The following is a 57,671-nucleotide window of genomic DNA, read 5'->3' as shown; positions in this document are numbered from 1 at the left end:
GCTGCTTGTCGTCTTGCAATACGTTGCTGCAAATCCATCAATGCAGTGGTCTCGCCATGATGCAGTACAGCCTCAAAATCACCTGATTCAATATCTTTGATAACTTTAATAGCTTTCACCACACTCGCGGGCATGCTTTGCAGATACTTGAGTATAAAAGTATTGTCTGCCAGTACAGCCGGGCGGCTACCGACCGATAAAATTGCCAAGATTTGCTGAATCTGATCTACATCATTGTCTGCTAGAGAGAGCACACTCTCACGCGGCAGGATCATGTACTGGTTTTCCTCACCCGTTGGGCCTTGCAGGCTAAAGCTATGTCTCGTTGCAATCTGAGCTGGAGCCTTCAACGAAACTCTTGGGAAAGTCTTGTTTACCCAAGCCTTAAAGTCCTGCATTACCGGATTTTCAAGGGAAACTTGGGCAGGCTGCATTGCATAAGGCTGAGCCAGCTTCTTCTCAGACACCTGATGCATTAAACGGTAGATATAAAGTGGACCACCGGCTTTCGGACCAGTCCCAGACAGGCCTTCTCCGCCAAAGGGCTGTACACCCACCACAGCACCGACAATATTGCGGTTGATATACAGGTTGCCGACGTGCGCTTTTGAAATCACGGTCTGCATGGTTTCATCGATTCGGGTATGTAGTCCCATGGTCAGGCCATAACCTTTGCTGTTGATCTGATCCAGAAGTTGTGGCAGCTCACCGGCTTTATAGCTAATCAGATGCAGCACTGGACCAAAGATTTCACGCTCAAGATCATTTAAATTCGGCAGTTCAATTAAGGTCGGTGGAATAAAAGTACCTTGAGCCAGATCGGAAGCATCTTGATTAAACATCAGTTGATGAACTTGATGACCTTTACTACGCATTTGATCAATATGTTTTTGGATGTTCTGCCGTGCTTCGGCATCAATCACTGGACCAATATCAGTTTTGAGTAGAACCGGATTGCCGACTCGCAATTGCTGCATTGCACCTTTTAGCATCTTACGTACAGTATCCAGATTGTCTTCCTGCACACAGAGTACACGCAGGGCAGAACAGCGCTGACCAGCACTATCAAAAGCTGAGTTAACTACATCCAGCACAACCTGTTCGGTGAGCGCTGATGAATCTACGATCATGGCATTCTGACCACCAGTTTCGGCAATTAAAGTGACGCTTTCGCCAAACTGATTCAGTCGTTCTGCTACGGTCTTCTGTAGAATTTTTGCTACTTCAGTAGAACCGGTAAACATGATGCCTTGGATGCGTGAATCTTGGCTGAGTTGAGCTCCAATGGTTTCACCACGACCCGGCAATAGCTGAAGGACATCCTGCGGAATACCTGCTTCCCAGAGAATCTGCACGGCTTGCGCGGCAATCAATGGAGTCTGTTCAGCCGGTTTGGCGATGACAGTATTGCCAGCAACCAGTGCTGCAGAAATTTGGCCAGTAAAAATCGCTAACGGGAAGTTCCATGGACTAATGCAGAGTACAGTTCCTAAAGGCTGAATATGTACATCATTAGACAGGTCCAGCATCTGGCCAGCATAGTAGTGCAGGAAGTCAATTGCTTCACGGACTTCAGCAATCGCATTGGCATAGGTTTTACCGGCTTCACGAGACAGTAGGACCATCAGTGGCAGCAAACGTTGTTGCATCAGGTCAGCGGCTTTATTGAGACAGGCTGCACGTTCATCTTTTGGCAAATTGCTCCAGAAACTTTGTGCATTCACTGCCTGAGTCAGGGCAATTTCTGCCTGTTCAGTGGTAGCTTCATGGACGGTACCGACCACATCCTGATGCTGTGCTGGATTGATAATCTGTACTGGATGACTACTATCGTTTTCTGAGAAAACAGTACCCATTGCAGCAGCCTGAAATTGGCTACTCGCCAAGTCTGTCGCAACTGCATTTAAGGCTTGCAGGTCTGCGTCATTAGCCAGATCTAATCCGGACGAATTTGATCGTAAGGTACCGTATAAATCTTTTGGATAAGGGATTTGCGGATGTTTAGCACCTAAGGCATTTTCCTGTTGAGCTGCTTTTAAAATGGTTTGACGCGGATTCTCAATCAGGTCTTCGACTTTTAAATTCTTGTCAGCAATTCGATTGACGAAAGAAGTATTCGCACCATTTTCCAACAGGCGACGGACCAAATAGGCCAGTAGGGTTTCATGGTTACCGACCGGTGCATAGATCCGGCAAGGAATACCAAGCTTTCCAGCAGCTTTATCACCCACCACATTTTCATACAGCGGTTCACCCATGCCATGCAGACACTGGAATTCGTATTGACCGGCATAATAGCGGTCTGGATTAGCGAGCTGATAAATCGTGGCAACGGTCTGCGCATTATGTGTCGCAAATTGCGGGTAGATATAGTCCGGTTCTGCCAGCAGTTTTCGTGCACAGGCGATATAGGATAGGTCAGTATGCACCTTGCGGGTAAATACTGGATAATCCGACATACCTTCGATTTGAGCTTTTTTGATCTCGCTATCCCAATACGCACCTTTGACCAGACGAATCATCAGGCGTTTTTGGCTGCGTTTAGCCAGATCAATGATGTAATCCACGACATAGAAGCAGCGTTTCTGGTAGGCCTGAATCACGAAACCAATGCCTTTCCAGTTATTGAGTTTCGGTTCAAAACAAAGACGTTCTAAAAGCTCTAGGGAAATTTCCAGACGGTCAGTTTCTTCGGCATCAATATTCAGGCCGATATTATAGCTTTTCGCCAGAACTGCCAGATTGAGTACTTTGGAGTAAAGCTCATCATTGACACGGTCCATTTGCGAGCGCTGATAACGTGGATGCAGTGCAGACAGTTTGATGGAAATACCGGGACCGTTATAAACATCCTTATCTGTTGATGCCTTGCCGATGGCATGAATCGCATCCTGATAATCCTGATAATAGCGTTCTGCATCCGGATCAGTCAGAGCCGCTTCGCCGAGCATGTCATAAGAATATTGGAACCCTTTTTCTTCCAGACGTTCTGCATTTTTCAGGGCTTCATCAATGGTTTCGCCAGTGACAAACTGCTCACCCATCATGCGCATCGCGACATCAACTGCTTTACGGATAATGCCACGGCCACTACGTGCCAAAAGACCGGTTAATAGACTCGACAGGCTTTTCTGCTGAGGCGTTTCCATCAGCTTTCCAGTGAGCATTAACCCCCAAGCCGCAGCATTCACAAACATCAGCTGGCTTTGACCAAGATGTTCTTTCCAGTTGCCCTGATTGATTTTGTCGCGGATCAGTAAGTCACGGGTTGCTGTATCTGGAATACGTAGTAAGGCTTCTGCCAGACACATCAAGGCAATCCCTTCCTGAGAAGAGAGCGAAAATTCCTGAAGCAGTCCTTGTACGATACCGGCTTTACCGCCTGAGCCTTTACGCTCGCGCAGGGAATGTGCCAGATCAAACGCCAGGCGCTGAATTTTATCTGTCAGTTCTGAAGAAATTTCACTATGTTCCAGCAACGTTTCCACGCATTCGGATTCGGCGCGTCGCCATGCGGTATTGATGCGCTGTTCGTATTGGTTTTTATCCTTAAATTCAGCAATGTAATTCGATTGCTTCACTGCATTCGAGTGCGAATTCGGGCGTAATGTGGTGGACATAGTGACTTCCTGTACTGCGTCAATCGGTTCTTTGAGTTGAATGAGTTTTAATCTATAATCCCAAAATAATTGACGAATATCTCACTATAGTTTGTATCATTTTTAGAGAATAATTCTAATGAATAGCCCTTATTTAAGCCTTGACCGAATAGATATTCGCATCCTTGATTTGCTGCAGTCTGAATCGAAAATTTCCAATATTAAACTGGCAGAAATGGTGAATTTATCACCGACTGCGGTGCTGGCTCGTGTGCAGAAACTGACCAAGGAAGGATTTATTCTCGGTTATGAAGCACGACTTAATCCAATTATGCTGAATAACGGTTTTGTGGTCTTTGTCGAAATTCTGCTGGATAAAACCACACCGAATGTGTTGGAAGAATTTTCCGAGGCGGTACAGCATATTCCCGATATCGTGGAATGTCATATGATTAGTGGCGGTTTTGATTTTGTGGTGAAAATCCGCTGTGCCAATATGGATGAATTCCGAAAAATCTCCGGTGATATTTTGTGGCAATTACCGGGGGTAAAAGAAACCCGTAGTTATCCGGTCATGGAAGTGATCAAGGAAACCCAACAGATCAAGCTGAAAATGCCGGCTAAAGCTAAGGTATAAATTCAGACAAAACAAAAGGGACATAAAGCCCCTTTTTAATTTGAAATAGAAAAAATTATTTATTCATTTCAGCCATTTCTTTTTGATATTCAGCTTTCGCCAGTTCAAAACGATTAACGACATCGTGACTTGGCGCTTTATCCAATAGGCTCACAATCACAATACTTAACGCTGCCAGAATAAACCCCGGGATAATCTCGTACAGACCGGTATCACCCATATAATTTTTCCATGCAATTACAGTCACGGCACCCACCACCATGCCGACAATCGCGCCGTTGAGGGTCATGCGTTTCCAGAACAATGAGAAAATGATCAGTGGACCAAAGGCAGCACCAAAGCCAGCCCAGGCATAAGCCACCAGACCCAGAACTTTACTGTTTGGATTGATGGCCAAGGAGATTGCAATCAAGGCAATCACAATCACCATGCCACGACCCACCCAGATCAGTTCTTTTTGTGAAGCATTTTTACGCAGGAAGCCTTTGTATAAATCTTCAGTCAGGGTGGTCGAGCAAACCAGTAACTGACAGCTCAATGTACTCATAATCGCAGCCAGAATTGCCGCTAATATGATGCCTGCAATCCAAGGGTTAAACAGGATTTTGGTCAATTCCATAAAAACGGTTTCAGGATTCTGGTTGACGATTGCAGCAGCAGGAAGGTCAGGATTTGCTGCAAAATAAGCAATCCCGATATAGCCCGCCGACATTGCACCCACCAGACACAGAATCATCCAGGTCATGCCGATCCGGCGTGCAGTAGGAATAGTTTTGACCGAATCTGCCGCCATAAAGCGCACCAGAATATGTGGCTGACCAAAATAGCCTAAGCCCCAAGCCAAGCTAGAAATAATCGCGACAAAACTTAGGCCTTCCAGCATATTGGAGGCATGTGGACGGGCAGTTTCCAGTAGGGTGCCCACCTGTTGAGCATTATCACCCAATGCCAGATAGGTAATGATGGGTGTAATAAGCAACGCAAAGATCATTAAGCCAGCCTGAAAGGTATCGGTCCAACTGATTGCCAGGAAGCCGCCAATACACACATACAGAATCGTGGCCACTGCACCGAGCCAAAGTGCTGTCGTGTAATCCCAGCCAAACAGGCTTTCGAACAGACGCGCACCTGCGACCATACCGGAAGCACAGTAAATTGCAAAGAACACCAGAATCACAATGGCTGATAGTAAGCGTAAGATTCGTTTCTTATCCGCAAAACGGCTGGTGAAATAATCAGGCAGGGTCAGAGCATTGTTCTGAAATTCAGTATGGGCACGCAGACGGCCAGCTACCAGTAACCAGTTCAGCCAGGCGCCAATAATCAGGCCAATCGCAATCCAGACTTCTGACAGACCGGAAAAATAGATGGCTCCGGGTAAGCCCATCAGCAGCCAGCCACTCATGTCGGATGCACCTGCGGAAAGCGCAGTCACGACACTGCCCAGACTTCGCCCACCCAGAATATATTCATCAAAATTGGATGTCGCACGATAGGCATATAAACCGATCCCAATCATGGCGACGATATAAAACATAAAAGTAATCAGTGTCGGGTTAAGCGAGCTCATAGGCAGAGTATCCTTAAATTTTAAACATCATCATCCGGGATGATTTTTGAACTGCATTCACAGGGCAGTGATTCAAACATGGTTTAAAAATTACACTCTGTAACAGTTGATCAGATTTTATGTATATTTTGTGTAAATTAAGAATTTTCTTATAAAAATGAAGAATTAGGAAAGGGTTGTAAAATGCAAACTTACACATGGTTTTGAAGAAAAATAAATAATTTTAATAAACAGTTAAATTCATTGAATTTTTGTATTTTAATTACACAATTTTACAAAAATAACAACAATCTCGAATTAGACATATTTTGTTTCAAATCCTGCTTAAATCACTTCTATTTGTTTTTAGGGCCTCTCTTCATAGTGAATGAATGCCATTCTGAATGGTGCATCATTGCTAAGAGTAATATGACATGGACAATATGTTGCAAATAGAATCAAGTCGAATTGAACAGGATTTATTGGGGAAAAAACAAATTCCCCAGCACAGCTATTATGGTATTCATACCTTGCGTGCGATTGAGAATTTTCAGATCTCAGGTCTGGCAGTAGGTCAGCAAGCACACTTTATTCGCGCATTGGCGCAAGTTAAAAAAGCAGCAGCACAAACGAATTTACATTTTCAGAAAATATCAGAACAACAAAGTAGTGCTATTCAACAAGCCTGTGATGAATTGATTCATCAACCTCAGGACTGGCAGGAGGCATTTCCGCTTGATCCTTATCAGGGTGGAGCTGGTACTTCTATCAATATGAATGCGAATGAGGTTATTGCAAATCGGGCGCTAGAATTGCTCGGGCATCGTAAAGGCGATTACCATATCCTGCATCCAAATGATCATGTGAATACTTCGCAATCGACCAATGATGTCTATCCCACGGCACTACGTCTAGCGACATATACACGTCTGGATGAACTGCTTCATGTGCAAAAATCGTTGATTGATACTTTATATAGCAAGGCATCAGAGTTTCAGTATGTGATCAAGATGGGGCGTACCCAGTTACAGGATGCGGTTCCAATGACCCTGGAACAGGAATTCCGTGCTTTCGCAACCTTATTAAAAGAAGACCTGAAGCTGATTGAGCAAATGCGTCAGTTATTGCTGGAAGTAAATTTGGGTGCAACCGCCATTGGAACCGGCGTGAATACTCCAGATGGTTATGCCAAACATGCAGTACAAACTTTAACGAAAATTACTGGCCTACCTTTAAAAGGCGCGGAAGATTATGTCGAAGCGACCAGCGATTGTGGCGTGTTTATTATTCTGTCCAGTAGTCTGAAACGTCTGGCTGTTAAATTATCCAAGATCTGTAATGACTTGCGTCTGTTAAGTTCTGGTCCACGTACCGGTCTGGCGGAAATCCGTTTGCCAGAATTGCAGGCAGGTTCTTCTATCATGCCAGCCAAGGTCAATCCGGTCATTCCAGAAGTAGTCAATCAGATTGCGTTTCGTGTGATTGGTAATGACCTGACTGTGACAATGGCAGCAGAAGCAGGGCAATTACAGCTTAATGTTATGGAGCCGGTCATTGCAGTATCCTTAAATGAATCCATCCAATTATTAACTCAAGGTATGCAGACCCTACAACAAAAATGTATTGCCGGGATTCAGGCCAATGAACAGAACTGTTTAAATGCAGTGATGCGCAGTATCGGGATTATCACCTTACTGGAACCACTTTTAGGTCATGCCACTTGTGATGAAATTGGCAAGCAATGTATTCGTGAAAATAAAACTGTACCCGAAGTGGTGCTGGAACTGGGTTTGTTAAGTGAAATTCAGCTGGATGAAATTTTTGCCTTTGAAAATCTGGTTTCAGAAGTCCCAATGATGAATCAATGGGAACAGGTATCCTGAAAGTTTAAGGATGAGCCGAATATAGATTCGTGCTGATTTTAACCATTTGCCTCAAATCCCGTCTGTGGGTTTGGGGCATTTTCATCTAGACTATATCGATGACACAATGAATTGAGTGCATAGCATGTTTGATAAAATCAGCAACTTATTTAAATCAAATAAACCTGATCCGGCTCAGATTTTTCTGGAAGAGAATCATATCCAATATGTAGAAGGGATCGGCTATATTGTGGATGGGGTTAATTTAAATGAGGAGCTGGGCGAGCGGCTGGAATATTTGTCTAACCGACGCATGAAAACTTTTGATGATTTAAAAGCGCTATATTCAACTGCAATGATCATTAATGAAAAAATTGATCTGGAAATTGCCAATCAGCGTTTTAATGCAAGATTAGGAAATACTGAAGAAAACCTGCTGCAATTCAAAGCAATTGTGAAAAAGTTGAATGACTATTATCGTAACTTTTTACGTGATAAAAAATAACTGAATCATAGGCTGATTTTATCCTATGCAGTCAATCTGTAACGACTGCATAAAAATAACGAAATAGCACCAGATCATCGTGATAGTATAAGCTTCATGTTGTTTAGACTTTAAAGCTATATACATGTTCCAACAAGAAATTTCCCAACTTAATTTAACAAAGCTCAAGGCAGGCGAGAAACGCTGGTTAGGCAATCTGCAAGGCTCGTCTACTGCATTATTGCTGAAAGAAATTATCAAGCAGCAACGATCGCGTCTATTTGTTATTGTTGCGCGTAATAACCAGCATTTGGGTCAACTGGAAAGTGAACTGGAATTTTATGGGATTAAACCGACCATATTTCCAGACTGGGAAATTTTGCCTTATGACCGTCTGTCACCGCATCAGGATATCGTCTCTGAACGTCTGGCAATTTTATCTAACATGCCCCAAAGCGGCGTATTGTTGCTGGCAGCTTCTACATTGGTACAGCGTGTTGCACCTACTTCATGGGTGCTGGGTGAACACTTCGATATTCGAGTCGGGCAAAAGCTGGATCTGGAACAGCAAAAGAAAAAACTGATTCAGGCTGGTTATCATCTGGTTGATACCGTTTATGACCATGGCGAATTTGCAGTTCGCGGTAGCATTATCGATATATATGCTTCAGGCCAAGATGCACCGATCCGGATTGACCTGTTCGATGACGAAATTGAAACCCTGAAATTTTTTGATCCGGAAACCCAGCGAACTACGCAAACTTTAGAACAATTTACGGTATTACCTGCACAAGAATTTCCCCTTAAGGAAGGCCGTGCTACTTTCCGTGACCGTTATGCAGAATTTTTCCCGACAGCTAATCCAAAGAAAAATCCAATTTATCAGGATGTGATGGATGGCATTGCTTCACCGGGAATCGAGTTCTACCTGCCTTTATTCTTTAGTCATGAAGCGATGCAAGGGCAAAGTACCTTAATTTCGTATTTACCAAAGAATGGCATTGTCATTACAGATAGGGCGTTGGAGCAGAGTTTAGAGCAGTTCTGGCAGGATGTAACACGCCGTTATGAAGATCGCCGTCATAATATTGATCAGCCGATTCTGCCGCCTGAAACACTGTTCTGTCCGACCAATCAGCTTTTAGAACAGCTGAATCAGTTTAGTCGCATCATTGCGGCACAAGAAGCTTTTGATGAGAAAGCCGGCGTGATTAATCTGGATACTCAGTTACCACCACGGTTGCCTGTTGATCCAAAACGTGAAAAACCTTTTACCGAAGTCAAAAAATATATTGATGCGGCCAATCATCCGGTTTTACTGGTTGCTGAAAGTGCCGGTCGTCGTGAAACCTTAAAAGATGCGCTGCGCCCAAGTCTGGGCGATATTCCGACCGTAGAAAACTTTGATGCTTTTGTCGATTCTCTGCATGCGATTGCGATTACCAGTGCACCATTGGAACGTGGTCTGGTTCTGACAAATCGGATCAGTGTGATCTCGGAAAATCAGCTTTACGAACATCGTGTGGTCCAACGTCGTCGCAAGCGTCAGCAGGAAGTATCAGAAGAATTCCTGATCCGCAGTCTGACCGAGCTAAGCATTGGTGCACCAGTGGTACACATTGATTATGGTGTAGGACGTTATGCAGGCTTAATTACTTTAAGTATCGATGATCAGGACCATGAATTTCTGCAACTGGACTATGCTGAAGGCGCTAAAGTCTATGTGCCGGTGACTAACCTGCATCTGATCAGCCGCTATAGTGGTGGCGATCCAGATCTAGCACCTTTACATAAACTGGGTACAGATGCTTGGAATAAAGCCAAGCGTAAAGCTTTGGAACAGATTCATGATGTCGCAGCCGAGTTATTACATATTCAGGCACGTCGTTCATCTAAGCCGGGGATCAGTTTTGAGGTTGATCAAAGTCTGTATATGCAGTTTGCTAGCGGCTTTGCTTATGAAGAAACACCGGATCAGGCCAATGCGATTGAAGCTACACTATATGATATGCAACTGGCAAAACCAATGGACCGTCTGGTCTGTGGTGATGTCGGTTTTGGTAAAACTGAGGTCGCCATGCGGGCAGCCTTTGTCGCAGTTCAAAATAACCGTCAGGTTGCGGTATTAGTGCCTACCACTTTGCTGGCACAACAGCATTATGAATCTTTTAAAGACCGTTTTGCGGACTGGCCAGTTCGGATTGAGGTGCTTTCCCGTTTCGGTTCATCTAAAGCGCATACCAAAACGATTGAGGATTTAGCGGATGGCAAAGTCGATATTGTCATCGGCACCCATAAGCTTTTACAGGAAAATGTCCAGTTCCATAATCTGGGACTGATGATTGTCGATGAAGAACATCGTTTCGGGGTGCGTGATAAAGAACGTATTAAGGCCTTGCGTGCCGATGTGGATATGCTGACCCTAACAGCAACGCCAATTCCACGTACCCTAAATATGGCCTTTAGTGGTATGCGTGATCTGTCCATTATTGCAACACCACCAGCACGCCGTCTGGCTGTAAAAACTTTTGTGCAGGAACATACCAGCGACACCATTCGAGAGGCGATTCTGCGTGAATTACTGCGTGGTGGTCAGGTCTATTTCCTGCATAATGAAGTCGATACCATTGACCGTGCTGCAGAAAATATCCGGAATCTGGTGCCTGAAGCGCGTGTCATTGTGGCACATGGTCAGATGCGTGAACGTGAACTGGAGCAGGTGATGCAGCAGTTCTATCACAAGGAATACAATGTTTTGGTGTGCTCGACTATTATCGAGACCGGGATTGATGTGCCGAATGCCAATACCATTATTATTGAGCGTGCAGACAAGCTCGGTCTTGCACAGTTACACCAGTTGCGTGGCCGGGTTGGGCGTTCGCATCACCAGGCCTATGCCTATCTGTTAGTGCCATCCTTAAAAGCCTTGAAAGGCGATGCAGAAAAACGGCTGGAAGCGATTCAGCGTGCCTCTACGCTGGGCGCAGGCTTTATGCTCGCCACTGAAGATCTGGAAATTCGCGGTGCAGGTGAACTTTTAGGCGAGCAGCAAAGTGGTTCGATGCAGGCGATCGGTTATAGCCTGTATATGGAAATGCTAGAAAAAGCGACTAAAGCCATTCAAAAAGGTAAAACGCCGAATTATGATGCGCCACTGTCTTTAACTGCAGAAATCAACCTGCATATGCCAGCCTTGATTCCGGACGATTATCTGGGTGATGTACATCAGCGCTTGCTGTTCTATAAACGCATCAGTAATACCGATACTCAGGAAAAACTCGATAATATCCGTATGGAACTGATTGACCGTTTTGGCATTCCGCCGCAACCGGTGAAACAGTTATTTGCTGTGCATCAGCTACGTCTTAAAGCTGAGCAGCTGGGCATTACCAAAATTGACATTGGTGGGCAGGGTGGCCATATCGAGTTTGCGCCAGATACACCAGTTCAGGCTATGAGTATTATCCAGATGATGCAGAAACATCCGACATATTTCAGGATGGAAGGCGGCCAGCGATTAAAAGTGATGGTGATGCTGGAAGATTATCAAAAACGAATCCAGTTCATCAGCGATTTACTGGATAGCCTATTAAAAGAGCTAAATTAATATTTTTAGATTTCATGGAATATGAATATTCACGCTATATTTCATTTTTATAAATATAGTGTGAATATCAGCTTGTTTTCATATGAAATTATTTAAGCTAATAGTTTGCCGTTTTGTCCTTCACAATTCATACAAAATTGCCCTAAAGCGCCCGCTTACAATACTCAGCCGCAATTGTATATGGTAGTATTAGCCATCATTCTAATTTTGCATCATTTATAAAGATATGTTTAGTTTGCATCCACAACTTGCTCAAGATACGTTTTTTGTAGGCGACTTTCCTTTATCAACATGTCGTTTGATGAATGATATGCAATTTCCGTGGTTGATTCTGGTTCCGCGTGTACCAGGCATTACCGAATTATATGAATTGAGCCAAGCTGACCAAGAGCAGTTTTTACGTGAATCAAGCTGGTTATCTAGCCAGTTAGCGCGTGTATTCCGTGCCGACAAAATGAATGTCGCAGCTTTGGGCAATATGGTGCCGCAACTGCATTTTCATCATGTGGTTCGTTATCAAAACGATGTGGCATGGCCTAAGCCGGTATGGGGTACTCCAGCAGTTCCTTATAGCAGTGAAGTATTGGCACATATGCGTCAAACCTTGATGCTGGCTTTACGCGGTCAAGGGGATATGCCATTTGACTGGCGTATGGACTAAGCGTTGACATACATTTTATGGTCCATTCAGGATTCTGGACTTTAAGAGAGTAATTGAGTGCAATTAGACGACTGGATTCATCAGGAACCAAAACAGTTTGAATATTTCCATCGGATGATGGGATATATCATGCTGTCTCTGGTTCTGATCGTCTATCACTACACGGAACCGGACACCAATTACCAGATTTTTGTTCCGTTATTTCTGGCACTGGTTTTGGTGATCACACCGAAATTATCCCGGTGGATGATTTATAAATACGACTATAATTTAAAACGTAATTTCTTCTTTGTTCTAGATGTGATTATCGTATCGGTTGTACTTGCAGCTGTGCATCTGGATCTGGTGTTGTCTCTACTGGCAGTAGTTACATTGCTGTATACCGCCATTAATAACAAGATTTCATTCATGATGGTGTCACTGGCTGGCCTGATTGGCACCATGATCTTTTATCTGTCTACCATTGGCATTTTTGGATTTACCAGCTATTTCAGTCCAACCAGTACCGAACTCACCGTACTAGGTTTCATCTGTCTGATTACTTATTTTGGTGTCGGAAATTTCTATCAAAGCGGTCGTATGCAATATATGACCCAGAAGAAAAATCATTATTTTGACCAGATGAACCGTTATATGGAATTTGCCAATCAGCTCAGCCGTTATGCGCCAGTGCAGTTATGGCAATCTATTATGAAAGGTGAGTCTGAAGCTAAGATCGAATACAAACGTAAAAAACTCACGATTTTCTTTTCAGATATTCAAGGATTTACAGAGCTTTCTGAAACTCTGATTCCGGATGACTTAGCTTTCCTGCTGAATGACTATTTGAGTCATATGACTGAAATCGCAAAAAAATATGAAGCAACAGTCGATAAGTTCATGGGTGACGCCATCCTGATCTTCTTTGGCGATCCGCACTCAGATGGTGTAGAGCAGGATGCTAAAAACTGTCTGGAAATGGCGATTTCAATGCGTCAGCAAATGAAATTACTACGCGAACGCTGGATTAAAATGGGTTATCCGCCATTACATATCCGTATGGGGATTTCAACCGGTTATTGCCACGTGGGGAACTATGGCGCCAATCACCGTATGGCCTATACCATTGTTGGTCGTGATGCCAATCTGGCTGCACGCTTACAAAGTGCTGCGGAAGTTGATGAAATCCTGATTTCTGAAGATACCCATAACCTGATCAAAAATGATTATCTATGTGCACCTAAAAAGCCAATTTTCCTGAAAGGGATTAAGGCGCCGGTACGCACCTGGCAAGTGATGGAAAAATATGCCTTCCAGAAAGTTGAATATCAGCGCTGGTTTGATTATGAGTATAAAGGCTTTCATTTACTGCTAAATCTGGATGAAGTACAAAACTATGATTATCCAGAGTTGTTGCATGTGCTAGAAAAAATGATTAAACGCATTCAAACCCAACAGCAACTGACCAACTCTCAAGGAATTGTGAAATTAAAACTTGAAGATGAAGTCATTGAACCTTTATCTGCTGAAGAAGCATTTCGAGCAGCTGAACGATCAAAAGTCATCTAATTTTTATGATTTAAATAAATGATAAAGACCATAAAAAAAACCACGCTTAAGCGTGGTTTTTTGATTGCAGAATCTTAGTGATTTTCTGAAGCATGGTTGATGGTATATTTTGGAATTTCAACTTCCAGATCTTCATCCACAATCTTCACTTGGCAAGACAGACGAGAGTCGGGTTCTAAACCCCAAGCACGATCGAGCAAGTCAGCTTCGACATCATTCATGTCTTCAAGGCTGTCGAAACCGCGACGGACAATTACGTGGCAAGTAGTACATGCACATGACATATCACATGCATGTTCAATCTTGATTCCGTTTTTCAGCATGCTTTCACATAGATTGGCATCTTGTTCAACTTCAAACTCAGCGCCTTCAGGGCAAATTTGCGCATGTGGAAGAACTTTAATACGTGGCATAGTCTTTACCTTAAATTAGTTTGAGTTTGACCAATCGTCGAGTTTAGTGCCTTTAAGGGCAGCATCAATATGTTGATTCATACGCAGAGCAGCAAATGCATCACTATGTATTTTAAGCTGTTCTACTGCAGATTCAATGGCTTTGATATCTGTACCTTGTAGCTCGGACTCAAGTCGTGCTTGCGCAGCAGTCAGTTCTGCCAATTGCTGTTCATTCATCAATTGAGCATCTACTTTCAGTGCCTGAATCAGTGCTTCAAGTTCACGTTGTGCTTCCACCTTGGTTTCCTGCAAATGACGAAGATTCTTATCTTCTTCAGCAAACTGATAACCTTCTAACAGCAGACGTTCAGTATCTTCACTCGACAAGCCATAAGATGGTTTGATATCGATTTGTGCAGTCACACCTGAAGTCATTTCTTTGGCAGAAACGGTCAACAAGCCATCCGCATCCACTTGGAAAGTCACTTCAATACGTGCCTGACCTGCGGTCATTGGTGGAATACCATGCAGGACAAAACGGCCTAAGCTACGGCAATGTTCTACCAGATCACGTTCACCTTGTACCACATGAATCAGCATAGCGGTTTGGCCATCCTGATACGTTGTAAATTCCTGGCGACGTGCAACTGGAATTGCGGTATTGCGTGAAATCAGACGTTCAACCAGACCGCCCATGGTTTCCAGACCAAGAGAAAGTGGAGTCACATCTAATAATAATGATCCATCTTTGCTGTTACCAATGAGCTGATTCGCTGTAATTGAAGCACCAATCGCAACCACTTCATCCGGATTAATGGTGCAAAGTGGTTCCTGGTTAAACACATCACGTACTGCTTTTTGCACGGCATACGAGCGGGTAGAACCACCTACAAGCACCACATTCTGAATATCATCAAGTTCCAGCTTGGCATCACGCATGACACGCTTACATACGCTGATGGTTTTATCCAAAGCAACTTTGATGATTTCTTCAAAAGTCGAACGATCTAAAGTCAGGCTTTGATCAAGCAGCTTTAATTCAACTGAGTCAGCATCAGATAATGCTTCTTTAGCTTTACGCGCAGCAGTAATGAAATGCGCATATTCAGCATCATCTAGGGTTTCGATATTAAGCTGTTTTTTAGCCCATTTTAAAATCAGACGATCCAGATCGTCACCACCCAGAGCAGTATGGCCGCCAGTCGCTAATACTTCGAACACACCTTGAGAGAAACGCAGAATTGAAACGTCAAAGGTACCGCCGCCCAAGTCATAGATCACATAGTTGCGATCTGTGCTCAAGTTAGTTTCCTGATCCAGTCCATAAGCTACCGCAGCAGCCGTTGGTTCATTCAATAAACGCAGAACGTTTAAACCAGCCAGTTGCGCAGCATCACGTGTTGCCTGGCGTTGTGCTTCATCGAAATACGCAGGAACCGTAATCACGGCACCATTAATCTCATTTTTTAAGCTGGCTTCAGCACGTTCTTTAAGCTGCTTTAAAATTTCCGCAGAAATCTCAACTGGCGTTTTACGTCCTTGCGCAGTTTCAAATGCCGGCATTTCATTCGCTTCGCCCACCAAGGCATAAGGATGCTGGAATTTAATATCTGCTTGGGAGCGACCCATAAAACGTTTTACGGATACAATCGTATTTTTAGGATCGGTGGTAATAAAAGGTTTGGCATCATCGCCATATTCAGTGCTTTGTGCTGCATAATGAACGATAGAAGGAAGTAACACACGACCTTGTTCATCTTTGAGTACTTTGGCTTGACCTGAAAGAACCGTGGCAACCAAAGAGTGGGTGGTGCCTAAATCGATACCAATCGCAATGCGGTGTTCATGTGGTGCACTTGATTGACCTGGTTCTGCAATCTGCAAGAGAGCCATAGTGTTACATCCTTTGCACGTTAAAATTAAATAGAAAAATTAAAATTCATCATCAAGATCAAAGCTGTCATCATCTAGGAAACGGTCTTCCGCTTTGTCGATGTCCGCCATGACTTTAACAAAGAAACGCAGTTTACGCACGGTATCGCGAGCTTCGCCCCAGTCTTCATCTTCATAGTCGATTTTGAACTCACGAACTAGACCATCAATCCATTGCTGAACTTCAACTTTCAGAGAAGAAAGATCTTCAGCCGATGAGGCTTCATCTAATTGCTCGCGAATTTCCAGCGCATCCTGAAGAAATTCAAAATCGCTAATAGACTGATCCAGATGATAGTCCTGTTTTTTTAAAGACAGTAAATAAGCTGCACGGCTATCAACCGCTGACAAAGCCTTGAATGCCTGGTTGATCTCGCTTGATTTAATCAAAGCCTGATCTTTATCTTCAGCTTTATCGGGGTGATATTGTTGCTGCAACTTTAAAAACTCTGCTTTTAAAGTGGCTAAATCAATATCGAGTGCTACAGGAAGATTGAACAACTCAAAATGATTCATGGGAGATAGAGTCCGCGATTAATATGCAAAAATGATTAAACTTGATGACAATTAAAATAACTGCCTAAATGCAATTAAAACAGTGTATTTCACACTGTTTTAATGCTGAAAAAAGAGAATTATTGCTGCAATCAGACAGTGAATGACTCACCACAACCACATTCACCTTTTTTATTTGGGTTATTAAATTCGAAGCCTTCGTTCAAGCCGTTTTTCACGTAGTCCATTTCTAGACCTTCGAGATAAACCAGACTTTTTGGGTCTACGAAAACTTTAACACCAAACTGTTCAAAGACCTGGTCATGAGTATCGACTTCGTCGACAAACTCAAGAACATAAGCAAGACCAGAACAGCCTGAAGTTTTCACACCAACACGAATGCCTTCACCCTTACCGCGACTTTTGAGGTAATTGCTGATATGAGTTGCTGCATTTTCAGTTAAGTGGATCATGAAAACTCCGTGAATCTTTCTTCAAAAAACGAATGATTAAGCTTTAGACTTCTTGTTGCGGTAGTCTTCAACAGCCGCTTTAATTGCATCTTCAGCCAGTACAGAGCAGTGTACTTTTACTGGTGGAAGAGCCAATTCATTTGCGATATCAATGTTTTTGATCGCTTGTGCTTGGTCTAAGGTTTTACCTTTTAACCATTCAGTCACTAATGAACTTGATGCAATTGCAGAACCGCAACCATAAGTTTTAAAACGTGCTTCTTCAATCACGCCTTCATCATTTACTTGGATCTGTAAACGCATTACGTCACCACAAGCAGGTGCACCGACCATACCAGTACCAACGTTTTCTGCATTTTTGTCTAAAACACCAACGTTACGTGGGTTTTCGTAATGATCAATTACTTTTTCGCTATAAGCCATGTTGCTTCTCCAAAACTCGGGGTCAGCCTTAATATAAATATGGGGATTAAAAATTTTTTATCAATGAGATAGCAGTGTAAATACAGCTATCTCAGAGTCAAAAATTAGTGCTCAGCCCATTCAACTGTAGAAAGGTCGATACCTTCTTTGTACATATCCCAAAGCGGAGAAAGTTCACGTAATTTCTCAACAGCAGCTTTAGTGATATTTAAAACGTGATCGATATCTTCTTCAGTGGTGTACTTACCAAAGCTGAAGCGGATCGAACTGTGTGCAAGTTCATCAGAAAGACCTAATGCACGAAGTACATAAGATGGTTCAAGTGTTGCAGATGTACATGCTGAACCTGAAGATACGGCTGCATCTTTCAGTGCCATCATCAATGATTCACCTTCAACAAAGTTGAAACTTACGTTTAGGTAGTTTGCAACGTTTTGAGTTGGGTGACCGTTCAGGAATACCTGTTCAAGATCTTGTAAGCCATTCCAAAGCTTGTCACGAAGTACACGTAAACGAGCTTGTTCGGACTGTAAATTTTTGCCTGCAAGTTCAAATGCTTCACCCATACCAACGATCTGGTGAGTCGCAAGAGTACCAGAACGCATACCACGTTCATGACCGCCACCATGCATTTGTGCTTTTAGACGTACACGTGGTGAACGACGTACGAACAGGGCACCAATACCTTTAGGGCCATAGATTTTATGTGCAGAGAAGCTCATCAAATCGACTTTCAATTGAGAAAGATCGATTTCAACTTTACCCGCAGCCTGTGCAGCATCAACGTGGAAGAAAATCTTTTTCGCACGGGTGATTTCACCAATCGCAGCAACATCAGTTGTCGTACCGATTTCGTTGTTTACCATCATCAGGGAAACAAGAATGGTGTCTGGACGGATTGCTGCTTCAACCATTTCTGGAGTAATTAAGCCAGTTTTTGGTTGCGGCTCAAGATAAGTAATCTCAAAACCTTCAGACTCAAGCTCACGACATGTATCCAAAATTGCTTTATGTTCAATTTTAGAAGTAATGATGTGTTTGCCTTTAGATGCATAGAACTGAGCCACACCTTTCAATGCAAGGTTGTCAGATTCAGTCGCACCTGAAGTCCATACGATTTCACGCGGATCAGCTTTTACTAAATTCGCCACTTGTTCACGGGCGTATTCAACTTTTTCTTCCGCTTGCCAGCCATAAGCATGTGAACGAGATGCTGCATTACCGAAGGTGCCTTCGAAAGTTAAGCATTCCATCATACGTTCTGCAACTTGAGGATCTACCGGAGTTGTTGCTGCATAGTCAAGATAAATCGGACGTTTCATGTCAAATACCTGTAACCGATAAAAGGGCTGAATCAATGTTTGCTGAATTTTGGCGTAATGACACGGTTTGTACGTTGTCACGGGCTACAAGGTCGGCAAGGGTGATTTTTGCGAGATAATCGGCAATGTGGTGGGAGAGTTCTTGCCATAAATCATGAGTCAAGCACATCGCGCCATTTTGGCAGTTGCCTTTATGGTCACAGCGAGTCGCATCAACTGTTTCGTTTACAGCTTCAATAATTGCTAACACAGTAATTTCATCTGCGCTGCGTGCTAAATGATATCCACCATTGGCACCGCGAACACTCGAAACTAGACCATAACGTTTTAGTTTCGCAAATAACTGCTCGAGATAGGCAACAGAAATAGTTTGACGTGCTGCAATTTCAGCAAGCGTGATCGTTTGTTCAGATGGCTGCAAAGCTAAATCAAGTAGAGCAGTCACTGCGTAGCGACCGCGAGTGGTTAGGCGCATGATTCGATACACATGGTTAGACTAGATGTGTAGATTTTATGAATCCCGACTAAATTAGTCAAGTTATTTTTGTGAATGGCGAGCGTATTTAATTTTCTGAAAATGAAAGAATTACGCGCTGATCCAATTATACACTAATAACGCAATCAAAAGTACTGTGATTATACTAAAGACCATATTGATCCGCTTTTGACGGCGTTCCATACGTTTAATGCGGTTGCGATACTGTTTAACTTCAACTTGCAGGCTATTAATTTTAGAACGCTGATCTTCAATTTTCTTTAATAAAGGCGCAATACGTTTTCTTGATGAAACAATATCGGTCTCATCTGCCGGTGGTTCAGATAACCAGTGTTTCCAGTCGGACAATACTTTAGGTAAGGCAAATAAAGTCAGTAAATCACGGAACTCGTCTTTTAAAACCTGATTGCCATCAATACGCATCGCACGAATGCTTCTGCGATTGCCAAAGATAAAGATCTTAATCAGATCCATTAAAGTAGTGCGAACATCCAGATCAATAACTCTGCCTGGTGCTTTATAGTCAAATAACAGCCCGTCTTTGGTAAACTGAACATAGAAATCAAAATATGGAATATAACTATTGATTTTTATTGTAATATTCTCATCTACAAACTTCTTCGCCTGAAGAGCAACAACACGGTCATGTTTGAGAATGAACGTGAATATTGTTTCTAAAACGATTAAAGTCATCGTAAGCAACAAATGTGGTTGATTTTGACTTTGTTGCGATTCACTCATATATACAACCAATCCTTACCTGAAAATTAAAATGAAAAAGCATCCTGCTGAGTAAAAGATTTCAGGGTTAAATCAAATTAGACTTGAAATAAAGTGCTTTGTAGAACAGTTTAGCAAATCTATCAAGCCCTAAATTTGCTATTATGCGGTGATTTTGTAGATAATTTTATGATATTTGCATAGAAAATAAGCAGGAGTCGTGTACATGGATAAAACAAAAACGACACAAGATACAGATCAGGAATTGATTGAAAAACCAGTGAAGAGTAAGTCAAAGTCTGCTTCAGAGCGACGTTCAATGCTGGACTTTCGTAAATATACCAAGCAGATCTGGTTGGCTGGCCTTGGGGCATTTTCCCGGGCAGAGGAAGAAGGCAACAAACTGTTTGACTCGCTGGTCAAGGTCGGAGAAGAGCTAGAATCCAAAACAGTCGATATTGCAGATCAAACTGTGGAAAAAGTCTCCGAAAAAGCACGCGAATCTGTGACAGATACCAAAGATAAGGTTGAAAAACTGATCGACAACTCTGTTCATCATTCCTTGAATCGTATAGGATTAGTCACACTGAAGGATGTACAACATCTGGAGCGTTTAATTCTTCAGTTGCATGCCAAGGTTGATGAATTGACCTTGCAGCAAGAAAAAATACAGAAAGAATTATTGGAAAAAATACACACAAAATGATTTTCTTCATAATTCAATGTTTTTTTCGCATATATTTTGAAAAAAAAGAGGTTTATAAGTATTGCGTTTATACCTAAAGCATTGCTATAAAGGCGTTATGGTAGTTTAAACAAATTCTTGGACCTTAAATAAACGATATTAAGAGGACGTAGTTTTCATGAATAAATCAGAATTAATTGATGCAATTGCAGAGAAAGGGGGATTATCTAAGGCTGACGCAGGTAAAGCTTTAGATGCTACAATTGCTTCTGTTACTGAAGCTTTAAAAGCGGGTGATACAGTAACTCTAGTTGGTTTCGGTACTTTCGGCGTTAAAGAGCGTGCTGCACGTACTGGCCGTAATCCACAAACTGGTGCTACTCTTGAAATTAAAGCAAGCAAAGTACCTAGCTTCAAAGCAGGTAAAGGCTTAAAAGACGCTGTTGCTTAAGCTGCTTCAATCCTAAAACGCGCCTTCTTTGGCGCGTTTTTTATTGATAGATTTAATTGTTTTGATTAACACATTCATTCAATGGGTTTTTTCGGTTAAAATCCTCTGCAAATAAAATATTGGAATACTTATGGAATCTTTTCGTAAAGTTATTAAGGGTTGGTTGGGCAAGGTCTTGCTCGTTCTGTTTTTAACCCCTTTAGCGCTTGTAGGTATTGAAGGATATTTTAGCGGCGGGAATTCTGATGCAGCAAAATCAGTCAATGGAACTGATATCTCTAAACAAGAATTAGAGTCACTGACAAAATCATTCAAACAACAATACTTAAGTTATGCCAATGGTGATGAAACCTTATTAAATCAAAGCTTCATCGATCAAAAAGCGATGGATACCCTGGTTGCGCGTACATTGCTCTTGCAACAGGCTGAAAAACTCGGGATTAGCCTGAGTGACCAACAAATTGCACAAATGATTTCTCAGCAACCTTCTTTCCAGGAGAATGGCAAATTTTCTAATGCTTTATATGAAAATTACCTGAAATCAATCGGCATGACTAACAATGCTTTAGTAGAAAGTTTACGTAAAGATCATGCACTGAAAATGCTGTCTTCTACTTTTATGGATTATCCACTGGTCAGTCCGGTTGAGATGCAGCAAATTGCAGATCTGCAAACTGAACAGCGTCATATTCATATCGCTAGCGTGAATCTGGACAGCTATAAAAAAGCAGTAAAAGTATCAGAAGCTGATATTGCAGCATATTATGAAAAGCACAAATCCCAGTTCAAGCAACCGACTAGCGTTGATGTGGATTATGTGGTGATCAAGCCGAGCAATATTGATACTGCCAATGTAGCCGTCACTGATGCAGAATTGCAGGAAGCTTATAATAAATTTGTGGCTGACCAGAAGCAGAATGTGAAACCAGAGGTTAAACATATTCTAGTGACTGCAGATAGCCGTAGCGATGCTGAAGCCAAAAAACTGGCAAACGAAATTGCAGCTAAAATCAAAGCTGGTACCACTTTTGCACAAGCAGCAGCTCAATACTCTGAAGATCCTGAATCTAAATCTAAAGGTGGTGCTATCGCTGTCTATGAAAAAGGCGTGTTCGGTACTACATTTGATCAGACTGTTGCATCTTTAAAATCTGGTCAAGTTTCAGCGCCTGTTAAAACGGATTATGGCTACCATATTATTTCAGTCCAACTGCCTGATGTAGCAGTTCCATCGTTTGAATCTCAAAAAGCACGTTTATCTGAAGAAGTATTGGCAGCGAAAAAATCTAATGCATTCTCTGATACGGTAAACAGTCTGAATGACATGGTCGTAAGTGCGGACTCGCTGGATGTTGTTGCTCAGGAAGTGAAGGGCGTTCAGGTTCAGAAAGCAAATGGTGTGACCCTTGCGACACGTGATCCATTGCTAAGTAATGCGGCTGTCAAAGTTAAACTGTTTAACGATGACGTGAAAAATGGCGACCGTAATGCATCTTCAAGCATTCAGTTAGCCAATGGTGATGTGGCTTGGGTAAAAGTTCGCAATTATCATGCAGCAGGGGAGCAGACACTGGCAGAAGCTAAACCAGCAGTAAAAGCGAAACTGATTCAAGATAAAGCATTTGCTGCGGCCAAAGCTGAAGTTCAAACTGCATTGAATGAGTTTAAAACCAAGCCTGCAGCATCCGTTGCGAAAGGTAAACTGGTATTTGAAGATGCAGGCATCTATACACGCGCAGAAGGTCTGCTTAAGCGTGATGTACAACGTGCAGCATTTAGCGTGCCAGCGCCTAAAGCAGGTCACTGGTCAGTAACGACAGCAAATATGCCAAATGAATTGGTGGTTGTGGCAGTTTCTGAAGTGAAGAAAAATCCGATCGATGTTTTAAGTGCAGAGCAACGTAGTGAGCTGGTGAAATTGTATCAACAGCTTCGTGGTCAACAAGAATTTGATGATTATACGCGTTACTTAAAATCTCACGCAAAAATCAAATAAGATTCGCTTTTAAAAAACCAGCCTACGGGCTGGTTTTTTATTTTCTTAAGTAAGAAATAATATCCAAAATAAGAAGAGAGCATATAACTCTCTTCTGAAATCCGGTCATTTTATTCCGCTCTAAAAATTAGCTCATAACCTGTATATTTACGGATATTAATCACACCAGTATCCAGAATCAGATATTGGCCTTTAATCCCTTGTAGTTTGCCTCGGATCACTGGAGTTTTATCTAAATTGTGAGATTTGATTTTTTCTGGATATTGCTCTATCGGATAGATGAACTCACGTGGTAATTCCTTATCTAAAACTTCAATATTCTCATTAAACTGCAAATTCTGATTAAACTCTTCACGGATAGTTTGGATTTTCGGTGCAAATTCTTCAATCAACTGATCGCGAACTTCAATCAGATTTAAAGGTTTCGCTTCACCTTTGAGTAATTTACGCCAGTCGGTTTTATCTGCGACTTGGGTACCAAACATCACTTCCAGTTTACCGGAAAGACGGCGAGAACCCACTTTCATGATAGGAAGGGCTTGAGTTGCACCCTGATCCAGCCAACGAGTCGGCATTTGATTGATCCGGGTAATTCCGACTTTTAAAGCACTAGAATTGGCCAGATAAACAATATGTGGTTGGAAGCAGACATTCTGTGCAAACTCATCTTCCCGGCAAGTGCCTAAATGATAATGGCAGGTTTCTGGTTTCATGATGCACATATCACATGACGCTTTAGTTTTAAAACATTTAAAACAGTGGCCTTGTGAGAATGATTTAGAAGTTTTTTTGCCGCAAGAAACACAATAGATATTTCCAGTCCATTCAATCTCGATTTCCTGACCTAACTGGAATGGAAGGTTAATTTCTGATCCATCTAATATTAATTTATATTCAACATTTGCCCGCTGGGTATTTTGATCAGTTACACTAAGGTCTGTAAGACCGACGTGCATTTTATGGCAAATGCCCTGAAGTTCCATAAAAAATTACTCACTTAAATCATAAGGATGCAGTCATGGCTGAACAGAATGTCATCACTTCAATGCTAGACGACTTCGCCAAAGAACAGCCAATTCATACTGCTATTTGTATCGGGCAGGATTTAACCCAATCTCAGTTTCAGCAATCTATTCAATGGCACTATTTTAACGTATCTGAGGTTTTAAATCTGCCTTTTCAACAGCGTTATGACCTGGCAGTAGTGATGCTGGACACTCCTGAAACCTTAGCATTGTCAGAACAGCAGAAGAGTCAAATTCTGGTTAAAATGCGTGATTTATTTGCAAAACGTCTGGTTGTGGTGAGTCGCTTGCAGGATGAAAAACTGCTCAGGTCTTTAGGTCTGACCCAGTTGATTGACAAGACGGTTCATGGGGCGGATTTTGCACTCTGGCAATTCAATATTTTAACTTATAAACATGTGCCAGACTGGTTTAACTCTAAATTCTGGGCTAACCCTGAAAACTGGGATAAATATCGCTGGTAAAATTGGAAAGCTAGGAAGGACTTATATCAGTATTGCAAATATTAACAAAATCCTGCATGGAAAATATGAGCCCAGACTCTATTCTGTAGAGAAGGTGTATACAGGAATGAGTTATGACCAATCTTAGTAGTATTGTGGAAATGCTGGCCAAGCAAGCTTTAGGAAATAACCAAGCCCAATCCCAGCAGCGTTCATCCCAGCAAGGGGGATTGGCAGATATTCTTGGATCAGTATTGGGTCATATCAATAATGCCAATCAGCAAAACCAGAACCCAAATCAGCAGCATCAAAACTCACAACAGCAAAACAAGCAAAATGGCCTAGGTGCAATTTTAGGTTCTGTACTCAGCCAGCTCGGCGGTGGGAGCCAATCTTCCGCTCGACCAAGTTCTGGACTGGGTGGCAGTTCAACAACAAAGACTTTATTGATTGCTGTCTTGCCTCTGGTCTTGGCCTGGATTCAGAAACAGGGCGGTTTGCAAGGAGCATTGGATAAACTCAAAGGACAAGGTTTAAATAGCCAGGTTGATGACTGGGTCTCTACTGGCCCGGGTGAAAATGCCAATGTCGATCCGCAGCAGGTACAAAACCTGTTTGATGACCAGGAAGTAGAACAGGTCGCACAAGAGACACATGTGCCTAAGCAGGATGTCTATAGCGCCATTTCTCAGGTCTTGCCGCAGATTATTGATTCACTGACACCACAAGGTGAGCAGACCAGTAAACAGGAAGCCAATAACGATATTCAGAATGTATTGAATATGGTCTCAGGCTTGTTTAAAAAATAAATCTATCTATCCAATAAAAAATCCCGACGTTTGGCCGGGATTTTTTCTATTGAACTGCATGAACTTTAAGCTTCTTCCAGATTCAGGCTAAAGAGTCGGTTGGATTTACAGATCTTCTTGGCCACATAATGCGATTTTCTAAGACGGATTAAAATAATCTGAGACTGAAATTCCAGTTCGCCAAATTCAGGTTCAACCTGAACATAGTGCAATTGACCATACTCATCCCGAACTCGCGCTTGGGCAGAAAAGCCAGGACGGGCATTGCCACTTGAAATCGTGGCTAAACGGCCTAGCAGGTTTACATCATTCTTTTTATATTTAGGTGGAATGACCTGATCCAGACAATGGATCATAAATACGGTAAAGAAAATCGCAATGATCAATGCCGGTAGAATGATGTAATAGGCAGGTAAGAAATGATATTCCTGTGAATAAATCAGAAACTGAAGAAAATAGCCGGAAAAGCTAAAATTCATCAGGAAGAAAAAAACAATCAGGGTTTTGGAAAATTTGACATTTAGCCATTCAACATTCTGAAAGTCATATGGAGAAATGCGTTCCAGGAGTTGACTGGGTTTAAGCTTAAAATAGAAGGCAACTGTTTTTGCCACGCCAAGCAGAATGATGAACAATAAACTGAGATGAAATGGCATCAGGTTATAGTCAAGTAAAAACTCAGGCATGGCAAAATCCGTTTTAGCTATTATTCTGAAAGATAAATTCCGCCATCAGAATGCACGGTAATATCAACTTTTTCAAGTGATTGGCCTTGACAAGGTCCAGAAATACATTCACCGCTTTCGACTACGAACAGCGCGCCATGAGTAGAGCATTCAATAAATTCCTGATCACGGTCCAGAAACTGGTTTTCCAGAAATTCCAGTTCTACCTGTAAATGTGGACAAATATTCTGGTAAGCATAAAACGAACCATCACGCTGGGTAATAAAAATTGTATCCCCATTCGGAAGTTCAAAAGAGCGTGCTTCACGCTCTGGAATATCGTCAGTCATGCAAATTTTAAACATTAAGCACATTCCTTAAGAACATCTTTTAATAATGCTGTGTATTCTGAAACCGCCAGTCGTGGCCCAAATTGCGCTACCACTTGACTAGACACCAAAATTGCCAGTTCTGCTGCTGTTTTTAAGCCAAGACCCGCATTAAGTGCATATAAAAAAGCACCCGCGAAAGCATCGCCAGCCCCATTGGCATCCACTGCAGTTACGGCACGGCCCGGCACAGTAAAGGTTTCACCATTATTGGAAATAAGCGCACCATCAGCTGACATTGTAATGACAACGTATTGACTTAATTCCTTGAGTTTAGCCAGAGCTGCTTCGATGGTATCTGTTTCGGTATACATCAATGCTTCTTGCTGGTTGCAGAACAAGAGATCAACGCCATCTGCAATCATTTCATCCAGACCGGCACGGGCATATTGCACCATCGCAGGATCAGAAAGGGTAAATGCGATTTTAACCCTATTGGCTTTGGCAATTTCACGCGCCTGTTTTACGGCCTGACGTGCTGTTTCGGAAGTGGATAGATAACCTTCGATATAGAGCCATTTAGCAGTTGTTAAAGGCTGGAAGTCAATCTGTTCATTTGTCAGTTCAGCAGTAATACCTAAATAGGTATGCATGGTACGTTCAGAATCTGGACTGACCAGAACCATACAGGTACCTGTTACGCCTTCACTAATCGATTGGGTTGTAGTTTTAATGCCAGCTTCATTTAAGCCATGCAGATAGATATGACCCAAATCATCATTACCGACACGGCAGGCATAGAATGCAGAGCCGCCCAAAGCTGCAAATGCAACTGTAGTATTGGCTGCTGAACCGCCTGAAGCCTGACCTTTATAAGTTTGAGTTGCTTTTAAGTTTTGATACAGAGTAGCCTGAGCTTCACCATCCGCAAGTTGCATGGTGCCTTTTTGCAAGTGATGTGCAGTTAAAAACTCATCAGAAACTTTAAATTCCTGGTCAATCAGCGCATTGCCAATCGCAAAAAGGTCAACAGTAGACATATCCAAATATCACATTAAAAATGAAAGTGCTAAGTTTACACGATTGCTCGGGTTTGCTGTAGTTCACTGAAACATTTTCAGAATACTTTAAAAAATACTGTAACTTATTCAGCTTGAATCTTTGGTCTAAGAATTGGTTTATTTTTAAACGGTAGCGAGTGCAGCCATTGATTTAAAGGTTGGATTTTATTTATAAGATTAGAGTACCAAGCAGTTATACTGGTGCGACATTTGAACAATCATCTAAAACAGTGTGGGTATATGGATATTAAGATTGTAACAGCCGAGCAGCTCCCTGATCAGATTGACACTTTAGCGACACTGGCGCGTAAAGAAGGTTATGACCTGATTGATAAGTTAATTGAAGAATACCGCACTGGAAAAAACTGTTTCAGTCAAAATAATGAATTTCTGGCCTGTGCCTATGATGGCAATAAACTGATTGCCTGTGGCGGCTTAAACCAGCAATGGGGCGATAACGGTATTGAAGAAAGAATTGGCCGGGTACGTCGCTTCTATGTGCATCCAAAATATCGTCAACATGGTGTTGGTAAGCAGCTTCTGGCTTATCTGGAGCAGTTGGCACGACCATTTTATTCAGCACTTTGTTTACAGACCGATACCAAACTGGCCGCGAATTTCTATCAAAAACAGAACTACGTCTTTGTTGAAAACCACCCGAGTTATAACTATTTCAAGTATATGATCTAGAGATCATTGCCAAACCTGATCATTTAAAAATCAGATGATCAGGTTTACTTAATTCGATCAAAATCCTCGGTTTTCTGCGTGAATAATTCAAACAACTACAGCTATAATGCGAATAATAATTTTTTAATTTAAGCATTAGGAGATCGCATGACTGTAGATGTCACTGAAACCATTTCTCAAACTGTACATCCTGCGTTTCAGTTGGTACGTCAACAACATGTTGAAGCTTTAGACATTTTAGTGTCTGAATATAAGCATAAAGTGACTGGCGCCACCCATTATCATCTGGCGACCAATCATGATGAAAATGTTTTTCTGGTTGCGTTTCGCACCCAGCCAATGGATTCAAAAGGTGAAGCGCACATTCTGGAACATACTGCACTGTGCGGTTCAGAAAAATTCCCGGTACGTGATCCGTTTTTCCTGATGATTCGCCGTTCGCTTAATACTTTTATGAATGCCTTTACAGCGGCAGACTGGACGGCTTATCCATTCGCAACTCAAAATGATAAAGACTTCCAGAACTTATTAGAAGTTTATATGGATGCGGCCTTTGCTGCGAACCTGAATCCGCTGGATTTTGCTCAGGAAGGTATCCGTATTGAGCTGGAAAATGGCGAGCCAGTGTATAAAGGCGTGGTATTTAATGAAATGAAAGGGGCAATGAGTTCACCTTCAGATCAACTTTATCATACTTTGGCGCATCACTTATTCCCGGACACTACCTATCACTACAACTCAGGCGGCGATCCTAAAGATATTCCAAACCTGACTTATGAAGAGTTGGTGAATTTCTATAAAACGCATTATCACCCAAGTAATGCTGTATTTATGACCTTTGGTAATAAATCTGCTGCTGAGTTACAGGAACAGTTTGAAAATCTGGCACTGTCTAAATTTGGAAAAGGTGAAACACTTTATTCAACGCCAGAAACCCGTTTAACTGCGCCACTCAATGTAACAGAAACCTATGCAGTTGATGGGGAAGATCTGAAGGACAAGACTTATCACGTATTGTCATGGTTATTGCCAGAAGCGAGTGATATCAAGTTACGTTTAGGCTTGCGTCTGGTAGAAGGGATTTTGCTGGAAGATTCAGCATCTCCCTTACGTCATTACTTGGAAACCTGTGGTTATGCACAGTCAACTGGCCCATTCATGGGCGTAGATGATTCCAACTTTGAAATGACCTTCTACTGCGCGGTTCAAGGTTCAAACCCGGAACATGCTGAAGAATTCAAAAACGGAGTTTTCAAAGTTCTGGAAGATGTTGCCTCTAAACCTGTTGATCAACAGGCAGTAGATGCGATCCTGCATCAGATCGAATTGCATCAGCGTGAAATCAATGGTGATGGTACACCTTATGGCCTAAGCCTGATCTTGAGCGGTTTAAGCAGTGCAATTCACCATCGTGATCCGGTTGAAGTCTGGGATGTGGACTCTGCAATTGCTTCAGTAAAAGAAGAGTTGCAAGATCCAATGTGGCTGTCGAATCTGATTAAAGAGCATCTACTGGATAATCCGCACCGTGTTCAACTGACTTTAGTTCCAGATGCAACTAAATCTGCCAAAGAAGCGGAAGAAGAAAAAGCACGTCTGGCTGAAATTGGTAAAGCTTTAACTGAAGAGCAAAAAGCAGAGATCAATGCTCAAACTGAAGCGTTAAATATCCGCCAAGATACTCCAGATGATTTGAATCTGTTACCTAAGGTGGGTCTGGAAGATGTGCCTGCGGAATTGCAGATTGTTCAAGGCCAGTTGCGTGAGATTATCTGTAACCGCGTAGATACGCCGTTGAATCTTTATCATGCAGGTACCAATGGGATTTATTACCAACAGGTGTTGGTGAAAATTCCAGATGAAGTGGTGCAATCACCGTATTTCAACCTGTTGTCTATTTTAATGGGTGAAGTTGGTGCGGGTGAATATGATTACCTGCAATTCCAGCAACTGCAAACAGCAGTCAGTGGTGGTCTGGGCATGGGCGCTTCATTGCGTTCTAAAGTGGATGACAAAAACAAGATCAGTGCGTGGTTAACTTTAACGACTAAATCTTTGGCTAGCCATCTGGATGCGATCCGTCTGTTAAAGATCGGTTTTGAGCAGCTACGCTTTGATGAAAAAGGCCGTATTATTGAGTTATTACAACAGCGTAAAACTCGCTGGCAATCACGTATTTCCGGTTCGGGTCATAGCTATGCGATGCAAGTGGCATCACGTCAGCATAGCGCTCTAGCCTTGCGTGATTATCATAATACCGGTCTGGGTGCTTTGAACTGGCTGATTAACTTGGTCAATCAGGCTGAAAAAGATCCAGCAGCTTATGATGCTATGATTGATGAATTAAAACGCATTCATACAGTCTTGCTACAGGCACCAAAACAATTCCTGTTGGTGTGTGAAGAACAGCAGTCTGAGCGTCTGATTGAAGAAATTCAAAACGTGTGGGACAAACTAGAAGTGAATACTGCACCTGCAGAATTGACTCAGGTTGAAAAAGTTAATCATAGCAATGATGAAGCCTGGTTGATTCAGACTAATGTGCAGTTCTGTGCAGCAGCTTATCCTGCGGTAGAAGTTTCACATCCTGATGCTGCTGCCTTGATGGTATTGGCAGGCTACTTGCGTAATGGTTATCTGCATAGCGCAATCCGTGAAAAAGGCGGTGCTTATGGTGGTGGCGCAAGCTATGACGGAAATGCATGTTCTTTCCGCTTCTATAGTTATCGCGATCCACGCTTAGCAGAGACTTTTCAGGACTTTGATGCAAGTATCCAATGGTTGCTTAACGCACCTCAACAACCGCATCAGCTGGAAGAAGCCATCTTGGGTTTAATTGCCAGTATGGACAAACCGGGGTCACCAGCAGGTGAAGCGATTACTGCCTGTTATGCCTACCTGCATCAACGTACGCCAGCATTCCGTAAACAGCTTCGGGAACGTTTGTTGCATGTCACTTTAGATGATTTGAAACGTGTCGCACAGACTTATCTGGTTGAACAGCAAGCTTCAAAAGCGGTGGTTGCGCCATTTGCCAAACGAGAAACTTTAGAACAACTCGGCTTTACAATTCAGCAAGTTCAATAAATAAAAACAATGAGGATAGAGGATGGCGCTTAATTCTATTAAGCGCTCAACTTTGCAGCTAGGCGTTTTGCTTGGCTGTGCAGTTGGGACGCAAGTTAATGCGGAAGATAAAACTGTAGCGAGTAGTCCGATGCCGGCAACGGCTGAGGCTTGCTCTGCGGTTGAAACCAATTCAGAACGCTTGGCCTGTTATGATGCGGTATTTAAAATACCGGCCGATAGTAAGCCTGATATTGTTTCTGAACGGCGTGCAGCCATAGAAATTGCGCCCGAACCCGACAACCTCAAAGCGAAAATTGAACAGACCGTTTCCAATATCTATGCTTCTGAAGGATCAAAGCTGACTCCGGCTTTATCCTTGCTGGATAGCCGTTGGGAATTGTCGCCAGAAAGTAAACTGGGTACCTGGAATATCCGTTCCTATCAGCCGATTTATCTGATGCCAGGATTCTGGACTTCCAAGAAAAACGAGTTTCCGCAAAGCGAAAACCCAAATAACACGGTTAAAGAAGACCAGAATTTGACCTCGATTGAAGGGAAATTCCAGTTATCTTTAAAAACCAAGGCGGTTGAAAATATTCTGGGTGATAACGGGGATCTCTGGCTGGGTTATACCCAGTCTTCACGCTGGCAGGTATATAACTCGGAAGAGTCCCGACCATTTCGTGAGACCAATTATGAGCCTGAAGCAAGCCTGATCTTCCGTACTAATTATGATCTGTTTGGTTTAAACTGGCGTATGCTGGGATTGACGCTTAATCACCAGTCTAATGGCCGTTCGGATCCATTATCTCGTAGCTGGAACCGGGTAATGCTGAATCTCGGTTTTGAAAAAGACAACTTCGCCATGATGCTGCGCCCTTGGTATCGTATTGAAGAAGACCGTGCTGATGACAATAATCCCGAGATTAAAAACTATATCGGGCGTGGGGATTTAACTGCATTTTATCGTCATAATGCCCACGATTTTTCCCTGATGTTGCGTCATACGCTAAAAGGTGGAGATGATAACCGTGGTGCGGTACAGTTTGACTGGTCATTTCCGATCAGTGGGCGTCTACGCGGCCAATTCCAGCTCTTTGATGGTTATGGTGAAAGTCTGATTGATTATAATCACCGTGCGACCTATGTGGGTCTGGGTGTGTCATTAATGAACTGGTACTAATCTGTTTCATGTAAAAAACCACGCTCAGGCGTGGTTTTTTTGCTTATGCGTATTCATTTAAATCTTAACCAATCTGAATTTCTGAAGGCGGATGTTTAAGACGGCTCTTTTTCGGTGTTGCAATTAAATAAGCAAGGGTCAAAGGTCCTAGACGACCCGCATACATCATTAGCATCAGAATGATTAAACTTGCTGGCTGCAATTCTCCAGTGACACCACGTGTTAATCCAACTGTACAGGCGGCAGAAACCGCCTCAAACAGCAAATCTAAAAAATCATGATCGGGTTCTAGAATGAGTAAACTCATAAAACCGGTCATGACCAGACCTGCAGTAATACACACAACCGCTAAGGCTTTAAAAGTAGTTTTCTCAGAAATAGAATGATTGAACAAGCGGATTTCATCTTCACGGCGTAGAAAACTGATTACGCTGATCACCACAATAATAAACGTACCAACTTTAATTCCACCCGCCGTACTTAAGGAGCCGCCACCAATAAACATTAAAAAAATGGTGACTAGACTTGAGGCATCGCTCATCTGGTCCATGGGCAGACTATAAAAACCTGAAGAGCGGGGAACTGTGGCATGGAACCAGGCGTTGAGTGCCTGATCACCTACGCTCATCAGCGCTAATGTTTGTGGATTAGAGGCTTCTAATAGCCAGAGTACAATAAAAGCACTCAGGTTCAGGCCCATAATCGTCGTTAGAATCAGCTTGCTATTCGGACTGAGCTTGCGCCAGCTTTTATTCTGTTTTACATCCATCAGAACCAGAAATCCGATCCCACCAATGATATACAGCATACTGATCGTAAAGGTCACGAAATACTGGCCGGAAAAGCTCATTAAACTATTGGGGAAAAGAGAAAACCCGCCATTATTAAACGCAGAAACACTATAGAAAGCCGCATAAAACAGTGCTTCACCAAAAGGATAATCTTCCAGCCACGCCATGGTTAAAATTAGGGTGCCAATGGCTTCGAAAAACAGGGAATATAGAAATACCGCTTTAATGGTAAAACTGACTTTCTTCAAACTGGTCTGGCCAATAGATTCCTGTGCCATCACTTGCTGTCTTAAACCAAGTTTAGGTGACAGGCTCATAAAAGCGAGTATGGCAAAGGTCATAAAGCCGAGGCCACCACATTGCAGCAGGAACATAATCACGACCTGCCCAAAGGGTGTATAAGCTTCACCAACATTAACCACAGATAGCCCGGTAATCGTTACTGCAGAAGTCGCTGTAAAAATCGCCTCTAACCAGCTGATTTCAGTTTGATGGGCAAAGGGCAGCATCAGTAATAAAGAGCCAATAAAAATCAGTCCGAGAAAACCTAAGGCCAGCAGACTCGGTGGACTGAGATTGACAATCCTGTTCTGGTTTAAATGTGAACTTTTCATATGGCCTTAAAATGCTTGGATAAACGGCGTAAAGGTTCCAGCAATCCTTCAACTACCAGAATGTCACCTTCCTTAAGTAATAGTCCAAGATCTACGATATGTTGTATTTCAGTGCCACGTTTATGCAAAAGAACTTTAATTTCGGGAACCTGACTCATTAACTGGTGTAAGGGAGTGTCATGATGATCGGCATGAATCTCGATCTTGACAATATAATGATCATCTTCAAGTGACATATAACGGCTAACCATCGGGTAGCTGAGTGATTGTGCCACACGAACGCCCATATCTTCTTCTGGGTGAATAATTTTTTCGACATTCAGATGAGTCAAAATCATATGGTGGGCTTTGGATTTGGCTTTGGCCCAAATTTTCTTTACACCCATATTTTTTAGATGCAGTACACACAGAATGCTGGCTTCAATATCTTCACCAATCGCGACTACGACTGCTTCACAGCGCTGGATATCCAGTTCATCCAGGACATGCTCATCGGTTGCATCGGCAATCACCGCATGGGTAAGCTGATCGGAAATATTTTCCACATATTTTTTGTCGAGATCGATTCCAATCACATCATGTTTCAGGCTGATCAGTTGAGTCGCCACTGTTGCACCGAAGCTGCCCAGCCCAATGACTGCAAATAATGCCATGCATATTTCCCTAAATCTTTTTTATTTCAAATCAGTTCATGTCTAAGTACGTATCTTAAAGATTTTTATAGTTTTCAGCTATCTGGCCTTACATAAATACTTCATACATTTTTTTAGCTGGACATAAAAAAACCGCCTCGAAAGGCGGTTTATATCAAACTGATTATTTCAAGAAACGCTGATAACCTAGGTTGTTGGTGATTTCTTCATATGGATAAGTAATGCTTTCCAATGTCTCAATCAAACCATCTGGATTTTGCTGTGCATCTTCTGCTTCTAGGCCGACCAGTACGCGACCTTCTGCAGCGCCGTGGTTACGGTAATGGAACAGGGTGATGTTATGCGTTGGGCCAAGACGTTCTAGGAACATTAGCAGGGCACCTGGACGTTCCGGGAATTCCACGCGGAACAGGCGTTCATTTTCAATATCGGCATGACCGCCAATCAGGTAACGGATATGTAGTTTTGCGACTTCGTCATCAGACAGATCATCAACATCGTAGTCGAATTTCAGGTTTTCATAGATTTCCTGACGTTCTTTTTCACCATTTTTCAGGCTGATACCGACAAAGACCTGAGCTGCAGAAGCATCACTTGAACGGTAGTTAAACTCTGTGATATTACGGCCTTGTAGTGCACGGCAGAATTTCAGGAATGAACCTTTTTCTTCTGGAATAGTTACGGCAAAGATAGCTTCTTTGCGTTCGCCGAGTTCTGTACGTTCGGCAATATAGCGCAGACGGTCGAAGTTCATGTTCGCACCGCAAACAATCGATACGATGTTTTTGCCTTTAATGCCGTGTTCTGCTACATATTTTTTGATACCGGCCAATGCCATTGCACCTGACGGTTCTACGATGCTACGGCATTCATCATAAGTATCTTTAATTGCTGCACAGACTTCATCGGTATTGACCAGCACGACTTCTGGTTCAACGATTGGGCCAGAGTTATCTGATTTTTGCAGGCGGATGACCTCAAAAGGTTTTTCACCAATTTGTGCCACTGCAGTACCATCGGCAAATAAACCGACAGATGGAAGAATCACACGTTCATTGGCTTCTAAGGCCGCTTTTAAGCACGCGGATTCATCATATTCCACAGGAATAACTTTGACATGCGGAGCCACATCTCCCAAGTACGCTGCAACACCGGCAATCAGGCCACCACCACCAACAGCAACGAAGACATATTCCACATCACGCCATTGACGCAGGATTTCATTGGCAATCGTACCTTGACCGGCCATCACTAGTTCATCGTCATAAGGTGGAATAAAGGTCATGCCATCTTCTTCGGCACGCTGAATGGCATATTTGTTGGCAACGTCAAATGAATCACCATGTAATACTACTTCACCCCCTAAACGTTTTACTGCTTGGACTTTAATGTCGGGCGTGGTCTTTGGCATCACAATAATCGCGCGAATACCCAGCTTTTTCCCTGACAGTGCCACGCCTTGTGCATGGTTGCCTGCTGAAGCTGTGATAACGCCACGTTCGAGTTGTGATTTCGGTAATTGACTAATACGGTTATAGGCACCGCGTAGTTTAAATGAAAAGACCGGTTGTAAATCTTCACGTTTAAAGCGAATGTTATTATTTAAGCGTTCGCTAATTCGTGGCGCTGCTTCGAGTGGGGTTTCGATTGCAACATCGTAGACCGTTGCTTGTAAAATTTGTCGAACCAAACGAGACAGCATGTTAATTTTCCATCTAACAGTTTAAAATAAGACTCTATTGTAACAAACCACACGGCTTTGCGGTTTAAAATTACTGCAAAAGTCCAAATTAGTTGAGTGATGTCATGAGTCTATATGCAACCCAAGATGAGAAAAAACAAGCTGCAGCCAAAGCGGCTTTAAAACACTTACCAAAAGGGGGCATTTTAGGCGTAGGTACAGGTAGTACCGTTAACTTTTTAATTGACCTTTTACCAGAACTGCAATTGGAAGCTGCTGTTGCAAGTTCTGAAGCGACTGCACAGCGTCTGAAAAAATTAGGCATTGAAGTGGTTGATATGAATAGCGTGGGCGGTTTAGATGCCTATGTCGATGGTGCTGATGAAATTGACCGTCATATGCACATGATCAAAGGTGGTGGTGCTGCGCTTACACGTGAAAAAATCGTGGCGTCGATTGCGAAAAAATTCGTATGTATCGTCGATGATTCGAAATGGGTAGAGCAGTTGGGTCGTGATTTCCCATTACCTGTTGAAGTGATTCCAATGGCACGTTCAGCAGTCGCACGTAAGTTGGTGGCATTAGGTGGTGATCCTGCTTACCGTGAAGGTGTCGTGACTGATAATGGAAATGTTATTTTGGATGTGCATAACCTGAATATTCTGAATGCGCTTGAGCTGGAAAAAACGATTAATGACATTCCAGGCGTCGTATGTAACGGTATTTTCGCGATCAATAAAGCGGATATTGCGATTGTTGCGACCAATAATGGTATTGAAGAGCGTACAGCGATTTAAGAAATCCTCCCTGACCCTCCTTTTTCAAAGGAGGGAAAAGTCTTTAATTTGATAAAGCTCCTCGAAACTTCTATAAGTTTGAACTTCCCCCTTTATTAAAGGGGGATCGAGGGGGATTAGTAAAATAACGATTAAATATAAAAAATGACCCTAAACGACCTGCCCGAAATCCAAATCACCCGAAATGTTCGCTCAACACGTCTCAGACTGCGTGTAGAGGGTGATCAAATCCGTTTAACTGCACCGATATTTTGTAGCAAAAAACAGATTCAAAATTTTATTGACCAAGCGGAAAGCTGGCTACTCAAAACCTGGAAATTGCAGCAGGAAAAAAATCAAAGTATTGATAGATCTTTACCAGCAGAATTGCAGCTTTTTAATCAGACTTCACCCATTCAGATTGTTTATCAAAGTCAGAAGCAGAACTTCCTTTTTGATGCTGAAATATTACAGTTGTCGATTAGTGATCGAAATCCTGAAGGATATTTAAAAGCTTTTATTATTTCTTATGCCAAAGAGCAGCTGCCTGTTTATCTGAACAAAGTAAGTCAAGAAACAAGATTATCATTTAACATTTGTAATGTTCGCCAGCCGAAAACACGATGGGGCAGTTGTTCGGCCAAACATGACATTATGCTAAATAGCGGCATCATTTTATTTTCTGAAAAAATCGTGCGTTATTTATGTGTGCATGAACTGGCCCATACCCGGCATTTTGACCATAGTCCTCGTTTTTGGGCGGAAGTGGCCAAGCATGACCCAAATTATTTAATTCACCGTAAAATTCTGAAAAATACTGTCATGCCATATTGGTGGGCAGCTTAAGAATATCTTTAAAGGAACGAGGATAGTATTTATTTACTTCCAAATAGCCTAAGCAATAGGTATCATCCTCTCAAATTTTTTAAAAACACTCAAAATAAAAGGGTAAATAAAAAACCATCAATCCCTAGTGAAACAGTTTAGAAAACCTCAAGTTCCTGTCATACTACAGCCCATAAAGGAAACATCTAGTTTGAGGTAATCATCGTGATTTCAGTGGGTATTGTGGGTGGTACAGGTTATACAGGCGTTGAACTTTTACGTCTATTACTGCGACATCCGAATGTAGAGGTTAAAGCACTGACATCACGTACTGAAGCAGGCCGCCGTGTCGATGACATGTTCCCGAGTCTGCGTGGACATACGGATCTTCAGTTTTCTGACCTCAGCCTTGATCTTTTAAAAGCATGTGATGTGGTATTTTTCGCGACACCACATGGGGTTGCCATGAAACATGCTGAAGAACTTGTCGCAGCCAATACCAAGGTAATTGACCTTGCAGCTGATTTCCGTTTGCAAAATCTGGCACAGTTCGAAAAATGGTATGGCATGGAACATGCTTGCCCAGAAGTGTTAAAAGATTCTGTTTATGGTCTGTCTGAACTTAACCGTGACCAGATCAAACAGGCGAGTGTGATTGGTAATCCGGGCTGTTATCCAACGACGGTTCAGCTTGGTCTGGCACCAGTATTAAAATCAAGTGAGGCCTTGGTAAAACCAGAAAGTATTATTATCGATGCAAAATCAGGTGTATCAGGTGCAGGTCGTAAAGCCAGCCTGGGCATGATCTATTCTGAAAATGCTGATAACTTTAAGGCTTATGGCGTTGCGGGCCACCGTCACCATCCTGAAATCGTAGAAGCACTAGAAAATATTTCAGGTCAAAAAGGCGTGTTTGACCATATCCTGTTTGTGCCACATCTGGTGCCGATGATTCGTGGGATGTTATCAACGATTTATATCGATTTAACTGAAGCAGGTCAGGCAGCTGACTTGCAGTCACTGTACGAGCAGTTCTATGCCAATGAACAGTTTGTTGATGTGATGCCAGCAGGCAGTTCGCCAGAAACCCGTTCGGTACGCGGTGCCAACCAGTTGCGTATCGCACTGTATAAGCCACAACCAGCCAAACTGGTGATTCTGGTGACTCAGGACAATCTGGTCAAAGGTGCAGCTGGTCAGGCAGTACAGAACATGAACCTGATGTTCGGCTTTGCAGAAAATGCAGGCTTGAATAATATTGGTTTATTACCATAAAAAACGTATTAGAACTTCACACACATTTAGATTTGGATTTAAATGTGTGTCTTGAACAAAGTATACAGAGATCAAAATGCCGAATAATGAGTCAAACATGACGATCCAGGAACCCTCTACAAAGAAACCATTGATGAAAGGCAATACACCTTTGGTAATCGGTGCTGCTGTGTTGATTCTGGGTAGTGGCTTGCTGGGCTATACGGTCGGGCATCGGCAAGGTTTGACTGCGGTGGGCTTTGAGGCGGATGCAGAACAATTGGTTGAAGTAGTACAAAAACAGAAAACCAGTCTGGAAACACTGAATAAATCTCTGAATACAGCGGTACAGGAACGTGATCTGGCCGTTAGCAATGCTAATGATCTTTATCTGGCTGCAAATAAGGCGCGTGATGCTCAAGAGCAGGCTGAAAGCGTTGGTACGATCTATCGTGAGATTTTGCGTCAACGCGGTGGTCTGGCGCTGACAGTTCAACATCTGGGGATTAAAGCCTTGCCTGATAATGCCTTCGAATACCAGATTGATCTGATTCAGGTCAGCCCGGGCAAAAATCGCGCCTCTGGTACAGTGGAGCTACGTTTGATTAAGGGTACTGAAATTCTGGTCGTGCCGCTTGAAGATAAAAACTTTAATTTCGACAATTATGAACGTTTGACTGGTCGCTGGACCATGCCTAAAGGCTTCAAACCAGAATTTATTGAAGTGCGTCTCTCAGGGGCTAAGCCTGTGATTCGCCGTTTTAGCTGGGATCAGGGGAAAGCTGTTGAAAGCCAGTCAACAGTCCTGTCAGAGATTCCAAAAACTGAAGCAAATGCAAATTAAGTGTGAAATAGAAATCGTATGCCAAGCAATAAACGTCCAAAATGTTTAAGTGAGATCAAAAATTCTTTTTACGAGTCCGGCATGGTTGATTGGCATATTAGCCCGCGTTTAACAGACGAGCCTTTTCACGATGATGAGGCTGATCTTGCAGTCCAGACTGCACCTCCTGAACTGAAGCGCCCACCGATGTATGCAGTGGTGTTATTGAATGACGACTATACTCCAATGGAGTTTGTAATTGAAATTTTACAACAATACTTTGCAATGAATCTTGACCAAGCTACACAAGTGATGCTAACTGTACATTATGAAGGAAAAGGTGTAGCTGGGGTCTATCCTCGAGACATTGCGGAAACCAAAGCGAACCAAGTCAATAATTACGCTCGATCTCAAGGTCATCCTTTACTTTGCCAGATTGAGCCGAAAGATTAAGGGGGTTGCATGCTCAGTCGTCAATTAGAAGTATCACTACGTTTGGCTGTCAGCATGGCTCGTCAAAAGAGACATGAGTTCCTGACCGTAGAACATTTATTATTAGCTTTACTCGACAATGATTCTGCCGTGAATGCCTTAAAAGCATGTGGTGCAGATATTATCGTTTTGCGTAAAGAATTAGAAGAGTACGTAGAACAACATACCCCTAAACTCGGTGAAAATAGTGATCAGGCACCTCATCCTACAGAAAGTTTTGACCGGATTTTGCAACGTGCAATTTTCCATGTTCAATCCAGTGGCGGTGATCGTACTGTAGAAGGCGCCGATATTCTGGTTGCGATGTATTCTGAGCGTGATTCTTTTGCGGTTTATCTGCTTAAACGTCATCAGATTAACCGTCTGACTTTAACCCAGTATCTTTCTCATGGTACACGTAAAGACGAAGTGCAGTCTGAAGAAGAAATTGAAGAGTTAGATGGTGAATCGGCTTCTTCCAATAATTCTGGCCCACTAGAGCTGTATACGACCAATTTGAATCTGGAAGCTCAACGCGGCAAGACAGATCCATTGATTGGCCGTGAGAAAGAAATTGAGCGGGCAGCACAAATTCTTTGCCGCCGTCGCAAAAACAACCCATTGCTAGTCGGTGATCCAGGTGTAGGTAAAACGTCGATTGCTGAAGGTCTGGCTTGGTTAATTGTGAATGGCAAGGCACCTAAGCCACTGGAAAATGCTGAAATCTATAGCCTAGACATCGGAGCACTGGTGGCGGGAACTAAATACCGTGGTGATTTCGAAAAGCGTTTAAAACAACTATTAAATGCCTTGAAGAAAAAACCGGATGCAGTACTGTTCATTGATGAAATTCATATGATCATCGGTGCAGGTTCAAGCATGGGCAGCACCATGGATGCATCGAATCTGATTAAGCCTGCATTGGCAAATGGTACCTTGCGTTGCATCGGTTCAACCACATTCCAGGAATACCGTCAGGTTTTCGAAAAAGATCATGCCTTATCACGCCGTTTCCAGAAAATTGATGTGAATGAGCCTTCGATTACAGAAACAATTGATATCTTGCGTGGCCTGAAATCTAAATTTGAAGATTTCCACCATGTGCAGTATGACGATCAGGCACTGGTTTCTGCGGTTGAACTGTCAGCGAAATTTATTAATGACCGTTTCTTGCCAGATAAAGCGATTGACGTGATTGATGAGGCCGGTGCACAACGCCGTTTGAAAGCTGAGCAAGATGACAGCATGATTACAGTTGAAAACATCGAAGACATTGTGTCCAAGATTGCCCGTATTCCACCGAAAACGGTTTCTAAAGATGACAAGTCTGTACTGGAGAACCTTGAGCGTGATCTGAAACGTGTAGTCTTCGGCCAGGATGAAGCAATTGAAGCTTTGGCTTCTGCGATCAAACTGTCACGTGCGGGTCTGAAATCGCCTGATAAGCCAGTGGGTAGCTTTGTATTCGCAGGTCCAACGGGTGTAGGTAAAACTGAAGTCACCAAGCAATTGGCGAAAATTCTGGGTGTAGAGCTGGTACGTTTTGACATGTCCGAATACATGGAACGTCACGCAGTCTCTCGTCTGATCGGTGCGCCTCCAGGTTATGTCGGTTTTGACCAAGGCGGTTTACTGACCGATGCGATTCACAAAAATCCGCATTGTGTATTACTTCTAGATGAGATCGAAAAAGCGCATCCGGATGTATTTAATCTGTTATTACAAATCATGGATCATGGTTCATTAACGGATAATAATGGTCGCAAATCCGATTTCCGTAATGTGGTGCTGGTTCTAACGACTAATATTGGTGCGGAAAGTATTTCCCGTGTCAGCATTGGTTTCATGGAACAGGATAACAGTAATGACAACCAGGAAGCGATGAAGAAAGCGTTCTCGCCAGAATTCCGTAACCGTCTGGACGGCGTGATTCAATTCAAGGCATTGCCGAATACCATTATTGAAAATGTCGTGGATAAATTCCTGACTGAACTTCAGGCACAACTGGATGAGAAGAAAGTGGTGCTGGAGGTGGATCAAAGCGCACGCGAATGGATGGCTGAAAATGGCTATGACCGTTTGATGGGTGCTCGACCAATGCAGCGTCTGATTCAGGAACATCTGAAAAAACCACTGGCTGAAATGATCCTGTTTGGTGAACTGGCTGAAAATGGTGGTAACGTTTCAGTTTCTGTGAAGAAAGAAAATGGTAAATCTGTCGGTCTGAAACTTGAAGTCTTCGAAGATCAGACTGCTGAACCAGCTTAATCATTGAATAGATCATCATCAGACCCGTGTTCGCACGGGTTTTGTTGTTTTATTTGCCCTTAATTTATGTGCTCTTGGTTTAAAGAGTTTCTGATTTAGCGAAATATATGGATATCCAGATTAGCAAGCTTTTAACCACGTTTTTTCTGTTTTTATTAACGGCATTGATGGAAATTTTGGGCTGTTATTTTCCCTACCTGATTCTAAATCAGGCGAAGAGCAAGTGGTTATGGGTTCCGACGGCATTAGCCTTAGCTGCGTTCGTCTGGCTTTTGACTTTGCATCCGGCGGCTTCTGGACGTATTTATGCTGCCTATGGGGGCATCTATATTTTCTCAGCATTGATGTGGCTGAGATTCGTTGATCAGGTCAGCCTTTCACGTTGGGACCTGCTTGGGGGAATCGTGGTCATTCTAGGTGCATTAATTATTATTTTACAGCCGCAAGGTTTGATCCGTTGACCGTCTGTTTATATTTACCAAAATAGAATTTCAAAATATAAAAGGCAGCTAAAGCTGCCTTTATTGATTCTAGACAAGATTATTTTACATTACAGTCTTTCTGGGAGAGGTCAACATTATAAGTGTGTGTTTGGGAGCTGAGACTAAGTTCGATTTTATAAGGATTGACGATCTGATAGCGATGTTCAAAAAAGATCTGGCAGTTATTTAGAAGATTATTACGAATCACTTTAAGAACTTCTTTACGGCCTAAGTCTTTCTCAAACTGGCTAAAGTCGGGTGTGGTGATCATGCCTTTAAGCGTGGTTTTATTGGCTGTAAGTTGTAACTGCTCTATGATTGTATTCTGATCGATCTGTAGCGGTAAAGTCTTGGAATCTTCCGCACTTAGCACGGTAAGCAGCTCGTTCAGCTCAGCTTTTTTCTCAATTTTAAACTTGCTGTCCAGAATGCCTTTTCCTTGGAGATACTGGTCGAATTCAGAAGCATACACCGGTAAAGCAGCACTACTAAAACCTGCCAGGAGTGCCAAAGTCCAATATTTTTTTTGCATTGTATCGCATCACTTTTTATGTCATTTCAATTCTGATTATAAGAGCTGAAACAAAAAAAGCACCAGAGATTGGTGCTTAATTTGTGAAGATTTTTTGAAGGAATCAGTCTTTTTTCAGGTTTTCATTCAACAGGAATTCAACCAGTGCTTTTTGTGCATGAAGGCGGTTTTCTGCTTCATCCCAAACCACAGCATTTTTGTGGTCCAGCATGTTTTCAGAAATTTCTTCACCACGATGCGCAGGTAAGCAATGCATGAACAGGCAGTCTGGGTGTGCAAGATCCATTAGGCGTTCATTCACCTGATAATCTGCAAAAGCTTTTTCACGGATTTTCTGTTCTTCTTCCTGGCCCATACTTGCCCAAACGTCAGTGACGATCAGGTCGGCATTGACTGCTGCATCTTCAGCAGTATCGACCAGTTCTACACAGTGTGCGAATTCAGACAGGAACTGTTCTTGAGGCTCATAGCCTTTCGGTGCTGCAACTTTTAGCTTGAAGCCCCACATGTGCGCTGCTTCGATATAAGAGTTACACATATTATTGCCATCGCCGATCCATGCCACAGTTTTACCTTCGATCGAACCACGGTGTTCCAGGTAAGTCTGCATATCAGCCAGTAACTGGCAAGGGTGGTGGTCATCCGTCAGCGCATTGATCACAGGCACTTTTGAATAAGAAGCAAAGCGTTCAACGATGTCATGACCGAAAGTACGGATCATTACAATATCCAGCATGCTGGAAATCACACGTGCAGAATCTTCAATTGGCTCACCGCGGCCCAACTGGGTATCACGTGAAGACAGGAAGATGGCACTACCACCGAATTGGCTCATGCCTGCTTCAAACGAAACACGCGTACGGGTACTCGATTTTTCAAAAATCATGCCCATGACTTTACCAACAAAGGGTTGGAACACTTCATTATTGTGCTGTTTGCGCTTAAGCTCGATTGCGCGCTGTAAAATCTGGTTCAGTTCTAAAGTTGATAAATCGCGTAAGGTGAGAAAGTGACGGAGAGCCATTCGTTACTCCACAATAATTGCCGAAAACTCGATCAACAATCAGTTGTTGGTTAGTTTAAGAAAAAATACGGAATCGGCTAATATACTATATGAACAGGAAATTGCAAAAAAACTAGACTTTTTGATGACCGTCTAAAAAGCGATCCACACAATAACTGATGTATTTGTCGATTTCCTGATCATCTTCCTGTACCGGAATTCCCATCAGAATCCGCCATTCCAGATTACGCAAGATGCCAAAATATAACTGGGCCGAATATTGCGGATTCTCGCAATGCAATAAACCTTGCGCATCTGCTTGTTCTAAAGCCGTGGCAATCGCACTTTGTACATGTACTGGGCCTCGTTCATGAATATGCTGCGCGAGTTCCGGATTACGCTGACTCTGTTCCAGCACCAGACGCATAAAGGCTGAATTTTCCGGTTGCATGATCTGATGATAAAAATTAAGCAGCGTATGTACCAGATAACTACGAAAATCCAGAGCCATCAGCTCGATCGGAATACTGATATCTTCAAAAAACTTGATACGACGATAATCGCAAATGGCCTTAAACAAGCCTTCTTTGTTGCCAAAGTACTTGTAAATAGAAGCCTTGGAACCGCCTGCATGCTGGACAATATCATCTAGAGAAACTGCATCATAACCATGTTCCAGAAACAGTTCGGTCGCAGAGATCAGCAGCGCAACGCAGCGCTCATGACCACGTTTGGTTTGTGGCAGATCTTTGGCGAGTGGTTCCAGATGAACAAGGTTTTGCATAGAGGATGGTATATCAACAGGTTATATAAACTTGGTAGTTCATCATAACAAATATATCCGCAGATTTCACAATCGGACCGGATGAAGGCGGAATTTATTCAGTGAATCAAGTAAAACTTAAAAGTTTGACTAAAGTTTTAGAGTTTTTATTCTATTGGCTTATAGCATCATGGTTTCAAATCGGTATACTCAAATCTCAATAATTATAGCCAAGACTGTGGAAGGGAAGATGACAGAACAAATGTCTGCAGGTTTAAAGTTTAGACAAGCGCTTGAAGTCGAAAAACCATTACAAATTATGGGCACAGTGAATGCCTATGCTGCCATGATGGCCAAACAGGTCGGCTATAAAGCCATTTATCTCTCTGGTGCCGGTGTTGCCAACTATTCTTATGGTCTACCTGATCTAGGCATGACCAGCCTAGATAATGTTCTGGAAGATGTGCGTCGCATTACTGAACGTGTGGATACACCCTTGCTGGTTGATATCGATACAGGCTGGGGCGGTGCATTTAATATCGCACGTAGCATCAAGCAGATGATTGCTGCTGGCGCTGCAGCTGTGCATATCGAAGACCAAGTTGCACAAAAGCGTTGTGGTCATCGTCCGAATAAGGAAATTGTGACCCAACAGGAAATGGTTGACCGGATTAAGGCAGCTGTCGATGCCAAAACCGATTCAAACTTTGTGGTGATGGCACGTACCGATGCATTACAGAAAGAAGGTCTGCAGGCAGTGATTGACCGTGCTTGTGCCTGTGTCGAAGCAGGTGCAGATGCCATTTTTGCTGAGGCAATGACGGATATTACGATGTATCGCACCGTATGTGATGCAGTTGGTGTCCCAGTATTGGCCAATATTACCGAATTTGGTGATACCCCATATTACACCACTGAAGAACTGGCTGAGCAGGGTATTCGCATGGTACTTTACCCGCTATCAGCCACCCGTGCGATGCAAAAAGCGGCACTGGAAGTCATGCGCTCAGTGCGTGAAAATGGTACACAGGTGCATGTTCTGGATAAAATGCAACTGCGTAAAGAATTATACGAATTTTTAGATTATCACAGCTTTGAAAACACATTAGATAAACTGTTCAACCAGGAGAATTAAAACAATGGCTGAAGGAAAAGTACTCACTGGCGCAGGATTGCGCGGACAAGTCGCAGGAAAAACTGCGCTTTCAACAGTAGGCAAAAGTGGTGCAGGCCTGACCTATCGCGGCTATGACGTACAGGATCTGGCAGAAAACTGTCAGTTTGAAGAAGTCGCTTACCTGATTTTCTTTGGTGAATTACCAACTTCAGAACAGTTGGCAGCCTATAAAGCAAAACTGAAATCTTTGCGTGTACTGCCGCAAGCATTAAAAGAAGTACTTGAGCGCATTCCAGCGGACTCACATCCAATGGATGTGATGCGTACTGGCGTATCGATGCTGGGCAACCTTGAAACTGAACAGTCTTTTGATCAGCAACAGGATGTTGCAGACCGTATTCTGGCGACGCTACCAGCAATTATCTGCTATTGGTATCGCTATAGCCATGACGGCGTACGCATTGATGAAAATACCGATGATGATTCAATCGGTGCTCAGTTCCTTCATTTGCTACATGGCAAGAAGCCAAATCAGCTGCATGAACAGGTGATGAATGTATCCCTGATTCTGTATGCAGAGCATGAATTTAATGCTTCAACCTTCACAGCGCGTGTTTGTGCATCAACTTTGTCTGACCTGCATTCATGTATTACCGGCGCAATTGGTTCACTACGGGGTCCATTACACGGCGGTGCCAACGAAGCGGCAATGGACATGATTGAAAACTGGAAATCTCCAGAAGAAGCCGAGCGCGAAATGCTGGGCATGCTGGAGCGTAAAGAAAAAATCATGGGCTTTGGTCATGCGATCTATAAAGACAATGATCCGCGTAATGGCATTATCAAGCAGTGGTCTGAAAAACTGGCAAAAGATGTGGGTGATACTGTGCTCTATCCAGTATCAGTACGTTGTGAAGAAGTGATGTGGCGCGAGAAAAAACTGTTCTGTAACGCAGACTTTTTCCATGCTTCTGCTTATCACTTTATGGGTATTCCAACCAAACTGTTTACGCCAATCTTTGTGATGTCACGCGTCACAGGTTGGGCGGCGCATGTGATGGAACAACGTGCAGATAACCGGATTATCCGTCCGAGCGCGGATTATACCGGTCCAGAATTACGTAAAGTGGTTCCAATTGCTGAACGCACTTCTGCTGCGTAAGCCAGAGATATTCTAAATATAAAAAATAAGGTCTCCACGAGACCTTATTTTTTTTCTGATTATTTATTGACGTTGGTTTAACGACTTAATAATGCTGGATCTTCAATATGATAACCGGTTTCGAATGGGAGGCCTAAGTATTTTACCGTCACCAGTATTTTATTCTGTTTCGGTACTTTATAAGTCTGGTTTAATCTTAAATCTGCTTTATAGCTGACTGCTTGTTGAACAGGACTTTTATACTGGCCAGATTGCACTCGATATTGATAAGTCCATTTTGGGACTTTCTGTTTAGGGTCATGCCATGCAGGGGCGGTACCTTTGCTGGTCTTTAATAGCTTAAGCTGGATGGCTTGCTTTCTCAGTGGTACCAGCGGAATTAGTCGCTTTTTAATTTTGGCAATTTCCTGGTTAAACTTACGGCTGTCCTGATCGTAGTCAATCTGCTTGGTTTTTGGATTGATATACAGGGAGTTCACCTGAATTAACTGATTCGGAGTTTTGGATTTAAAATTATAATAATACAGTTGAGGTAGGCGTCCGCGACCATCGAGATAATGCCGCAACAGATAAAGTTTCTGGTCTTTGACTTCATAACCCAAAACTTCAATATTCTGTGGGCCACCAACAGTGGCGAAAGCGGATACAGGAATACCAAGGGCGAGCAAAAGGGCTGCAATTCTTATTTTCATCACTGATCAGGCCTCATTAAAAAAAACGTGCTTTTATAGAAATAATTTAACTATAAATACATTTAACTATAAATACAGTAGAAATAATGAAGTTTGATCAGCACTCAATATAAACAGTTTTAGCTTTAGGTGTTGAGTAGATTAATCATGTCATGTGCGATGACGGCTGCCAGTTTATTGAGACGTTCCTGTGGAGTACCTTTAATATAATACTGGAACTGGTGAGTCTGAAGACCATCATAAACAGCGGCAAAGAAAGTACCTTCCGGCTTATCTGGGGTCGCGCTACCGCCTGGTTTAAGCAAGCCTGTACAAGCAATAATCCAGTCAGCTTCCTGAAACATTTTTTTGCCTGCCTCAGCCAGAGCAACCGTTACAGGCATGGATTCAGCTGAATGGGTACTAATCAGATTCGGAGAAATTCCCAAGACATTAATCTTCACAGACGGATCGTAGCACACTAGACCACCCAGCAAGATTTCAGCACCTTCATTTTTGCAAATTGAAAACTGACTGGTTAAATAGCCAGAACTTGCACTTTCAATAAAAGCAATCTTGATGTTTCTTTGTTCCAGCAGGCCACAACATGTTTTAATCATAATGTCTATTTTGTCTTAGAAGGTAATCTTTATTCCAATGTAGTCCCATTTTGCTTTTGTATCAACTGTAAGATTATTTCTTTATTATGATGAAAGGTAAAATATTTTTGTAATTTTAGTATTCCAAACGTAAGTTTGGCAGTTATTGAATTGATTGCTTAATGCTTGGACAATATTTGAAATTAATGGTTTTAACTTGCTCTAATCAGTGGTAAAAATAAAAATAAAGCGCGTAAGGAAAGTAGGTTGTAAGAATGAAAACCACAGTAAAGTATTCCGTATTAAAAAGTTTAGATTATCAACTGGGTACTCCTTTATTTCAGGAAGAAATTGAGGCAGATGGTCAATATTTTGATCAGATCCCAAGCATCATTCACTACCAGAATTTAAAGTTTAAAGTTAAAAGCAAAGAATTAAAGCGTTTATATCTAGCCGAAGAGCAAGAAGAAAGCCAAACCATTATTGTAAAAGTGGTCGCAATCTAAAAATAACTTATTAAAAATAAGCCTCTTAAAATAAGAGGCTTATTTATTGGATAAAGGTTGTTAAAATAAAATTATTATTAGATTTTATAAAAAAATCTAATAATAATTTTAAAAATATAAAGTCAAGGTAAATTGGCAACTGAAAAGGCCTTATTTGTGATTCTATGTAATATATTCTGCTATTTAAAAATGGTTTTTTTCGTTTTTATATTTAATGATCTAATTTTTAGAAAATTAGGTTAAACATGTATAAGAAATTATAATTTTAAATAATCAATAAAATTCAATATTTTATAAATATAATCATATTTTATAATATTTTATATAAGTAGCAAAATGTATTTCTAAATTTTATTTTAAATTTAAGTTTATATACAATTTTTTGATTAAGTTATGACTTTAATTGAAAAATAAAATTTATAAAAGATAGAAAGCTTTCAATATGTGTTCATTCTATTATTAAAAGTAATTTATGTTTCTTATAAATCCAGACTTCAATTACTTAACTTACCTTTTTTTACATTGAATTAATATGTAACAGGTAATAACTTGGCGAATTTTTAAAAATAGGTAGAGTAAATATTAAGTCGAAACCTAATCATCGGCGATTTAAAGCAAATAGTAAGGAGTTACATCATGGCTAATAATCAACAGCAAAATCAGCAAGACCAACAGAACCAACAACAACAGCAACAGCAAGACCAACAACGTCAGCAAAACCAGAATCAAAATCAGCAACAGCCGAACCAGCAGCAACAACAGCCGCAGGGACAGCAAAACCAACAGCGTCAGCAGGGCCAACAGGACCAGCAACGCAATCAGCAACAACAGCAACAGCCACAACAAGATAACCAGCAGCAAAATTTGCGTAATCAATAAGATTAGTCAAAGCTGCAGCGTTCATATCTAAGCTGTGTAATCTCTACAAAAAACCGCCTTCTTTAAGGCGGTTTTTTTATTGTTCAGAATAAATCAGCATTGAATATTGGATTTTACTTTATAAAAGTCGAGCGCATTTTTCAGATCTTTCAGTAATTCCTGCTCCTCATATTCTTGTGGCATTAGTTTTATTAGGGCCGGCATATAATGAGTTTTATATTCTTTAGGATAATCCTCACATAAAATATGTGTTCTTTCCTCAAGGCTAATAGTAGAAGAATCTAATTTATCTAAATAAGCACTCAATCGGGCATCTGATTGTTCAAACTGAGCTTTCACTGCTGGATCAGGTTCAGCTGATACATCTGCCTGTTGTTTCTGGCAGCCTGTGATCGCCAATGCCAATAGGGTAATTATGAATAGTGATATTTTCATGGCAACAATATATTGTTATCAGTCGTTGGAAAAATTATAAAGAGAAATGAGTGAAAGAGCACCTGCCTTTAAACTCATTGACAGCTGAGAAAATAAAAAATGAAAAGGACTTTGATAAAATAAGTAAAATATCTACCAATATGTATAAGTTGCATATCTGCTTTTATGACTCACTTGATTGAATGAAAACTGAATGAATCAAAGTTTTTTGTATTTAATTGCATCTAAGTTGATGAAAAATAGCCAATAAAATATAAAACATAACCTATATTCAACATTTAGTAAAAAAGCCTCTATATTTCATATACATATTAGATGCATGACAAGTGGTACTTTATCACCACTACAACAACTCAGATAAAATAATTTAAAATCAGCAAGTTAAAAAGCCCTGCTTAATCCAGACAGTTAAGCAGGGCTCATTTTTTAGATCATAAATATGCCAAAAACTAATGATTCTTCGACATTTATCCTTCACATAAGTTTTCATATACAACATAAAACCTGAAAATACGTTCAAGTGTGAAACATGAATAGATGTTATTTATATATCTCTTTTCATGAAAAGACAGGGTAGAGCTATGATGAGATGTATCTGTGCATTTGGTATGGGTGTCATGGTAGGATGTTGCTTTAAATCTTGCAAAGAAAAAATGTGTCGGATGATGAGCAAGGATCACGGTACCAAAGACCAAGCGCCAAAACATGAAGAGAGTGTACAAATTTAGAGACTATAGCTTGCCTGTGCAATCGCAGTACAGGTGAGTGATTCAATCGTTTCAAGGTAAATAAATCGTGGAGCTGTAAGCCATTATCTTTAAAGCAACTAAGCTCGATCCATGATCGAGCTGTTCACAGTCAGGAGAAACACATGTTCCAATTTATATGTTGTTTATTTGGTCTTCATGGTGCGACTGAAATTGATTACACAGTCGATGATTTCGAAGTCAAAAAGTGTCGTGATTGCTTGAAAGATTTAAATTAACTCTCTAGGCCTTCGTGGTGTAGATGGACGTTGAACCCCCGTTTGATATAGATCGACGGGGTTTTCATTTTTTTATCATTGCTATTTGAACATAGAACCAACATATCAGCGCTATATTTTTATAAATTATTGATAGTTAATTAATAAATATTATTAAAATAAGAATTTATCTATTTTCATTTTTTAAGTTAAGCATATAAATACTTACCCTACCTAAATTCATGCTTTAAGTGTTATTGCAATATGCGATATTTAGGTTATACTCTAAGTATAGCAAAATGCGATAAATAATTATGCATGTGATCACTCACGCTCGGATTCTGGAAGCAATACAAAAGTGGCCACACGCTGAAACTGCATTGGATGGTTGGTATCGAATTATCAAGGCCAATGATCCTAAGGATTTTGCCGACATGAAGCGATTATTTCCCGCAGTCGATAAAGTCGGGAAATTTCATGTCTTTGATATTGGTGGCAACAAGATCAGGTTGATTGCAGTTGTAATCTACCAGGCAAAACGTGTCTATATTCGCCATGTCTTATCCCATCAGGAATATGACAAAGGTCATTGGAAGGAGGCTTAATATGAATGCAATGATTAAACAGGCCGTTGATCACTGGCGTTATGTTGCACCATTGCTCAGCAAGCCAGAAACTGAAGAAGACTTTAATACCCTTACTGAAGCTTTAGATGAACTTCTGGATATTGTAGGTGATGATGAGTCGCATCCCTTAATGGGACTGATTCTTCAACTGGGTGATTTAGTCTCAGCTTATGAACATGAACATTTGCCGATGCCAGAAGGCGATGGTCGTACTGCACTCGCTTTCCTGATGGAACAGCATGGCCTCAGCCAATCAGACCTATCTGATATAGCTACCCAGTCGGTCATTTCTGAAATCCTGAATGGTAAACGTCAGCTCAATATCCGCCATATTAAAGCTTTGTCTGAACGTTTTAACGTTTCTGCAGATACTTTCTTTTAAGTAATAAGAAACCAAATTTTAAATTGATCTATGAGCTGTGCTTTCTGGAAGCAGGTTGCACAGCCAGACAGATTTTGATTAGAACAAGAAGTCTATATAAGCTCTGATTAGAAGAATATATGTTTATTAAAATGTATGGAAAACATAAATATTATTGATGTTTAACCTTATATGTCCTAATAATTTTCTAAGCATCTAGAGGAAAGGGAATATATATGACAACTCATGCAGAACACCAAACAGAGCAAGAAGATAATCCGCAAAAAGAATCTAATGATGATAAAGGCAATCAAGCAACCTATAAGGGTGTAAAGCCTGAGAAAAAGCCTAATGCCGAGCCTGAGCATCCGCTGAGGGAGCAAAAGTAAGATATTGATATCAGAAAGCCCTAATTGAATTTAGGGCTTTTCAGTTGGTCCACAAACCTTGCTCTTTAGGCCTTGCTATAAATTCATCTTTCATTTCAAAGAAAAAATTATGAGCTTGTTCATGGTCGCAGTTGAGCCAGTCGTGTCGTAATTCTTCAGGAATCACAATAATCGAACGTTTTTCATCATTCGGCTTGTGAAACCGTTTCATAAATGGGTGCTGATCCGAATTTATGGTAAGCATCGAAAAGGATCTGATTTTCTCACCTTCAATCAATGCATCCTCATAAATTGCTGCAACCGTGAAAGGATGACCATCTTCACGTGAAATACCAAACCAGTGTGGTTTATCGTCTATATATTTAGGCTCAAAGAATGTATCGACTGGGACTAAAGTAAACTGGTTATTTTTCCAGGCATGTCGAAAACTTGGTTTGGATGCCACTGTTTCACTCCGGGCATTGTAGGTATGTCTGCCATATTTCAACTCTTTTGCCCAAGATGGAACTAGTCCGAAACGTGCAATATCCAGCTCAAACTTGTCCGCACCACGCATAATGATTGGGGCGGGTGCTAATGGATAAACATGTATTTTTATTCCGAGTTCCAGTTGTTCTTCATGAATATCTAGTAAGGAAAGACGTTTTTTTGAAGGGAATTCATAGTTCGAGCACATAAAGAACCTCTTTCATTCTCATTGTTGTTTGCTAAAGAATTAAGGAATCAAAATGGGGAACTCAAAAATCAAAATTATGAGTTTCAGCAAAAGCTCTAATACTTGCTTTAGCTACACGTTTGCGAAGGAATAAAATTTGGATTAATTAAAGTTAGTTGGCCTGTAGCAGGCCCGGATTAATCTCAAATAAATGAAATATTACGTTTCGATATTCGTTACTGCTTAACTGCGATAAGCGTGTTAAGGACATACTAAGGTCATAAGAGCTAAACTTTTAATGCTATGCAGTCTAGTAACAGACTGCATATTTCATAGACTTACCATGATCATAAATATCTAATCGACAAAAATATGAACATTAATTTGTCTCACAAGTACTCATAAATTTTCCTTGTTCAACTGAGTTGATAAAGTCTTCGACCATAAATTGACTTTGTCTTAAAGAGCCATGATGATCTGCACCTTCAACAGTTTTAAATGCAATCGGCTTTTGTTTGGTACACATTAGCTGATAATAGGCATGAGTACCTTGATAATCTACAATCTGGTCTTTATTACCCTGAACTATCATTACAGGGACAGTAGGTATCATATTTTCGATGGATTGTTTTTTTGAATATTCTATTAAGGGATTAAGATCTGCATCAGTTTTGAAAACTGTTTGAGGTGCTTCTTTCACATCAGCTTGTAATTCCGATAAGCCATGATTACGCGCATAATTGACAATCTGGGCCATTTCAGGACTCAATAAATTCATAATATTGAGGCTAGGATCCGCGGCTTCAGCACCTAAAAGAACGATAGGAAGAAATGCAACCACACTTTTTTCGATTTGAGGATGCGAGGCTGCGTATTGAGCAATTCCCTCATATTGATATCCTCCTGGGGCGACGACCAGTGCTCCACGTAACTTTAACTCAGGTGCATCTTTTTGCCCATGTGCAGCTACCATTAGGGCAGCAGCGCCTCCCTGACTGTGACCCATGACATACCATTTCCTGTTAAAATGATAAGGCTTTAAAAAATGAAGTGCTCTTACAGAGTCAACCACAGTATGCAGTTGGCTCTGTGCATTCATGTAGGGGTGTTTGCCGGGTGTACCTAAGCCCTGATAATCGGTGGCAACTACTGCATAGCCTTGGGCAAGCCAGGCATCAAGTGGTGGAAGCCAGCTCTTGATAGGCATGCACGGGTCCACCGACATAATCACCAGAAGGGGCACAGGTATCTGCCACTCCGGTGGTGCCATGTGCCCAGGCTAAAACGGGCCAGCCACCTCTAGGTGGTTTGCCTTGTGGCAATAAAACAAATCCGGAGACAACAATGGGTTCTGAATGTATACCACGGCTGCGATAGGTAATTAAAAATCGTTGGGCGGCATGGGGAAATAAATCAGTACTTTGTTCTTCGATAGCGAGTAGAGTTCCGGGGATCTTTGCAGCAATATCACAATTATGATGATTGCATTTCTGGGAATCCTGATTCTTGCATTTCCGGGAAATAGCAGGAGAGGCGAGCAAATAAGCAGAGCCTAAGCCCGCACAGCCCACTATAATTTTCAGGAGAGGACTTTTTGTTTTCATCACAGATACCATTTCAATTTTTATAATTTCATTTATAATGTAGCAGTCTTAGCCATGTTTCTAAATTAACTATTAACAAACTTTGTAAACTAAAATTATTAAGCTAAATTAAATAAATGATACAATAATCGCTCTAATTTTAGTTTAAGTTATAATTTAATTAATAATTCATATATATTTAGTTCTCAGTGTGGTTCTAATCTTTTAGTAGCATTCATCTCATGTCTAAGCTGACTGATACGCTCATAAATCACCTTTCGCATCCGGTTTACTCCTCCCAGAGGTTTGTGTTCCGGTACTGTATGCCATGGCGTAAAGGAGAGGTTTTCACAAAATTCGTTTTGTTCAGGTGTATCAAAAACCTGTTGAAGAATATGAATAGTCGCTAGCTTGTAAAAAGGTGCCTAGTTTTCTGGGCATTCGGTCATCGAATCTTCGACCGACATGCTGTTTGATGTTCGGGGTTGTACTAAAAACTCCATGCATGCCTTACTTTTTTGCAATTGATTCCGTAGATTTTCTCTTAGAAAATTATTGTGGGGATTATAGGGTATAGGGTCTGTTCCTCTTGAACATGCTTGGGCTGAATACTTTACAGCTTGACGACCACTGCCTGTTCCTAATTGATAGGGCACCATGGACCAATATCGGGTTTGCAGAGGATTAGATATTGTATTTCTCGTATTTAAGGCAATCCAGGTTCCTTTAGCCCCTAATGCAAAAGGGGTATGCAATTTTTTGAGAAAGCTTTCACTATTTATATCCTGCATAAATGCCATATAACGAGCTGGATCATTCACAAAAAAAACCGGATGATTAATCATGATGAAATCTTGAGTAGACATTTCATCATGATTTAAAAGTCTTTCTCCCGGTACTGCCAAAAGCTTTATTGCCATGCCACGGGCATCTTTTTTAATATCTGCTTGTTGAGCATTACTAGATCCATTAGAAAAAAGTATCCAGGCTTGATAGGTTTTTCCGGGAAGAAAAATACCTTGTGCCAACTCTTTGGGAAGTGCTTCAGCTATCTTGAACTCTGCGCGTACACAACCGTGTGCCTTAGGGTGTGCATCACGTAGCGCGATACCGGTCGAATACTCTTTCCGAATAGATTTCTCAATAATGTCTGCGATCTTTTTAGCTGTGATTTCTTCATCAGGATAAAGGCTTTCATTTAAACCACGATCTATATTGGGATATGTGATAGCTTTGGGAGATTCAGGGGTTATAGGCGAGGTATCAGCATATATAGTGTTAAAGATATTGATGGTCATCAGCGGGAGGTAAAGTAGGCCCAAGCCTACAGCTCTTATAAAGTCAGGCATTGAGTATCTCCTTGATATACCGCTAAAGTTAGTTTTAACTTATGATCTGAAATTCTTTGAAGGCCCTTTAGACCAATAATAATGATCATATTTGTTTGATTATCATTCTTTATTAGATACTCTATTTCAAAGTAGGTTTTTACTTTTAATTCAACTTAATAATAAAAATAGGGATCCTGACTGTTTTTTGCCACTTTATTGCAGTTCTTGCACTTGATACTTTCAATAGAGTAGCGCCCATGAGTTTGCTTGCCTTCTGCAGCAGCAATAATAGAAAATTGCTGAGTATCATTAAAGCTATAGTCATCCTGTGCTTCACAAATAGAACACTTGATAATTTTTCTATCGCAGTAGATGTATGCTTCGTTCATTATGTATCTCCTGATTCTTGGTTTTATATTTTCACTAGATCTCTTTCATAAATCAAAAAACGATCTTCTTTTTGGTTAATATTTGCACTCCAGATTTCTTGGCATTCATGCATAATCTGCGGATGAAATACATCGATTCAAACAAGCTTTCTGATCCTCAGTTCAAGCGATACACAGGCATCTCATGGTCAACCTTTGATTTAATGGTTGAGCAATTGAAGAAACATGTCCCTGCCAAAGGCAGACCGCCCAAGTTAAGCCTGGAAGACCAGGTTCTGCTCTGTCTAAGCTATTGGCGGGAATACCGAACCTTATTTCACGTTGCGACGAGCTACGGGGTTTCAGAGCCCACAGCCTCAAGAATTGTCCGTCATGTTGAAGACTGCCTGATTCGGTCCAATCTGTTTAATTTACCCAAAGATTTACCCGAGGGCGAAGGCATCGACTGGAATGTTGTAA

At 41.7% G+C, this 57,671-nt stretch carries 54 protein-coding genes and 2 pseudogenes (1 of these 56 running past the window's edge); 29 read left to right on the top strand and 27 right to left on the bottom strand.

Going from position 1 to position 57,671, the window contains the following annotated elements:
- A protein-coding gene (putA, locus tag FTV14_RS10095) for a trifunctional transcriptional regulator/proline dehydrogenase/L-glutamate gamma-semialdehyde dehydrogenase (RefSeq protein ID WP_180053848.1) crosses the window boundary here: on the bottom strand, positions 1-3,620 show its 5' portion. 136 nt of this gene lie to the left of the window's left edge; only the first 3,620 of its 3,756 coding nucleotides appear in the window; its start codon is at positions 3,618-3,620; its stop codon lies beyond the left edge, outside the window.
- A gap of 118 nt (positions 3,621-3,738) precedes the next feature.
- On the opposite strand from putA, the gene FTV14_RS10090 reads away from it, so the two are divergent.
- Entirely contained in the window at positions 3,739-4,236 is a 498-nt protein-coding gene (locus FTV14_RS10090; RefSeq protein ID WP_004786082.1) for an Lrp/AsnC ligand binding domain-containing protein, read from the top strand.
- A gap of 55 nt (positions 4,237-4,291) precedes the next feature.
- On the opposite strand, the gene putP is transcribed toward FTV14_RS10090, so the two are convergent.
- Positions 4,292-5,806: a sodium/proline symporter PutP gene (gene putP / locus FTV14_RS10085; RefSeq protein WP_125278315.1), complete on the bottom strand. Its 1,515-nt coding sequence runs from the start codon at positions 5,804-5,806 to the stop codon at positions 4,292-4,294.
- Positions 5,807-6,219: 413 nt separating this feature from the next.
- On the opposite strand from putP, the gene aspA reads away from it, so the two are divergent.
- From aspA to FTV14_RS10060, 5 genes are all read left to right on the top strand, one after another.
- Positions 6,220-7,668: an aspartate ammonia-lyase gene (gene aspA, locus FTV14_RS10080; protein ID WP_180053847.1), complete on the top strand. Its 1,449-nt coding sequence runs from the start codon at positions 6,220-6,222 to the stop codon at positions 7,666-7,668.
- A gap of 124 nt (positions 7,669-7,792) precedes the next feature.
- Complete coding sequence (locus FTV14_RS10075) at positions 7,793-8,152, top strand: hypothetical protein (RefSeq protein ID WP_180053846.1); 360 nt, start codon at positions 7,793-7,795, stop codon at positions 8,150-8,152.
- 124 nt (positions 8,153-8,276) lie between these two features.
- Positions 8,277-11,738, top strand: coding sequence for a transcription-repair coupling factor (mfd, locus tag FTV14_RS10070; RefSeq protein WP_180053845.1), 3,462 nt, complete (start codon positions 8,277-8,279; stop codon positions 11,736-11,738).
- Between the two features lie 226 nt (positions 11,739-11,964).
- Positions 11,965-12,399: an HIT domain-containing protein gene (locus tag FTV14_RS10065; protein WP_004786072.1), complete on the top strand. Its 435-nt coding sequence runs from the start codon at positions 11,965-11,967 to the stop codon at positions 12,397-12,399.
- A 57-nt stretch (positions 12,400-12,456) separates the two neighbouring features.
- Positions 12,457-13,947, top strand: a complete 1,491-nt coding sequence (locus tag FTV14_RS10060; RefSeq protein ID WP_159122747.1) for an adenylate/guanylate cyclase domain-containing protein — start codon at positions 12,457-12,459, stop codon at positions 13,945-13,947.
- Between the two features lie 74 nt (positions 13,948-14,021).
- Here FTV14_RS10060 and fdx read toward each other — a convergent pair whose 3' ends face one another.
- The 8 genes from fdx to FTV14_RS10020 all read right to left on the bottom strand — a co-directional run bounded on the left by fdx (position 14,022) and on the right by FTV14_RS10020 (position 20,224).
- The gene (fdx, locus tag FTV14_RS10055; RefSeq protein ID WP_004786069.1) at positions 14,022-14,360 is read right to left on the bottom strand and encodes an ISC system 2Fe-2S type ferredoxin; all 339 of its coding nucleotides are present in this window, start codon (positions 14,358-14,360) and stop codon (positions 14,022-14,024) included.
- Between the two features lie 15 nt (positions 14,361-14,375).
- Positions 14,376-16,235 (bottom strand): Fe-S protein assembly chaperone HscA, encoded by a 1,860-nt coding sequence (gene hscA / locus FTV14_RS10050; RefSeq protein ID WP_180053844.1) that lies wholly within the window; start codon positions 16,233-16,235, stop codon positions 14,376-14,378.
- Positions 16,236-16,274: 39 nt separating this feature from the next.
- Complete coding sequence (hscB, locus tag FTV14_RS10045) at positions 16,275-16,790, bottom strand: Fe-S protein assembly co-chaperone HscB (RefSeq protein ID WP_004786065.1); 516 nt, start codon at positions 16,788-16,790, stop codon at positions 16,275-16,277.
- A gap of 131 nt (positions 16,791-16,921) precedes the next feature.
- Positions 16,922-17,242 carry an iron-sulfur cluster assembly protein IscA gene (gene iscA / locus FTV14_RS10040; RefSeq protein ID WP_004786063.1) on the bottom strand — a complete coding sequence of 107 codons (321 nt, stop codon included), beginning with the start codon at positions 17,240-17,242 and terminating at the stop codon, positions 16,922-16,924.
- Between the two features lie 36 nt (positions 17,243-17,278).
- Positions 17,279-17,665: a Fe-S cluster assembly scaffold IscU gene (gene iscU, locus FTV14_RS10035; RefSeq protein WP_004786061.1), complete on the bottom strand. Its 387-nt coding sequence runs from the start codon at positions 17,663-17,665 to the stop codon at positions 17,279-17,281.
- A 104-nt stretch (positions 17,666-17,769) separates the two neighbouring features.
- Entirely contained in the window at positions 17,770-18,987 is a 1,218-nt protein-coding gene (locus tag FTV14_RS10030) for an IscS subfamily cysteine desulfurase (protein ID WP_104426169.1), read from the bottom strand.
- Position 18,988: 1 nt separating this feature from the next.
- Entirely contained in the window at positions 18,989-19,462 is a 474-nt protein-coding gene (locus FTV14_RS10025; protein WP_179992330.1) for an Rrf2 family transcriptional regulator, read from the bottom strand.
- 111 nt (positions 19,463-19,573) lie between these two features.
- Positions 19,574-20,224, bottom strand: coding sequence for a hypothetical protein (locus FTV14_RS10020; RefSeq protein ID WP_104426168.1), 651 nt, complete (start codon positions 20,222-20,224; stop codon positions 19,574-19,576).
- Between the two features lie 205 nt (positions 20,225-20,429).
- On the opposite strand from FTV14_RS10020, the gene FTV14_RS10015 reads away from it, so the two are divergent.
- The 3 genes from FTV14_RS10015 to FTV14_RS10005 all read left to right on the top strand — a co-directional run bounded on the left by FTV14_RS10015 (position 20,430) and on the right by FTV14_RS10005 (position 23,335).
- Positions 20,430-20,909 (top strand): phasin family protein, encoded by a 480-nt coding sequence (locus FTV14_RS10015; RefSeq protein WP_125278308.1) that lies wholly within the window; start codon positions 20,430-20,432, stop codon positions 20,907-20,909.
- Positions 20,910-21,066: 157 nt separating this feature from the next.
- The gene (locus FTV14_RS10010) at positions 21,067-21,339 is read left to right on the top strand and encodes an HU family DNA-binding protein (protein ID WP_004786051.1); all 273 of its coding nucleotides are present in this window, start codon (positions 21,067-21,069) and stop codon (positions 21,337-21,339) included.
- A gap of 130 nt (positions 21,340-21,469) precedes the next feature.
- Positions 21,470-23,335: a SurA N-terminal domain-containing protein gene (locus FTV14_RS10005; RefSeq protein ID WP_179992332.1), complete on the top strand. Its 1,866-nt coding sequence runs from the start codon at positions 21,470-21,472 to the stop codon at positions 23,333-23,335.
- 110 nt (positions 23,336-23,445) lie between these two features.
- On the opposite strand, the gene FTV14_RS10000 is transcribed toward FTV14_RS10005, so the two are convergent.
- A complete protein-coding gene (locus FTV14_RS10000) occupies positions 23,446-24,318 on the bottom strand; it encodes a DUF2797 domain-containing protein (protein WP_179992333.1) in 873 nt (290 codons plus the stop codon).
- A 35-nt stretch (positions 24,319-24,353) separates the two neighbouring features.
- On the opposite strand from FTV14_RS10000, the gene FTV14_RS09995 reads away from it, so the two are divergent.
- Together FTV14_RS09995 and FTV14_RS09990 are read left to right on the top strand one after the other, a co-directional pair.
- Positions 24,354-24,824 carry a DUF6231 family protein gene (locus FTV14_RS09995; RefSeq protein WP_004786043.1) on the top strand — a complete coding sequence of 157 codons (471 nt, stop codon included), beginning with the start codon at positions 24,354-24,356 and terminating at the stop codon, positions 24,822-24,824.
- A 113-nt stretch (positions 24,825-24,937) separates the two neighbouring features.
- Complete coding sequence (locus FTV14_RS09990) at positions 24,938-25,612, top strand: YidB family protein (protein ID WP_180053843.1); 675 nt, start codon at positions 24,938-24,940, stop codon at positions 25,610-25,612.
- 65 nt (positions 25,613-25,677) lie between these two features.
- Here FTV14_RS09990 and FTV14_RS09985 read toward each other — a convergent pair whose 3' ends face one another.
- Genes FTV14_RS09985 through FTV14_RS09975 form a run of 3 tightly spaced genes read right to left on the bottom strand, consistent with a single transcriptional unit; the run spans position 25,678 to position 27,646 of the window.
- The gene (locus tag FTV14_RS09985) at positions 25,678-26,298 is read right to left on the bottom strand and encodes an OB-fold-containig protein (protein WP_034702547.1); all 621 of its coding nucleotides are present in this window, start codon (positions 26,296-26,298) and stop codon (positions 25,678-25,680) included.
- Positions 26,299-26,318: 20 nt separating this feature from the next.
- The gene (locus FTV14_RS09980; RefSeq protein WP_373684488.1) at positions 26,319-26,627 is read right to left on the bottom strand and encodes a Rieske (2Fe-2S) protein; all 309 of its coding nucleotides are present in this window, start codon (positions 26,625-26,627) and stop codon (positions 26,319-26,321) included.
- Between the two features lie 14 nt (positions 26,628-26,641).
- Positions 26,642-27,646, bottom strand: coding sequence for an adenosine kinase (locus FTV14_RS09975; RefSeq protein ID WP_180053842.1), 1,005 nt, complete (start codon positions 27,644-27,646; stop codon positions 26,642-26,644).
- A 261-nt stretch (positions 27,647-27,907) separates the two neighbouring features.
- Between FTV14_RS09975 and FTV14_RS09970 the strand changes: the two genes are divergently transcribed.
- The 3 genes from FTV14_RS09970 to FTV14_RS09960 all read left to right on the top strand — a co-directional run bounded on the left by FTV14_RS09970 (position 27,908) and on the right by FTV14_RS09960 (position 32,609).
- Positions 27,908-28,357 (top strand): GNAT family N-acetyltransferase, encoded by a 450-nt coding sequence (locus FTV14_RS09970; RefSeq protein ID WP_180053841.1) that lies wholly within the window; start codon positions 27,908-27,910, stop codon positions 28,355-28,357.
- A 147-nt stretch (positions 28,358-28,504) separates the two neighbouring features.
- On the top strand, positions 28,505-31,444 hold the full coding sequence (locus tag FTV14_RS09965; RefSeq protein ID WP_180053840.1) for an insulinase family protein: 2,940 nt from the start codon (positions 28,505-28,507) through the stop codon (positions 31,442-31,444).
- Positions 31,445-31,466: 22 nt separating this feature from the next.
- The gene (locus FTV14_RS09960; protein WP_179992337.1) at positions 31,467-32,609 is read left to right on the top strand and encodes a phospholipase A; all 1,143 of its coding nucleotides are present in this window, start codon (positions 31,467-31,469) and stop codon (positions 32,607-32,609) included.
- A 64-nt stretch (positions 32,610-32,673) separates the two neighbouring features.
- Here FTV14_RS09960 and FTV14_RS09955 read toward each other — a convergent pair whose 3' ends face one another.
- From FTV14_RS09955 to ilvA, 3 genes are all read right to left on the bottom strand, one after another.
- A complete protein-coding gene (locus FTV14_RS09955; protein ID WP_180003229.1) occupies positions 32,674-34,014 on the bottom strand; it encodes a TrkH family potassium uptake protein in 1,341 nt (446 codons plus the stop codon).
- The gene (locus tag FTV14_RS09950; protein WP_180003231.1) at positions 34,011-34,667 is read right to left on the bottom strand and encodes a TrkA family potassium uptake protein; all 657 of its coding nucleotides are present in this window, start codon (positions 34,665-34,667) and stop codon (positions 34,011-34,013) included. The genes FTV14_RS09955 and FTV14_RS09950 overlap by 4 nt, the downstream gene beginning before the upstream one ends.
- 163 nt (positions 34,668-34,830) lie before the next feature.
- Positions 34,831-36,369, bottom strand: a complete 1,539-nt coding sequence (gene ilvA, locus FTV14_RS09945) for a threonine ammonia-lyase, biosynthetic (RefSeq protein ID WP_180053839.1) — start codon at positions 36,367-36,369, stop codon at positions 34,831-34,833.
- 104 nt (positions 36,370-36,473) lie between these two features.
- Between ilvA and rpiA the strand changes: the two genes are divergently transcribed.
- The 7 genes from rpiA (at position 36,474) to FTV14_RS09910 (ending at position 43,226) form a co-directional block, all read left to right on the top strand.
- Positions 36,474-37,145, top strand: a complete 672-nt coding sequence (rpiA, locus tag FTV14_RS09940) for a ribose-5-phosphate isomerase RpiA (protein ID WP_159122734.1) — start codon at positions 36,474-36,476, stop codon at positions 37,143-37,145.
- A 144-nt stretch (positions 37,146-37,289) separates the two neighbouring features.
- On the top strand, positions 37,290-37,970 hold the full coding sequence (locus tag FTV14_RS09935) for a M48 family metallopeptidase (RefSeq protein WP_159122733.1): 681 nt from the start codon (positions 37,290-37,292) through the stop codon (positions 37,968-37,970).
- A 198-nt stretch (positions 37,971-38,168) separates the two neighbouring features.
- Entirely contained in the window at positions 38,169-39,224 is a 1,056-nt protein-coding gene (gene argC, locus FTV14_RS09930) for an N-acetyl-gamma-glutamyl-phosphate reductase (RefSeq protein WP_180053851.1), read from the top strand.
- 76 nt (positions 39,225-39,300) lie between these two features.
- Entirely contained in the window at positions 39,301-40,047 is a 747-nt protein-coding gene (locus FTV14_RS09925) for a DUF6776 family protein (RefSeq protein WP_175967514.1), read from the top strand.
- A gap of 18 nt (positions 40,048-40,065) precedes the next feature.
- Complete coding sequence (gene clpS, locus FTV14_RS09920; RefSeq protein ID WP_175967516.1) at positions 40,066-40,479, top strand: ATP-dependent Clp protease adapter ClpS; 414 nt, start codon at positions 40,066-40,068, stop codon at positions 40,477-40,479.
- A 9-nt stretch (positions 40,480-40,488) separates the two neighbouring features.
- Positions 40,489-42,765 carry an ATP-dependent Clp protease ATP-binding subunit ClpA gene (gene clpA / locus FTV14_RS09915; RefSeq protein WP_180053838.1) on the top strand — a complete coding sequence of 759 codons (2,277 nt, stop codon included), beginning with the start codon at positions 40,489-40,491 and terminating at the stop codon, positions 42,763-42,765.
- 107 nt (positions 42,766-42,872) lie between these two features.
- Positions 42,873-43,226: a YnfA family protein gene (locus FTV14_RS09910; protein WP_180015523.1), complete on the top strand. Its 354-nt coding sequence runs from the start codon at positions 42,873-42,875 to the stop codon at positions 43,224-43,226.
- Positions 43,227-43,305: 79 nt separating this feature from the next.
- Here FTV14_RS09910 and FTV14_RS09905 read toward each other — a convergent pair whose 3' ends face one another.
- The 3 genes from FTV14_RS09905 to FTV14_RS09895 all read right to left on the bottom strand — a co-directional run bounded on the left by FTV14_RS09905 (position 43,306) and on the right by FTV14_RS09895 (position 45,566).
- Positions 43,306-43,779 (bottom strand): hypothetical protein, encoded by a 474-nt coding sequence (locus FTV14_RS09905; RefSeq protein WP_179992341.1) that lies wholly within the window; start codon positions 43,777-43,779, stop codon positions 43,306-43,308.
- A gap of 103 nt (positions 43,780-43,882) precedes the next feature.
- The gene (gene argF, locus FTV14_RS09900) at positions 43,883-44,803 is read right to left on the bottom strand and encodes an ornithine carbamoyltransferase (protein ID WP_004786004.1); all 921 of its coding nucleotides are present in this window, start codon (positions 44,801-44,803) and stop codon (positions 43,883-43,885) included.
- A gap of 112 nt (positions 44,804-44,915) precedes the next feature.
- On the bottom strand, positions 44,916-45,566 hold the full coding sequence (locus FTV14_RS09895) for a TetR/AcrR family transcriptional regulator (protein ID WP_179992342.1): 651 nt from the start codon (positions 45,564-45,566) through the stop codon (positions 44,916-44,918).
- 229 nt (positions 45,567-45,795) lie between these two features.
- Here FTV14_RS09895 and prpB point away from each other — a divergent pair, with 229 nt between their 5' ends.
- Complete coding sequence (gene prpB / locus FTV14_RS09890; protein WP_180053837.1) at positions 45,796-46,680, top strand: methylisocitrate lyase; 885 nt, start codon at positions 45,796-45,798, stop codon at positions 46,678-46,680.
- A gap of 4 nt (positions 46,681-46,684) precedes the next feature.
- The gene (gene prpC, locus FTV14_RS09885) at positions 46,685-47,824 is read left to right on the top strand and encodes a 2-methylcitrate synthase (RefSeq protein WP_005235399.1); all 1,140 of its coding nucleotides are present in this window, start codon (positions 46,685-46,687) and stop codon (positions 47,822-47,824) included.
- A 77-nt stretch (positions 47,825-47,901) separates the two neighbouring features.
- On the opposite strand, the gene FTV14_RS09880 is transcribed toward prpC, so the two are convergent.
- Both FTV14_RS09880 and FTV14_RS09875 read right to left on the bottom strand, forming a co-directional pair.
- Positions 47,902-48,516, bottom strand: a complete 615-nt coding sequence (locus FTV14_RS09880) for a hypothetical protein (RefSeq protein ID WP_034702494.1) — start codon at positions 48,514-48,516, stop codon at positions 47,902-47,904.
- A 125-nt stretch (positions 48,517-48,641) separates the two neighbouring features.
- Entirely contained in the window at positions 48,642-49,115 is a 474-nt protein-coding gene (locus FTV14_RS09875) for a CinA family protein (protein WP_034702490.1), read from the bottom strand.
- A gap of 254 nt (positions 49,116-49,369) precedes the next feature.
- On the opposite strand from FTV14_RS09875, the gene FTV14_RS09870 reads away from it, so the two are divergent.
- Both FTV14_RS09870 and FTV14_RS09865 read left to right on the top strand, forming a co-directional pair.
- Positions 49,370-49,600 carry a hypothetical protein gene (locus FTV14_RS09870; protein ID WP_034702487.1) on the top strand — a complete coding sequence of 77 codons (231 nt, stop codon included), beginning with the start codon at positions 49,370-49,372 and terminating at the stop codon, positions 49,598-49,600.
- 636 nt (positions 49,601-50,236) lie between these two features.
- Positions 50,237-50,479, top strand: a complete 243-nt coding sequence (locus FTV14_RS09865) for a hypothetical protein (protein WP_034705379.1) — start codon at positions 50,237-50,239, stop codon at positions 50,477-50,479.
- A gap of 93 nt (positions 50,480-50,572) precedes the next feature.
- On the opposite strand, the gene FTV14_RS09860 is transcribed toward FTV14_RS09865, so the two are convergent.
- Positions 50,573-50,914 (bottom strand): hypothetical protein, encoded by a 342-nt coding sequence (locus FTV14_RS09860; RefSeq protein WP_175967532.1) that lies wholly within the window; start codon positions 50,912-50,914, stop codon positions 50,573-50,575.
- A gap of 1,278 nt (positions 50,915-52,192) precedes the next feature.
- Between FTV14_RS09860 and FTV14_RS09855 the strand changes: the two genes are divergently transcribed.
- The 3 genes from FTV14_RS09855 (at position 52,193) to FTV14_RS09845 (ending at position 53,254) form a co-directional block, all read left to right on the top strand.
- Positions 52,193-52,483 carry a type II toxin-antitoxin system HigB family toxin gene (locus FTV14_RS09855; RefSeq protein WP_180003241.1) on the top strand — a complete coding sequence of 97 codons (291 nt, stop codon included), beginning with the start codon at positions 52,193-52,195 and terminating at the stop codon, positions 52,481-52,483.
- Position 52,484: 1 nt separating this feature from the next.
- The gene (locus tag FTV14_RS09850) at positions 52,485-52,886 is read left to right on the top strand and encodes a type II toxin-antitoxin system HigA family antitoxin (protein WP_004785978.1); all 402 of its coding nucleotides are present in this window, start codon (positions 52,485-52,487) and stop codon (positions 52,884-52,886) included.
- A gap of 215 nt (positions 52,887-53,101) precedes the next feature.
- On the top strand, positions 53,102-53,254 hold the full coding sequence (locus FTV14_RS09845; protein WP_171431294.1) for a hypothetical protein: 153 nt from the start codon (positions 53,102-53,104) through the stop codon (positions 53,252-53,254).
- Between the two features lie 40 nt (positions 53,255-53,294).
- Here FTV14_RS09845 and FTV14_RS09840 read toward each other — a convergent pair whose 3' ends face one another.
- The 4 genes and pseudogenes from FTV14_RS09840 to FTV14_RS09825 form a co-directional block, all read right to left on the bottom strand.
- The gene (locus FTV14_RS09840) at positions 53,295-53,930 is read right to left on the bottom strand and encodes an SOS response-associated peptidase (RefSeq protein ID WP_179992347.1); all 636 of its coding nucleotides are present in this window, start codon (positions 53,928-53,930) and stop codon (positions 53,295-53,297) included.
- A 358-nt stretch (positions 53,931-54,288) separates the two neighbouring features.
- Positions 54,289-55,516 (bottom strand): annotated as a pseudogene (locus FTV14_RS09835) (alpha/beta hydrolase family protein).
- A 182-nt stretch (positions 55,517-55,698) separates the two neighbouring features.
- Positions 55,699-56,841 (bottom strand): annotated as a pseudogene (locus tag FTV14_RS09830) (catalase family protein).
- A 155-nt stretch (positions 56,842-56,996) separates the two neighbouring features.
- Positions 56,997-57,212 (bottom strand): hypothetical protein, encoded by a 216-nt coding sequence (locus FTV14_RS09825; protein WP_064096117.1) that lies wholly within the window; start codon positions 57,210-57,212, stop codon positions 56,997-56,999.
- A 122-nt stretch (positions 57,213-57,334) separates the two neighbouring features.
- On the opposite strand from FTV14_RS09825, the gene FTV14_RS09820 reads away from it, so the two are divergent.
- Positions 57,335-57,671: transposase family protein (locus FTV14_RS09820; protein ID WP_180053836.1), on the top strand; the 337-nt coding region annotated here is incomplete at its 3' end.

The sequence above is a fragment of the Acinetobacter sp. YH12236 genome (assembly GCF_013417645.1).
Lineage (GTDB): Bacteria > Pseudomonadota > Gammaproteobacteria > Pseudomonadales > Moraxellaceae > Acinetobacter.
Note: the sequence above shows the minus strand (reverse complement) of the source record. Positions and strands in the feature narration are given on the sequence as shown.

Coding starts and splice junctions, on each gene's coding strand:
- FTV14_RS10090 (WP_004786082.1), top strand. CDS start 3,739: ATGAATAGCCCTTATTTAAGCCTTGACCGAATAGATATTCGCATCCTT.
- putP (WP_125278315.1), bottom strand. CDS start 5,806: ATGAGCTCGCTTAACCCGACACTGATTACTTTTATGTTTTATATCGTC.
- aspA (WP_180053847.1), top strand. CDS start 6,220: ATGGACAATATGTTGCAAATAGAATCAAGTCGAATTGAACAGGATTTA.
- FTV14_RS10075 (WP_180053846.1), top strand. CDS start 7,793: ATGTTTGATAAAATCAGCAACTTATTTAAATCAAATAAACCTGATCCG.
- mfd (WP_180053845.1), top strand. CDS start 8,277: ATGTTCCAACAAGAAATTTCCCAACTTAATTTAACAAAGCTCAAGGCA.
- FTV14_RS10065 (WP_004786072.1), top strand. CDS start 11,965: ATGTTTAGTTTGCATCCACAACTTGCTCAAGATACGTTTTTTGTAGGC.
- fdx (WP_004786069.1), bottom strand. CDS start 14,360: ATGCCACGTATTAAAGTTCTTCCACATGCGCAAATTTGCCCTGAAGGC.
- hscA (WP_180053844.1), bottom strand. CDS start 16,235: ATGGCTCTCTTGCAGATTGCAGAACCAGGTCAATCAAGTGCACCACAT.
- hscB (WP_004786065.1), bottom strand. CDS start 16,790: ATGAATCATTTTGAGTTGTTCAATCTTCCTGTAGCACTCGATATTGAT.
- iscA (WP_004786063.1), bottom strand. CDS start 17,242: ATGATCCACTTAACTGAAAATGCAGCAACTCATATCAGCAATTACCTC.
- iscU (WP_004786061.1), bottom strand. CDS start 17,665: ATGGCTTATAGCGAAAAAGTAATTGATCATTACGAAAACCCACGTAAC.
- FTV14_RS10030 (WP_104426169.1), bottom strand. CDS start 18,987: ATGAAACGTCCGATTTATCTTGACTATGCAGCAACAACTCCGGTAGAT.
- FTV14_RS10025 (WP_179992330.1), bottom strand. CDS start 19,462: ATGCGCCTAACCACTCGCGGTCGCTACGCAGTGACTGCTCTACTTGAT.
- FTV14_RS10020 (WP_104426168.1), bottom strand. CDS start 20,224: ATGAGTGAATCGCAACAAAGTCAAAATCAACCACATTTGTTGCTTACG.
- FTV14_RS10015 (WP_125278308.1), top strand. CDS start 20,430: ATGGATAAAACAAAAACGACACAAGATACAGATCAGGAATTGATTGAA.
- FTV14_RS10010 (WP_004786051.1), top strand. CDS start 21,067: ATGAATAAATCAGAATTAATTGATGCAATTGCAGAGAAAGGGGGATTA.
- FTV14_RS10005 (WP_179992332.1), top strand. CDS start 21,470: ATGGAATCTTTTCGTAAAGTTATTAAGGGTTGGTTGGGCAAGGTCTTG.
- FTV14_RS10000 (WP_179992333.1), bottom strand. CDS start 24,318: ATGGAACTTCAGGGCATTTGCCATAAAATGCACGTCGGTCTTACAGAC.
- FTV14_RS09995 (WP_004786043.1), top strand. CDS start 24,354: ATGGCTGAACAGAATGTCATCACTTCAATGCTAGACGACTTCGCCAAA.
- FTV14_RS09990 (WP_180053843.1), top strand. CDS start 24,938: ATGACCAATCTTAGTAGTATTGTGGAAATGCTGGCCAAGCAAGCTTTA.
- FTV14_RS09985 (WP_034702547.1), bottom strand. CDS start 26,298: ATGCCTGAGTTTTTACTTGACTATAACCTGATGCCATTTCATCTCAGT.
- FTV14_RS09980 (WP_373684488.1), bottom strand. CDS start 26,627: ATGACTGACGATATTCCAGAGCGTGAAGCACGCTCTTTTGAACTTCCG.
- FTV14_RS09975 (WP_180053842.1), bottom strand. CDS start 27,646: ATGTCTACTGTTGACCTTTTTGCGATTGGCAATGCGCTGATTGACCAG.
- FTV14_RS09970 (WP_180053841.1), top strand. CDS start 27,908: ATGGATATTAAGATTGTAACAGCCGAGCAGCTCCCTGATCAGATTGAC.
- FTV14_RS09965 (WP_180053840.1), top strand. CDS start 28,505: ATGACTGTAGATGTCACTGAAACCATTTCTCAAACTGTACATCCTGCG.
- FTV14_RS09960 (WP_179992337.1), top strand. CDS start 31,467: ATGGCGCTTAATTCTATTAAGCGCTCAACTTTGCAGCTAGGCGTTTTG.
- FTV14_RS09955 (WP_180003229.1), bottom strand. CDS start 34,014: ATGAAAAGTTCACATTTAAACCAGAACAGGATTGTCAATCTCAGTCCA.
- FTV14_RS09950 (WP_180003231.1), bottom strand. CDS start 34,667: ATGGCATTATTTGCAGTCATTGGGCTGGGCAGCTTCGGTGCAACAGTG.
- ilvA (WP_180053839.1), bottom strand. CDS start 36,369: ATGCTGTCTCGTTTGGTTCGACAAATTTTACAAGCAACGGTCTACGAT.
- rpiA (WP_159122734.1), top strand. CDS start 36,474: ATGAGTCTATATGCAACCCAAGATGAGAAAAAACAAGCTGCAGCCAAA.
- FTV14_RS09935 (WP_159122733.1), top strand. CDS start 37,290: ATGACCCTAAACGACCTGCCCGAAATCCAAATCACCCGAAATGTTCGC.
- FTV14_RS09925 (WP_175967514.1), top strand. CDS start 39,301: ATGCCGAATAATGAGTCAAACATGACGATCCAGGAACCCTCTACAAAG.
- clpS (WP_175967516.1), top strand. CDS start 40,066: ATGCCAAGCAATAAACGTCCAAAATGTTTAAGTGAGATCAAAAATTCT.
- clpA (WP_180053838.1), top strand. CDS start 40,489: ATGCTCAGTCGTCAATTAGAAGTATCACTACGTTTGGCTGTCAGCATG.
- FTV14_RS09910 (WP_180015523.1), top strand. CDS start 42,873: ATGGATATCCAGATTAGCAAGCTTTTAACCACGTTTTTTCTGTTTTTA.
- FTV14_RS09905 (WP_179992341.1), bottom strand. CDS start 43,779: ATGCAAAAAAAATATTGGACTTTGGCACTCCTGGCAGGTTTTAGTAGT.
- argF (WP_004786004.1), bottom strand. CDS start 44,803: ATGGCTCTCCGTCACTTTCTCACCTTACGCGATTTATCAACTTTAGAA.
- FTV14_RS09895 (WP_179992342.1), bottom strand. CDS start 45,566: ATGCAAAACCTTGTTCATCTGGAACCACTCGCCAAAGATCTGCCACAA.
- prpB (WP_180053837.1), top strand. CDS start 45,796: ATGACAGAACAAATGTCTGCAGGTTTAAAGTTTAGACAAGCGCTTGAA.
- prpC (WP_005235399.1), top strand. CDS start 46,685: ATGGCTGAAGGAAAAGTACTCACTGGCGCAGGATTGCGCGGACAAGTC.
- FTV14_RS09880 (WP_034702494.1), bottom strand. CDS start 48,516: ATGAAAATAAGAATTGCAGCCCTTTTGCTCGCCCTTGGTATTCCTGTA.
- FTV14_RS09875 (WP_034702490.1), bottom strand. CDS start 49,115: ATGATTAAAACATGTTGTGGCCTGCTGGAACAAAGAAACATCAAGATT.
- FTV14_RS09870 (WP_034702487.1), top strand. CDS start 49,370: ATGAAAACCACAGTAAAGTATTCCGTATTAAAAAGTTTAGATTATCAA.
- FTV14_RS09865 (WP_034705379.1), top strand. CDS start 50,237: ATGGCTAATAATCAACAGCAAAATCAGCAAGACCAACAGAACCAACAA.
- FTV14_RS09860 (WP_175967532.1), bottom strand. CDS start 50,914: ATGAAAATATCACTATTCATAATTACCCTATTGGCATTGGCGATCACA.
- FTV14_RS09855 (WP_180003241.1), top strand. CDS start 52,193: ATGCATGTGATCACTCACGCTCGGATTCTGGAAGCAATACAAAAGTGG.
- FTV14_RS09850 (WP_004785978.1), top strand. CDS start 52,485: ATGAATGCAATGATTAAACAGGCCGTTGATCACTGGCGTTATGTTGCA.
- FTV14_RS09845 (WP_171431294.1), top strand. CDS start 53,102: ATGACAACTCATGCAGAACACCAAACAGAGCAAGAAGATAATCCGCAA.
- FTV14_RS09840 (WP_179992347.1), bottom strand. CDS start 53,930: ATGTGCTCGAACTATGAATTCCCTTCAAAAAAACGTCTTTCCTTACTA.
- FTV14_RS09825 (WP_064096117.1), bottom strand. CDS start 57,212: ATGAACGAAGCATACATCTACTGCGATAGAAAAATTATCAAGTGTTCT.